Below are 52,026 nucleotides of genomic sequence, written 5' to 3'. Positions count from 1 at the left end.
CATTGTATTACTTCTATTTTAAAATAAAAAAGACTGCAGACAAGCACGATTTTCATCGAGTTTGTCGACAGTCTGAACGCTCAGAGTTATTCTGAGCGTTTTTTTTGAGTGTAATTTTCTATAATCCTTAATCTTTATTTAAGGTGAATCGATGATAGATTCTTAAAGCGGTAAGAACCAATCCAATAATGAAAACAATCGCTAATAAGACCATTGCAGCAGGAAAAAGACCAAATGCATCAATTGTGGTTGAACTATTATTTTGTAATGTTGGGACAATAAAGAACAACCATCCGATTAATGATGCTGGAATTAATTGAGGAATTAATCGAAGGATAAATCTCCAAGTTGGTTGATGTTTCCGTTTTTTCGACCATTTTTTACTTCGCAGTATACCTCTTATTCCTAAAAGTAAGTAAATCATGTGATAATGCCAAGTGATAAATCGATTATTTTAGGTGAAGGAGCTTTTGATTCAGGTTCTTGTCCCTCGGCTAATTGGATAATACCTGAACTAATCTCATAAGCGTGTTCTAAAGTAGGGGTAAAGCTATTTAGTAAAACTGCAACCGCATAGCCACTGCCAGGAACAATATCTTGTTGAGTTTGATAAGTTGATACTTCACCGCTATGTGAGATTCGGACTGGTTTGACGCTTGGTGAGCTTAAAGACCAGCCAAGTCCATATTTATTGCTGCCAGGCTGCTGTGAATAAGATTCTTCCAATAATTCTTTGGATAAAAGCTGTTGCCCAGAACTGTTTTTCCCTTCGTTCGTGTGCATAGCAAGCCATTTCCCCATATCTGATGCAGTTGATATGACACTTCCAGCCCCCATATTCATCGCTACAAGCTCTGTCCAGGGTATTGCAGTTCCATAAGCTGTTACATATCCTTTAGGCAGTCCTTTTACAAAATCAGTAGAGTTCACTGCTGCAAGTGAATCACCCATTCCTAATGGAGAGAATATCTTTTGTTTAAGATATTGAGAGAATTCTACTCCGCTTACTTCTTCCACTAAGCGGGCTAAGAGCCAGTAGTTTGCATTGCTATAATAGTGTTTCTCTCCTGGATTTGATTGCAGATTCCAATCATATAAACGTTCCACTCCTGCTTTTAAGCTGCTCGCTGGCGAAACAATAATCGGATTCGGAATCCCTGATGTGTGACTCATTAGTTGACGTATTGTAACTTCTTTCCATCGTGTGTCGTCAAGTTTTACCTCTGGTAAATATTTTATTACTGGGTCATCCAGTTGGATTTTCCCTTTGTCAACGAGCTGTAAAACAGCAAATGAAGTAAATGATTTGGATGCGGAACCGATTCTCATTAATGAGTTTTCATTTATAGACATACCTTCAGAATCGTGACCATATCCTTTCTCATATACTAATTTACCATCTTCTACCACTACGATGGATGCACCGGGTAGTCCGTTACGTTCCATATAGTTAGTAACAAATTTATCAACATCTTCAGTTCTAAACGATTGAGCAGCATGTGCAGAAAAAGGGAGGTGGAACATAGGCATTACAAGAATTATTAACAGAGGAATAAAAAAATAATTTCTTCGTATTAAAAGGTATCAAATAATTTTCCTCCAGTAGATTTGTGTTTATTATGAAAGGTTCGAAGTACAAACATAATCATACAAGATAGTCTTTATTAGGTTAACCTGCTATAGACTAATTATTTTCTAAGCACTCAGTCGTATTTGAATATTCTGCTGTTAATATGATGGTTATTTTCCATGTCAATTCATTGCAAACATTGTTATGACAATAAAAAAACAGACCAAATTGATATGCTGAATGGTCTGCTTCATATACTAATTCAATTGTTCTCTCCATTATGGGAACCCGTTAACGAATTACACCTGTCTTTTTTATTTCAAAAAGACCTATAAAGTACTTTAAATCGCATAAGATTTAAGAAGATAACGTTCAATAAACTCAGCTAATCCATCATTTTCGTGGTGCCCTGTAACAAAATCAGCTGCGTCTTTAACCAGTTTGCCGGCGTTCCCCATTGCCACACCCGTACCGGCATGACGAAGCATCTCTATATCATTGGGGCCATCTCCAATGGCTGCGACTTCATTTGGGCTGATTCCAAGTTCGTTAAGTAAGCTTTTGATAGCAGCCCATTTGGAAACATCGGGAGCAACCAGCTCAAACCCGTCATTCCAATCGATGACTGCTGCTTCCGTTTTAAACAAAGCAGATATTTCTTGGCTTGGGGAACCAGTTCGAACACTATATTTAAGAACATCCTGATAAGCAGCCTGTCTTAAATCTCCAATATACTGCGGCGGAATTTGCCCAACTTTCGTCCAATAATCGATTTCTTCATTTGTTTCCTTACAATATAGCCCAGTTGATGTATGGATCATAACATTACATGGACTTTCTGCGGTCAGATGGTGAAAGCGTTCCTCGTTCAATCGTACGGTTTTTATTTGCGTAGCCCTTCCTGTCTCTGCATCGTGAATAGAGGCACCATTCAAACAGATCATGGGAGTTTGCAATCCAATTTCTTTATGGTAGGGAGCAGTTACTTCATAGTGCCGGCCAGTGGCTAGAAACACCATGACTCCCTGATCTATGAGCCGATAAATGGCTTCCATGTTTCGGCGGGAAATGCAGTTTGAGGCTTTCAGGAGTGTACCATCCATATCAATAAATACTGCACGCATATTCATTTATATTGCCTCCTCTTTCGTTGATAAACCAATCATATCCTCTTAATATTAAAGCCAGGTAAACTCAGTGTATAGTTTTGTGTTTTTTATTTATCGAGTTGAAACATCCACAAAGAATAGAGGGGCAGACTATGAATATTATTCTTGCTAGTGAAGCAAAAGGAAATATAAGAAATGAGATGAGTGTCATTTTTGTAGACGGCTTTTATCAATGGCTGAATTACTTTTCAAAGGATAAAGCTAAACTTTACAGGACATTTGCCCATATGTTTAATACTGAGGTCTTCTATACGGCTGCAGATGACAATCATATTGCAGCTATAGCCGCCTGTACAAACAATACACCTGCAGTGAGATTAAAATATAGTGAATTTAGAAAGCATCTTGGTTTAATTATGGGAAGTATTGCTTATATCGTTCTCAAAAAAGAATTTGAGAAAAATCAATATCCCTTTCAAATATCTGAAAATATGGGTGCAATAGAGTTTGTGGCAACATCAGTTAATTATAGAGGACAGGGTGTGGCGGCAGAACTGCTAAAATCCATAATGGATTCAAATCCATTTGACGAATATGATCTAGAGGTAGCAGATACCAATACAAATGCCATCAAGCTTTATGAAAAACTGGGCTTTTCAGAGTTTATGCGTATACCTCAAAAGCATAGTGAAAGAAGTGGTGTCAATAATCTTGTCTATATGAAGCATGTGAAGAAGAAAGAAGTTGAGTAGCTGGGGCCTGTCCTGTGATGTGATGGCTAAATGGACGAACTGAGAAACCCTGATGCTGTATAGTTGATTTGAATCCATTTATCTAAAAATACGTTATTTTCACGAAAAAGAAGTTTAATAGAAGTAAAGTTAAGACATCAATTATACTAGGCTTCGATTATAAAATATTTCTAAGAAGGAGATTAATATCAATGGCATCTGTATTCAAAGAAGAGAAACTGTATCGGATTCAGATTATTAAACCATGCCAGGTAATAGGCATTCTCGATAATGTTTTTGGAGGGTTTTATCCCTTTTTAGACGATATTAAAGCAGAAAACTGGGGATGATCCCGGCAGGCTGTGAAGGGTGGTTAATCAAAAAATGGGGACGAACATACTTTTTGCCTGATGAAAACCAGAATGGAATCGAGCAATTCACACCTACAGACCAGCCATTTGTGTTAATTCCCTATCATAAAATAAAAGACTCTTACAAAAAAAAGAGCTAACGGGGACTAAAACTTAATCGGTTATAGAAAAAAATAAGGAGCGGCGGCTGCGGTGATTAATGACTGGATTCTTACAATTATTATCTTGCTGATTATAATCCTTTGTCTTTACTTTATTGCCAGACATAAAAAACAAGCGGTTCAGGTATTTACTTTAGAGAGTTTTTTAAATGCACATCACTGGAATGAAAGTGAAGATACGAATAAAAATATACTGGATTCGATTAAAGGATTTTTTGATGAAGCTGATCATGCCGGGAACGGCGATGAGAGTAATACAGGAGACAGCGATGATGGAGGGGACGACGGTGGAGAATGAGTGCCAGCAGTTACCCTGAAATAAATTAGATCATGAGTTTCAAGGTACCCGTTTGTGAAGGGCTTTTAGTCCCGCTCTTTGAAAAAGCTATGTTTTATTTTCATGAACTTTCTTAAAAGAAGGTTAATGAATGTAAAAAAATGGATTGTGACCTTCTATTTCCGTTCGGATTCTTCTATGATTACTACTGTAACAAATATAGCAGCCAAGGAGGAATTGGAAATGAAAAAATGGTTATTAGCTATGATGGCAGTTTTAATGATTACAGGTGTGGCTACAGGCTGCAACAATGAAGATGATACTGACGAGACTAACACAGAAGAAACTGAAGATACGGGAACAGAAGAAGGCACTGAAGAAGGAACAGAAGAAGGAACTGAAGAGGAAACTGAGTAAGATTCAAATTCAAAGAAAGTGCGCCTTATGAAGAAGGTGCACTTTTCTTTTGGAAAAACAGCTTTATAAACAAGGCTGTTTTCGCAAGGTTTGTTGCTTTTTATATATTATTATTTACTGAGTTGATTGTAGCGGAAGGTGCGAGACTCCTGCGGGAGTAGCAGGACAGGTGAGACCCCGCAGATGCGCAGCGTCGAGGAGGCTCACCGCCCGCCCCGCGGAAAGCGAGCATCCTGGAGCGGAAATCAACGGACAACATTAATAGACGAAAAACAACAATTTATACGAAAAGAGCCTTAAATAATGTACAAATAATTCCAAAAGTTGTTTGACGAGACTGGCAGTTCCGTGCTACAGTAATTTCATAATACAAAAAGGTGTGGTGAAGTATGTCGGTAGTAGGTGTCAACTAATTGTTATTAGTTGAATAAGGTGTTTATTTTTCTGGTTTTAGCCAGTTTATTAAGAATGCCTTTTTTCAAACATAACTTGTTTGAATACCTACTATAAGACTGCTTCCATTTCTATATTTTCGTGTAGCTTAAGACACTATGCCTGCTTTAGGGTTTAGTTTGTTTATGCCTGTTCGAAATAGAACGCCCGCGGAAGCTTTCTGCCCAATTCAATTTGGCGGTGGGGAAGGCTTTTGCGGGCTATTTTATTTGGAGTGAGGCAGAGAATATGAATAAAATGACTTTTGAAAAATTACAATACCACGAATTGAAGAATAAAGTGAAACAGCATTGCGTCAGCAGTTTAGGGAAAGAGTTAATCGACCGGTTACAGCCGAGCTCGAATATGAAAGCCGTCCGCAACCGCTTAAATGAAACAAGCGAGGCCAGAAGGCTGCTGGACGCCGAAAAGCATTTGCCATTAACAGGCATTTCCAATATCACAAGCCATATTGAAAAATTGGAAAAAGGCATCATATTAACTCCATCCGAGTTAAACGCTGTATCCGATTTTTTAAGAGGCTGCCGGAAAATCAAGAAGTTTATGGCTGATAAAGAATTCTTTGCGCCAGTTCTGTACACTTATGCGCTATCTATGACTGAATTTAGAAATATCGAAGAAGAGATCTTATATGCGATTAAAGGAAACATGGTTGATTCCGGTGCCAGCAAAGAGCTGAAACGAATCAGAAATCACATAGCAAAAACAGAAGGGAAAATCGAAGAACGTTTGAATAAGTTTTTGCGCAGCGGAGCAAATAAGGAGTACATTCAAGAATTCTATATCAGCAAAAAGGATGACCGTTTTACAATTCCGATTAAAGCATCCTTTAAAAATCAGGTAGCCGGAACCGTAATCCAAACATCTTCAAAAGGGTCGACTGTTTTCATAGAGCCTGATGCAGTTTCAAAGCTCAATGTTGAATTGGCGATGCTAAAATCGGAGGAGTCGGTAGAGGAATATCAAATATTAGCCACGCTTTCCGGAGCCATTCTTGAATCCATTCATGAGATCCGCATCAATATTGAATGCATCAGCCAGTACGACATGATTTTTGCGAAAGCGAAGTACAGCAAAAGTACGGACGCCATTGAACCGGAAATTAATAATCATGGGTATATCAAATTAGTAAGCAGCAAACACCCCTTATTAGAAGGAACCATTGTCCCGCTGGATTTTGAAATCGGGAAAGATTATAGAAGTTTAGTCATAACAGGCCCAAATGCGGGCGGGAAAACCGTCGTCTTAAAGACAATCGGAATCCTCACTCTGGCTGTCATGTCCGGGTTTCATATTATGGCGAAACCGGGAAGTGAAATCGCCATCTTTGATCATGTGTTTGTTGATATTGGCGATAATCAAAGCATAGAGAACGCTCTAAGCACGTTTTCTTCCCATATGAAGAACATATCAGAGGTCATGAGTGCTTCCACGAATAATACACTGCTTTTATTCGATGAGATCGGCAGCGGAACAGAGCCGAATGAAGGTGCCGCTTTAGCCATTGCCATTCTGGAAGAGTTTTATCATATGGGATGCATCACGGTTGCCACTACTCACTATGGAGAGATTAAACGGTATTCTGAAATGCATGATGATTTTATGAATGCTGCCATGTTATTCGATAGTGCGGAATTGAAGCCGATGTATAAGCTCTTAATAGGTGAATCAGGAGAGAGCAATGCGCTTTGGATTTCCAGAAAGATGAATATCCGCGAACATGTCCTGAAGCGTGCGCAAATGTATATTGAAAACAAGGATTATAATCTGGAAGCAGTAAGAGAGAACAGAATAAAGAAGCCGGTGATTGAAGTGACGCAGAACATAGAGGAATATCATTATGAAATCGGTGACCGGGTAAAATGGATCAGCCAGGATGATTATGCCATTGTTTATGAGCCAATAGATAAATTTAATATCATCAAGCTGTTCTATAAAGATGAAATAGTGGAAGTGAACAGTAAGCGGGTTGAATTGGACATTAAAGCAAGCGAGCTTTATCCGGAAGGATATGATATGAATTCCTTATTTACCAATTACCATCAACGGAAGCTGCAGCATGATCTGGAGAGAGGATCGAAAAAGGCGCTGAGAAAGGTTCAAAAGGAGATCAGAAATAGAAAGCAGGAATAGTGTCTAATGGTATGAAGGCGATCCTCCAGTTTTGGAGAGATCGCTTTTTCTTCTTTGTGTCAATGCGTTTCGGCCCATAATATGAACTAATAGTTAGATAATCCGTTTAAGCAGAAGTAGATTTCTAATCAGCCATTACACCATTATTTAAAAATTACTTACTTAGGCAAATCATTTACCTCATATGCAGCTCGTATGCCGGATTCGATTGCCCCTTGAATCCATGTCCGGGTTTTGGATGCATGCTCTCCGGCAAAATGGACACGCCCCGCAGGTGAAACAATACCGGGAAACAATTCGGTTTCCTGTCCTGGTTCAAAGAATGAAAATCCGCCAGAAGCAAAAGGATCCAGTGCCCAGCTGTATGAAGCACCTGCAGCAAATTCGCTATAAACGATATTGCCGTAAATATCCGCCAGGTTTTTTAGTGCGTATTGAATACGCATCTCCTCCGGCTGGCTATCCCACGTATGAGCCTCATCCGCCCAGGTATAGCTGGCAATAAGAATGGCAGGGCCGCTTGTGCCAATCCCATGGCTTGGAAGATAGGTAAATCGAATCGGCTGATCTGTAATGGTTTTGCCGCCCGGCTGGCCTGCTATCTCCCAAAACCGGGACTTAAACTCAATGGCGATTTTGGTTGCTGCCATATAATTAAGTTCGCGAATAGCTCTCCGCTTGAAATAGGAAAATGAATGAAAGGGTTCGATATTGACAAATCTCATAACTGAAAAGGGGATAGTGATAATGGCAAGGTCTCCGGTTATGGTGGAATGCTCATTGGTCTGCTGATGGGTTAATTGAATGGTCACGCTGTTTGTGTCCTGAATGATTCCAGTCATTTTTTGATGGAGATGAATATCATTTTTCAATTGAGGGAGGAAAGCCTTTGGCAATCGGTCCATTCCTCCTGTTATTTCATAGTAAGCTCCTGGAGAAGTGAAAATGACCAACTCACGTAAAACTTCGGTAAAAGACATTCCCATAAATGCTTCCAAATCCAGCAGCACACCGATCATATCAATCGCACCAGCTGAAAAATAAAGGTTTAATATATAGCCAAAAGAGTATTTTTTATATTGGCTTTCCAAAATGGCCCAATTTCTGGCGGGGTCTGTGCTGACAAAGTCAATAAAAGGCTGTACCGCTGTCAGCAGAAGCGTTTCAGCCGATTTTCCTCTCTCATTAGGATGAATGGGGAAATTTAATATGCCTGGATAGCGTTCAAACACCTCAAGCCGTGTTTTAATGCCATTTGCGTAAAGAAGATCCATAGGAGTGCGGTTTATAAAAACATTTATAGGGAGCTTGAATTTTTTTATATAGGACAAGGTAAGCGAATGGATATGAGGAATTCTCATTGGGCCTGCGTTAAAGAATAATCCTTTGCTGAAAGGGGAGCGCATGGTATATACCCGTCCGCCTATTCTGTCATTTGCTTCAAGAATGGTGATCTTATGCCCCGATTCCTTTAATAAAGAACCTGCCACCAGACCAGCCATACCTGCACCAACAATGATGATATGCTTTGGCGACTGTGTCTTTGGAAGGCCGTGATGAATCACATTCAGCATTTGATCATTCGTTAATTCCGGCTTTTTCTTCCAAGTCATCTCACCGCCCCTTTGCAATAGGATTCATTGCAGTATATTCATTTGCATGAATCACTATGTGCATAAGAGGAAAGGGACTGCTGGACACAGCAGAAGTGAATACAAACTTCCTAGGAAATAAAAACCCCGCTTGCAATGAATAGCCCCGCTGCAATCACACCGCCAATGGCTGAGACCTTCAATTTATATCGTGCATAATCCACAAGGTCCATATCTAAGATCGAAGCAGTGGTAATGGTCGTATCTCCAAGCGGTGAGGTTAACGCTCCGAATGCCCCGCTTGCGAATACGGCTCCAACGGTAAGCGGAATGGAGGCGCCAGTCGAAACCGCCAGGGTAATTCCAAGCGGCATGAATAATCCCCAGGTTCCCCATGAGCTTCCTATAAAGTAGCCGACCACTGAACCGAGCACGAAGATGGCTGCTGGAGTCAGGAAGGCAGGCAGAAAGCTTCCGAGTGAACTCCCGATGAATTCGGAAAATCCAAGATCCTCCGCAGCTAAGGTCAGTGCCCAAATCAGGATGAGCAGGCTGATCGCCTCCATCATCTGATTGCCTCCATCATAAAAATGATAAAGGATTTCGTTCATCTTCTCCCGTCTTATTATGTAGAAAATAAAGGTTAAAACGAGGGTAATAAAAACAGCAAGCAGCATCACAAAGGTTGCATCTGCCATGGAAAAGGCCTCGAATATTGTATTTGCACCCTGTGCCATGCCATCCTGCCATAACAGGAACAGAGAAAAGGCAAGCAATAAAACCACCGGTAAAATCAAATGCCATGGCTGGGCTTTGACAAGGGATAATTCCTTTTTAATTCCCATCCGATGGAACTCATGCTCTTTTTCCTCCAAATCGGTATGGGCCTCCCCATTTTGCTCTCCGGTCTTTTTCCGGCGCCAAAAGGTTTGAATGATTCCGATCAGCAGCATAATGATCGCGTAAAAGTTAAACAAAATACTTAATAAAAAGATCTCATATGCCGACATATCCAGGTTCAGCCCGCTGATGCCGCCTTCAACCAGGGACACCATGAAGCCCACAAATGCCGTTGCAACCGGCAGCAGCACGATGACTGATTCGGTTGAAATATCCAATGTCATGCCCACTTTTTGCTTGGACAAATTCATCTTTTTGATTAAGGATTTTATAATAGGCCCAATCATCATAATCCTGAACATCGGCATCATGAAAGTGAAAGGGAGGGTGATCCAGATGAACACAAGAAGACCCCGCTCAGATCGGATCCGCCTCCCGGCCCATTCGGAAAACCCCTTAATGCCTCCTGAGATATTCATCATCCCGACAAGCCCTCCGAACAAATATAAAAACCCGACAATCTTAATATTTGTTTCATCTGAAAGGGTTGTCACGATATAAGCGACTGATTGCTCCGTACCTGTCAGCAAATCAGCTGAAACAATGATGGAACCAACGAGAATGCCGACTACTAAGCCTGGAAGGATGTTTTTCAGCCAGATGGACATTCCGATTACGATTATAAATGGTATGAGAGATAACCAGGTATGATTCAAATTTCTGCCCTCCATTAAGAATGCCATTACTTATTTAGTATTGCCCAAAATTGTACTATGTAGAGCTATAAATGCCATGAACCTTATTCCTTTCTGCATGGTTATATGGAACCCGATAAATCTGGGTGTTTGATTCAGTAACAATACCCCAGCCCGGCACATATTTTGATGAGGAGAGTATTCGGAGAATGGATGAATTCAAAGAAATGCCGATTGATTTCTGCTGTTCTTCATGGTTGCCCTTTGTTGCAGGCACAGCTTATTAATATTTATGGAGGTATGAACATGAATGATTTTCAGAGAGATCTTCAAATGCTGAATGTTGGTGATTTCCATGCGAACGAGGCGGTTCCATGGGATCAAAGCCAGTATTATAATGATCAATCCCGGCAAATTGGTTTTGGTTTTGGCCGCTGCTTTAGCTGCTTTTTCTTCTTCTGTTTCAACTGCTTTAACTGTTTTAATTGTTTCAACTGTTTCAGATGCTCTAATTGTTTCAGATGCGGCGGTCGCTGCGGAGGCCGTTGTGGCGGCCGCTGCGGTGGTTGATAACCATGAATCTATAAAACAATCCTTGCTGTATTGCAAAAGGAAGGCCCCTGCATTTTGCAGGGGCACTTCTCTTGAAGGTAAGACATATGAGACAAAGCCCGGTACATAGGATTATAGAGAAAGTAATGTTTAATAAATAGGAACAGTTTACGGGTAAGGAGGCGCGAAATGAAAAATTTGACCCCTTCTATGCGGCTGAAGGTAAAAAGGGACACGTTTTTTCTCCCAGATCCAACTAAGGGTGTGTATTTCCGCAATAATGTAAGTTCCTTCCAAATGGAAGGAACTATGATCGATCAGTGGGTTCAAAAGCTGATGCCAATGTTTAATGGCGAGCATTCGCTGGGGGAATTGACAGCCGGCTTGCCGGGCCCGCATAGGGATCGGGTGTTTGAAATTGCAGAAGTGCTATACCGTAACGGCTTTGTAAGGGATGTAAGCGGGGACCATCCTCATCAATTGGAAGATCATGTCCTTAAAAAGTATTCTTCTCAAATCGAATTATTGGAAAGCTTCGGTGACTCGGGTGCATACCGATTCCAGGCCTACCGGCAGGAAAAAGTGCTGGCAGCAGGATCTGGCCCTTTTTTGGTTTCGCTGGTTTCTTCGCTGATTGAGTCCGGATTGCCTAAAGTTCATATGGTCAATACAGACCCTGAATCGACGAATACAAGGCGGCTGAATGAGATTGTCGCACATGCCCGGCAAACAGACCCCGAAGTTTCAATTGAGGACGTAACACACCAGAAGGAAGAAGACTGTCCCTGGGAGGAATTGATACAGCCTTATGATTCCATTTTATATGTTTCGGAAGCAGGGAATGTAGAGGAACTGCAGGTTATACATGCCGCGTGCCGGAAAGAAAAGAAGATATTTCTTCCTGCTATTATCTACAAACAGGCTGGTATGGCAGGGCCTCTCGTGCATCCGGAATCAGATGGCTGCTGGGAGTCTGCCTGGCATAGAGTCCATCAATCCGCGTTTTGCGAAGACAAGCGATTGCACACCACCTCCCCAACGGCAGGAGCGATGCTGGCTAATTTAATCGTGTTTGAACTGTTTAAAGAGGTTACTGGATTAATCAGTGCTGAACAGAGAAATCAGTTTTTCCTGCTGAATCAGGAGACGCTTGAAGGAAATTGGCATTCCTACCTGCCACATCCGAACCTGACCGGAAATGCTTCTGTGGAATGGATTCAAGATGTTGATCAGAGGATCGGGCAGAGTTCCGGAAGAAATAAGACTGACAGTTTGTTTCTGTTTTTTAGCCAATTGACTTCCAAAGAATCCGGGATTTTTCATACATGGGAGGAAGGGGATTTAAAGCAGCTTCCGCTGGCACAGTGCAGCGTACAGGCAGCAGACCCGTTGTCAAAGGGCCCGGCAGAGCTCCTCCAAAATATAATCTGTACAGATTTGAGGCATGACGAGGCGCGCAGGGAAGCGGGGTTGACCGGGATTGAAGCGTATGTATCGCGGATGGCTGGCCGGCTTGAACTGCCTCCAAATAGCGAAATAAAGGGGAATATTTTAAATTTAAATGAATTTGCTGGAATTGGAGCAGGGGAAACATTTGCGGAGGGTGTTTTACGCGGGCTGGATAGGTGTTTGGAAGAGAAACTGGCTAAGCGTCAAGAGGTTCAGAAAACAGTTTCTCCGCTCCATTTGAATGCAGTAGAAGATGAACGATGCAGGTTCTATTTGGATGCATTGACAACGATGCAGGGAGCACCGAAAATCTGCCGGGGTGAGGGAGTATACGGCTTCCCTGTGGTCTGGGTCGGCACGGACGATCGCTGGTATGGCAGTGTTGGCTTTAATAACACATTAGCTCTGAGGAAAGCGCTGCAGCATGCGATTATACAGATGCAAAACCAATTGGGGACTCATAAGGGGACCGCTGTGGAGGCACCATCTGTGCTTCTCGAAGAAAAGGAGCCTCAAAGTCTAGTCATTCCTCCTTGTGATGAGAAGGAACAAACCCAGCTATTGCTGTCTGCAAGAAGGGTGCTGGAAGAAAACAGCAAGCGGCTCTTAGTCTGTGAATTTTCGTTCGAGCCATTTTTGAAAGAGAGTCTGGCAGGGGTGTTTGGGGTGTTCATAAGAGAGGAGGAATCTCAGTGAGTGCTGTCGTGGTAGTTGTCGGAGAGGGACTGCTGGCGGACAGCGTAAGCAAAGAACTGCCCGCCGAATATAAGGTAGTTCGTCATGTGAACTTTGAGCCTGAACTGCCGGTTGGGACTGATTTGATACTGGTGGTGCACGATAGCTGGATGCCTTCAGTTCATAAAAAGGCGGAGGAGGTGTCACGATCATCAGGTATTCCCTGGCTGCGGGGCTTTGTATCATTTGGAGAGGGTGTGATTGGCCCATTTGTTCACCCGTCCGCGCCGGGATGCTCACAGTGTGCGGACACTCGAAAACTCCTGGCAGGGCGTGACCGGGAAGAGATGTGGGAACTGCAGCAGAGACTCGAAGGGAGCAGCGGATTAGAGCGTGATGCCTGGGCATCGCGCACAGGCCTTTTACAGATGTCCTGCCTGCTTGTGTCAGAGGTAAAAAGGGTACTGGAGGGCAGTTTGGCGGATCTGGAAGGGCGAATGTATTTGGTCAGCCTGAAAACATTTAAAACCTCTTGCCACCTCATTTTGCCGGATTCAATGTGCCCAGTGTGCAGCTCCCTGCCTGAAGATTCACAGGAAGCTGCAAGAATTACCATTAAGCCAAGTCCGAAAATAAGCGCAGCCAGTTACCGCTGCCGATCATTGGAAGATTTAGAACAAACGCTCGCCAAAAATTATCTGGATCCGCGGACTGGTTTAATGAATGGGAAAATGTATGATTTCACGCCGCCTTTTGCGGATGTAGTCGTAAACCTTCCGCTGTTTAGAGGGGACGAAGGCGTGGCTGGCCGCACTCATTCCTATAAGGTGAGCGAGCTGACAGCCATCCTGGAGGGGCTTGAGCGTTCATGCGGCATATCGCCCCGTGGAAAGAGGACAGCAGTCTATGACAGTTTCCGCAACCTGGAAGATCGGGCTCTTAATCCTGTAAAAGTAGGTGTGCATGCGGATGATCAATATGCACGGCCCAACTTTCCATTTAAAAAATTTAATCCAGATAACCCGATGAATTGGGTATGGGGTTATTCGTTTTTGCAGGAGCGCCCGATTTTGGTTCCTGAGCTGCTTGCTTATTACAGCCTGGGCTGCGGGAATGGATTTGTCTATGAAACATCCAACGGATGCGCGCTGGGCGGCAGCCTGGAAGAAGCGATCTTCTACGGTATTTTAGAAGTGGTGGAGCGTGATTCATTCCTGATGACCTGGTATGGGCAGCTGTCCCTGCCGCGTCTTGATCCTTATTCCTCCAATGAACAGGAATTGCAGCTGATGATTGATCGGGTGAGGACAGTGGCGGGATATGATCTGCATCTGTATAACGCCACAATGGAGCATGGAATTCCAAGTGTTTGGGCGATGGCGAAAAACAGGAAGAAAAAAGGATTGAATATCATTTGTGCGGCTGGAGCTCATCCCGACCCGGTCCGGGCGGTAAAAAGCGCTGTTCATGAGTTAGCCGGAATGATGGGGACACTGGATGATAAACTCGAAGAAAACAAGGGGGAATTTTTGCGAATGCTGCAGGATTCTTCCCTCGTCGGCAAAATGGATGACCATGGGATGCTTTACGGCTTGCCGCAAGCGGAGGAGCGCCTGAAGTTTTTGCTGGATGAAAACCGTCCGCTCCGAACGTTTTCCGAGGAGTTCAAGCGGGAGAGAAGACATGCAGACCTGACAGATGATCTGCAGGACCTTCTTCAGGCATTGCACCGGCAAAATCTTGATGTAATAGTGGTGGATCAGACGACACCGGAAATACAGCGGAGCGGATTGCATTGTGTCAAAGTGCTGATTCCGGGTATGCTGTCAATGACATTTGGACACCACCTGACACGTGTAACAGGGCTTGAGAGGGTGCTTGAGGTCCCAATGAAACTGGGATATGCAAAAGAACCCCTTACAGTTGAACAGCTTAATCCACATCCTCACCCATTTCCATGAGCATGACCGGGAGGTAAAAAGGATGAATCTAGATACCTTTCTGCACAATTTGCATTTTGATATTGACCAAATAAGCCCGCCGGATTGGGAAGTGGATTGGGAAGATGCGCCGCTTGCCTATAAGCTTTACCGGGGCTTGCCAGTTGTTCCCCTGTCACTGGAGGTTCCCCTTTCCTGTAAAGAAATGGAGGAACCTGCAAAGCCTGAACTTAGGAGAATGGGTCATTTTCTTTGGTACACATTCGGCCTTAATCAGGTTAGCCAATCCCTCTTTCCAATTGGGTCCAATGAAGAGGCGGATGGGTTTATGCAGTCGTTTCGGCGGTCTGTGCCTTCTGGCGGAGCGCTGTATCCTAACGAACTATACATGTTCCTGAAATTGGATGACTTGCCGGAGGGAATCTACCACTACGATGTGCTGCACCACCGCCTGGTGCTGCTGCGCAAGGGTAATTTCGATTCCTATATAGCCCGTGCTCTTGGCAATCGCTGTGATGTGTCATCTTGTTTTGGGACTGTATTTATGACGACCATGTTCTGGAAAAATTACTTTAAATACAATAACTTTGCTTATCGACTGCAGGGCTTGGATGGAGGTGCAGTGATGGGACAGTTATTAGAGGTTACAAAGAGGTTTGGTTTTGCAGCGGGAGTGTACTTCAACTTTCTTGATCGTGCCCTAAACCATCTCCTTGGACTGTCTGATCAGGAGGAGAGCGTATATGCCGTTATCCCGCTGTCAGTTGAACCGACCAGCTGGGCTGTGAACAGAAGCGGCAGGGATGGAATGGCTTCTGCCTCCGAATTGTGCGAGGAAGTAACATCGGTTCAGAATAATGACTGGGTCAGGTCAATCAGAGTGAAAGAATTTCCGATGTTAACCGGCATCAATAAAGCGTCCATGCAGGAATCAGCTAAATCGTTTCGTCAAATCAGCCCTAGTGAAACCAATTGTGAGGGCCGGCCTTTGACTCTTCCTCATGTAAAAAGGATATCGTATGATTTGGCGTCAGTCTGCCGGGAGCGATTTTCACCGGACATGGATTTTGTTTCAGGAAAGGTTAGCCAGGAGCAGCTTGCTGCACTCCTTCAGGAGGCGACCGCATCCTGCTTGTATCGAAACGACTTAGATATGGCACTTGACAGGCGAGCGTCACGTGTAACTCTATATGTGTGTTTGAATAATGTCGAAGGGATTCCGGATGGGGCTTATTATTACGACAGCGATGCTCATTCACTAAGGGAGCTTAATCCCGGAGACCATCGAACTGCGCTTCAAAACGGAATGCCTGCAGGCAATGTGAATCTGTTTCAAGTCCCGCTCTGCTTTCATATAGCAGGGGATAAAGATTTTCATAAAGCGGAAATGGGCTACAGAGGCTATCGCATCCAGCAAATAGAAGCGGGAATGCTTATGCAGCGGCTGCTTATAGCTGCGACAGCCCTTGGGATGGGCGGGCATCCGCTTCTCGGATTTGATGCGAAAATGTGTGATGAAATTTACAGAATGGAATCACAGGGAAAAACAAGCCTTATCCAAATCCCGATTGGCTTCTACCGGGCACGTCCATGGCTGAGAGGGAATTTAATCAGCTAGGTGAAGAGATGATTTTATGAGAGGCATGCTTGGTAGATTTCCCTGCTAATAATTCAATATAAGACTATTGTAATTCTCATAGGAAACACTTATTAGTATAGTTGTACATTTTTTTAATTTCATAACTTAAATATGTAAGGCCCCTGTTCTTGAATGAAGGATTCATTAACAGGGGCCTTATCTATTTTAGATGCCGCTTTAAACATACAAAATCTAGCTATTTGAGAGAGCCATGTGTGAAAAATATTGGATGGACTGGTGAGCTGAGTATTTATAGCTTTTTACAAATGCCTGCGCAAAATTTATTAAAGGGTAACCTTTGAATATAGAGAATATTAAATATCATCAGAAAATAACCCGTTTTATAAGGAGGCCCTCATGGACAAAAATCTTTACAGAAGATTCGATTTTCCGGAAACAGGAATTAATTTGTATGAAAGCAAGCATCTCAGAGGCAAGTTTGTGGCTGAACATTATCATGATCATTTTCAAATTCTCTATGCGCTTGAAGGTGAAGGGGAGATTACCCTTGATGGCAAGGCTTATAATTTTTCTAAAGACAAGGTAGTGCTGATAACTCCAAACTGTGTTCACTCGATAATAGCGACTACTAAAATGACTGTTCTGGTTCTGGCATTTTCAGTACCTTTGCTGAACATTACCCTGCAAAATGAATTGCTTTCTTTAATTCAGAAAAGCGCCCGCCATTTTGAGCTTGATTTATATACGGCAAGTGAAATTCGGCCGTTAATTAGAAAAATGCTGTACGAACAAAAAAATGGGGACTTATTTGGAAAGCTGTCCATGCCTGTGTATCTGATTGAAATCATCATTCACCTTCTGCGTCAGCAGAATTTTTCATTTGTCCAGGATGCGAATGATATTCGTTCCATACAAATGAAGGAATACATAGAAAGGCATTACTTCAATAATATCACGGCAGAAAGTCTGTCTGCTGTGTTCGGAATTTCAACAAGATACATGAATGATATTTTTAAAAGGAAGTTTAATGATACCCCCCTGCAATATCTCCAGAAAGTAAGGATTAACCATGCAAAGGAATTGCTGCTCCAATCTGATCAGGATATCGTATCCATTTGCTTTGAGGTTGGATATGAAACATTATCAACCTTTTATCGTACTTTCAGAAATCTGGTGGGGATTTCACCGAATAAATTCCGGTTGTCCTCTCAGTCAGCTTCAGATGTTTCAGATACCGTTTCCTGATGGCCTATCTCCAAAATTAAGAATTTTTCTCTCAATCTCATAAGACAATAGTTGAAAGAAAATTCAAAATAGTAAATAAGAGAGAAAATCATTTTACTTAGGAGGGCCAAAGGGACATGAAAAGAAAATGGGGATTATTTTCAATTTGTATTTTGATGCTCGCTATGTTTACAGCTGGCTGTGGAAAATCAGCATCATCAGGGGGAAGCGGCAAGGCTGAAGAAAAAGGGGAATATGTTATAAAATTCGCACATGTTGTAAGCGCTTCAACAGCAAAGGGCAAAGCTGCCGAGAAGTTTAAAGAGCTATTGGAAGAGCGGACAGACGGCCAAATTAAAGTGGAAGTCTTCCCGGATTCCCAATTGGGAGCTGACCGGGAAATCACAGAACAAATGCAGTCTGGAACCATTCAAATGAACGCTCCTTTTACTGGCGTTTTGCCTGCCTTTGTTAAACAATTTGAAGTGTTTGACCTTCCCTATTTATTTAAAGACCGTGACCATGTGAAAAGCGCGGTAAATGGAAAAGTGGGTGAAATTTTCAACCAGCACTTAGAGAAACAGGGTCTTCGTGCCTTGGGATATTGGGACGGTGGATTCAAGCATCTGACGAATTCCAAGCAAACGATTCAAAAGCCGGAGGACCTGGATGGCCTGAAGATGCGTGTCTCCCAAAGCCCGCTCTTAATTTCCCAGTTCCAGGCGATGGGCGCCGGCGGGGTTTCCATTGACTTTGCGGAATTATATACGGCTCTTCAAACCAAAACGGTTGATGGGCAGGAAAATCCTTTAAGCAATATCGTCAGCAAGAAATTTTATGAAGTCCAGGATTATTTAACCTTAAGCAGCCATGGATATATGGCTTATCCATTATTAATCAGCGAGCAATTCTATCAGAAGCTTCCTGCAGATCTTCAGAAAGCTGTTGATGAAGTGTCTGCTGAGGTAACGGATTGGCAATGGGAACAATCTGCTGCTGATGAAGAAGCCTATATGAAAACGTTAGAAGAGTCAGGGATTGAAATTACCGAACTGACAGAATCGGATAAAGAGGCATTTATTAAGGCTACAAGTGAAGTATATGAAGACTTTAAGAAAGTGGAGGGCGGGCAGGAAGTACTGGATGCCATAAAAGAAGCGCAATAGCATTTTTAAAATACAATCAAGGACGGCTGATAGCCGTCTCTTTTTCAAGAAGGAGGGATCTTCATTGCAGAAAATCAATCATATTTTGAACTACCTTGAGGAATATGTCGGAGTTGTTTCCTTAATCCTTACTTCCTTGCTTGTGTTCGTACAGGTGGTGTTAAGATATGTTTTCAATTATTCGCTGTCCTGGTCAGAGGAGGTGGCAAGATACTTAATAGTGTGGTTTGTATTTATAGGAAGCAGTATTGCCGTCAGGGAAAAAGCGCATGCCACGATGGACGCCCTTGTTACGTATTTGCCTGAAAAGGGAAAAAAAATCTTCTCAACGATTGCCAATCTGATTTCCATTGTTTTCTGTGTCTTTTTAATTTGGTCAGGCAGCGGGATCGTTTCCAGTGTTATTGAATTCGGCAGTGTGACTCCGTCCACCGGAATGCCGATGTATATCCCATATCTGGCTCTCCCTGTTGGGGCAAGCCTGATGCTGATTCGCTTTCTGCAGCTATTAGTTCAGGATGTAAAAAGCTTGCGTGCAGTAAACCAAACAATTATTCCTCCAAAAGAGGAGGCACCCAAACTATGATGCTATTAATCATCTTTCTGGTTCTTCTTTTATTGGGGGTTCCAATTGCTATTTCCATTGCGTTAAGTACGATTATCGTCATCTTTCAAAGTAACGTTCCAATGGATACATTGGCGAGAACCATGTTTTCTGGAGTAGATTCCTTTTCACTGATGGCCATCCCTTTCTTTGTATTTGCAGGAGATTTAATGCTGGCAGGGGGGACATCCAAGAGATTAATAGATTTCACGAAGAAATGGGTCGGTTGGACAACCGGAGGCCTGCCAATTGCAGGGGTGCTATCGTCCATGTTTTTTGCTGCCCTTTCAGGATCAAGCCCTGCAACGGTTGCTGCGATTGGGGGCATCATGATTCCATCCTTAAAGGAAGCGCGGTTTTCTGAAAAATTCTCGGTTGGATTAATGTGTGCATCCGGCTCGCTCGGGATCATCATCCCTCCCAGTATAACGTTTCTAGTCTATGGCTCAGTTGCGGAAGTTTCAATCGGCAAATTGTTTATTGCCGGAATCATTCCGGGAATCTTTATCGGACTGATTCTTATGACTGTCGGGTATGTTATTGCAAAGAAACAGGGGCATAAGCCAGATCCAAGACCGACCGGAAAGGAATTATGGAAATCAACGGTTTCTGCCATCTGGGGAATTTTGATGCCAGTCATCGTCCTTGGCGGTATTTACTTTGGCGTTTTCACCCCGACCGAAGCTGCAGCGGTTGCGATTGTATACAGCATGATTGTCGGCTTTTTTATCTATAAGGAACTGACCTTTAAAGAATTATTTGCCGTTACAAAAAGATCGATTGTGACATCTGCCATGATTATGCTTGTCATTTCTGCTTCGAAGGTGTTCAGCTGGTATTTGACCTATGAACAGATCCCGTCTACCGTCGCAGGAACACTGATAGAGTATGCATCAAATCCTATTGTTTTCTTAATTCTGGTCAATATCATCCTGCTGATCGTGGGCATGTTTATGGATTCGAGCGCAGCAGTGCTGATCCTCGTCCCGCTGTTTTTGCCGGTGGTGCTTGAAATGGGAATAGATCCGATTCATTTCGGCGTTATCATGATTATCAATCTGGCAATCGGAATGCTGACTCCTCCTTTTGGATTGAATCTATTTGTGGCATCAGGCATCAGCAAAATGTCGCTGGCTGGTGTAACAAGAGGTACCATGCCGTTTATATTTGTGCTGATTGCAGCGCTAATGGTCATTACGTATGTTCCTCAGCTTTCTCTATATCTAGCAGATTTTGTTTACCAATGATCTCATTAATTACCGTCCTTCTTCTGAGAAGTGACGGTATTTTTTTTGAAGGTTTGTAAAAAAGCTTTTAGCACCCTGCTGATTGGAGTGGAAGGTGCGGGACTCCTGCGGGAGAAGCGTGTCATCGGGAGAGCCCGCAGGTGCGAAAGCGCCGAGGAGGCTCCCGGACCGCCCGCGGAAAGCGGGTACCTGCAACGGAAATAAACAGGCAAATTTAACAGAGCCAATTGTAATAGATTTCCCCTCTTATCTCCGATATTGCAAATAGCCTTCCGATATGGATGAGATAATCCTTTCAAAAATTTTTAGAATAAAAGTAAGCTAAACAACAAATTACTTGGCTTTAAAGTCAAAAGGAGGAAGTAGTTATGGCAGTTAAAAATATTGGAATTATCATGAACGGTGTGACCGGTAGGATGGGAACGAATCAGCATCTAGTGAGATCTATCGTGGCAATCCGCGAGCAAGGAGGGGTGGAGCTGGCGAATGGTGATGTTATTATGCCGGACCCCATTCTTGTTGGAAGAAACAAAGATAAACTGCAATTGCTAGCTGAAAAGCACAATATCAGCCGATGGAGCACAGACCTTGATGAGTGCCTGGCAGATCCGCATAATGTAATCTATTTTGATTCTCAAACCACCGTCCGAAGGGCAGATGCGATTCGGAAAGCCATAAAAGCCGGAAAGCACATTTACTGTGAAAAACCAACTGCCACAAGCTTGGAGGAATCTATTGAACTGGCAAAGCTGGCGTATGGGGCTGGGGTGAAAAATGGGGTTGTGCAGGATAAATTATTCCTGCCTGGACTATTAAAATTAAAGAGACTGATAGATTCAGGGTTCTTCGGCAAAATCCTATCCGTTCAGATGGAATTTGGCTATTGGGTATTTGAAGGGGATTGGCAGGCTGGACAGAGGCCATCCTGGAATTACCGCAAGGAAGATGGCGGCGGGATTATTGTTGATATGTTCGCACATTGGCGATATGTTCTCGACAACCTGTTTGGCAATGTAGAGTCTGTTTCCTGCCTGGGTAAAACCCATATTCCAAAACGGGTCGATGAGAATGGAAATACGTACGTGTGCACAGCCGATGATGCAGCATATGCAACCTTTGAACTCGAAGGCGGCATTATTGCACAGGTGAATTCCTCCTGGACTGTCCGGGTTAATCGGGAAGACTTATTAACGATTCAAGTAGATGGCACACACGGAAGCGCTGTAGCTGGTTTAAGAGATTGCAAGATTCAGCATCGCATCAATACACCGAAGCCTGTATGGAATCCTGACATTGAGAATCCTTTTGCATTTACAGAACAATGGCAAACAGTCCCGGATAACCAGGTTTTTGATAATGGCTTCAAGGTCCAGTGGGAGCTGTTTTTAAAGCATATTGCAGTCGACGAGCCATTCCCATGGGATTTGCTCGAGGGTGCCAAAGGAACTCAGCTGGCTGAATTAGGGCTTAAATCGTGGGAGGAGCGGCGCTGGGTTGATGTACCGGAATTAAGCCTGGAGGTGAGAAAGAATGGTGAAGCAGTTAACTCTGCCAGATAAAAACGGCAAGTCATATGAATATCACGCTGGGAATCAGAAAGCTTTCATCCTGCCGGAAGGCCCTTTCAAAAGCAGGATCGCCTTTTCAGCTGCCCATGTGGTTTGTAATCCTCTCGCAGATTCCGATCCCGTTTTAAAGGCAAAGATCGACTGGGAAAACACCTTAGCTTATCGAAGGCATCTATGGTCTATGGGTCTCTCGGTAGCAGAGGCGATGGATACGGCCCAGCGCGGAATGGCTCTTAATTGGGAGCATGCAAAGGAGCTGATTCGCCGGTCGGCGGCGGAGGCAAAAGCAGAAGGCGGCAGGATAGCATGCGGAGCCGGGACAGATCAGCTGCTCCCTGGCCCATCCGTCACCTTAGCGGATGTTCAGGCTGCCTATGAGGAGCAATGCGAATTTGTGGAACAGCATAACTCGCAAATCATCCTGATGGCAAGCAGGGCCCTGGCAGATTGTGCCCAAGGCCCTGAGGATTATGAGAGGATTTATGCCAATACTTTAAGACAGGTCTCTAAGCCGGTTATCCTTCACTGGCTTGGCGACATGTTTGATCCATCCTTAAAAGGATACTGGGGCTATAAGAATCTGGATGATGCGATGGAAGTCTGTCTGAATGTCATTTGGGATAACAAAGACAAAGTCGACGGAATTAAAATCTCTCTTCTTGATGCTTCCCGTGAAATAGAAATGCGCCGGCTTCTTCCACCAGGTGTGAAAATGTATACCGGTGATGATTTCAATTATCCTGAACTGATTAAAGGGGATGAACATGGATACAGCCATGCCCTGCTGGGGATTTTTGACGCCATCGCACCAGCTGCAGCTGCAGCCCTGCATGCTCTGGATGATCGTGACTATGAGTCCTATCATGCATTATTGGATAAAACAGTTCCGCTGTCACGTCATATTTTCCAGGCGCCAACTTATTCCTATAAAACCGGTATCGTCTTCATGGCTTATCTGAACGGGCACCAATCCCATTTCCGCATGATTGGCGGGGCTGAGAGTGCAAGGTCCATCGTGCATCTGTCGGAACTGTTTGTATTGGCAGACCAGGCCGGACTGCTGTCGGACCCTGAGCTTGCTGCAGAAAGAATGAAGCTGGTATTGAATTTAGCCGGGATTCGTCAGGAGGAGTATTCCAGTGGAAAATTATGAGCGTTTAAGTCTAAATCAAATTACGACAGAGCAATGGAATTTAAAAGAAGCCATCGAGGGATGTGCCCGGGCGGAAGTTCCCTGGATCGCCCCCTGGCGGCATAAGGTAGAGGAGTTGGGCTTAAGCACAAGCAAACGGCTGATCAGGGATGCGGGATTAAAGGTTTCCAGTTTGTGCAGAGGCGGCATGTTTCCCGCTGGAACTCCATCTGAGCTGCAAAAAAGAATAGAAGATAATAAAAGAGCGGTGGAAGAAGCGGCCGAGCTGGGTACGGATGTTCTCGTTCTGGTCTGCGGGCCGTCTCCTGACCGGGACATTGTATCTGCCCGGCAAATGGTCGAGGAAGGAATCTCCCAGCTGGTTCCATTCGCGGAATCGCATGGAGTGAAATTAGGCATCGAACCGCTGCACCCTATGTATGCGGCGGAACGGTCGGTGGTCGTTTCTATGGACCTGGCTAACACTCTTGCGGAAGCATACCGGCCTGAACAGGTAGGTGTCGTTGTCGATGTCTTTCATGTATGGTGGGATCCCGACTTATATAACCAGATAAACCGGTCCAAAGGCCGAATCTTAGGCTTCCATGTTTCCGATTGGCTCGTTCCTACACCTGATATGCTGAAGGGACGGGGCATGATGGGCGACGGAGTAATAGAAATCAGCCGCATTCGCAAGGCTGTAGAGGAAACAGGCTACTCGGGGCCCATTGAAGTGGAAATTTTCAATGATCAAATCTGGAGCCAGCCTGCCGATGATACATTAATTCAAATGAAAGAAAGCTACTTGAAGCATGTGTAGTAAAAAAGAAGCGACAAGAGTTGTCGCTTCTTTTTTGTATGAGGGAATCTGGCGCATTAAGTGCAAGGAGGTAATTAACATCTCTTTCCAGATTGGCTAATGGATCAACGCTTCATCCAAACTTACGATGATAATGAGCCAAAGCCATCAGGGGGAAAATATACCGATAGCTATGATAATGGATGTAAAAGCTTCCTGCCATAGCCTGCCCTTTTGGATAGGCTGTTGTCCAATCCTCTTTATCGATTGAATGGACCAGGCAATGAATTCCTTTCTGGATCTCTTCGGTTGGCTGATCTTCCGCTGTAATTAAGGCATCCAGTGCCCATGCCGTGTCTGTTATGGTACTTGCATGCAAAGGAACATATGATTTCTTGCTGTCACTCAGGCAGGATTCCCCCCAGCCGCCATCCTCGTTTTGAATACCCTTCAGCCAGTCAGCGGCTTTTTGGATGGAAGGATGGTCTTTTGACATGCCTGAAGCAATAAGCCCTGTTACGGCTGCCCACGTGCCATAAATATAGCAAACACCCCATCTGCCATACCAGGAGCCATTCTGTTCCTGGTTGTTCAACAGCCAGTTAATGGCGTTTTGAACTGCAGGGTCATGATCAGGCAGGTTTGTATAATTCCCTAAAAACTCCAGCGTCCTTCCGGTCAGGTCTGCAGATGTGGGGTCTCCAAATATATATTCACCCTTTTCAATTGGCAGGAAGTCAAGCCATGGATTCTCGGTGTTTCTTTCAAAGGAAGGCCAGCCTCCATCATCATTTTGCATGGATAGCAGCCATTGGGTGCCCCGATTCCAGGCCTCCTGATTTTTTGAATTGTCCTCCACACTCCTGGCTATCGCTCTTAACGAAACAGTTGTATCGTCTATATCGGGATTGCGGGTGTTTACGTCGGAAAATCCCCATCCACCCGGCAGAGCATTCGGATTATGAATAACCCAATCTCCAAACTGATCATGCTGACGCTGCAGCAAATAGGTATTTGCTTTCTTTACAGCAGAATCTTCCGGTGAAAGGCCGGCTAACTGGAGAGCTGCATTAATCAGAGAAGTATTCCAGACACCGGCGTTAGCATACTGCATATGGGGGAGACCATCGATGTCAGTCCTGAGCGATTTCAGCCCTGCGACCGCATTTTTTACAATCGGATCATCCTTGGAGTAGCCAAGAGACAGGAGTGCAAAGATCATTAAAAAGGTAGAACTGAAATAACTATAGAATGTTCCATCCGGTTCAATCCGCTCGAGCATATATTTATTGGCCCGGTCCATAGCCAATGAGTGAAACTGTTCAGGCAGTCCTAAAAGATCTTCTACTCCTTCTTTGATGAATGATAATAATGACCGGTATTCCGGCTGGATATCCCATGGGACTTCTCCTGACCTTGTTAAAAGTAAATCTGAAAGGTCGGGGCTGTTTTTCGTTTTGATGCTGAACTTTTTCTCTGCCAGAATCAAAATCGGAGCCAGATTTACACGCCCATACACGGAAAACTGATAAAAGTTAAACGGGAAGGAGAGAGGCAGAAGCATAATCTCTACGGGAACCGGAAAGGATTCAGGCCATTTATACTGTCCTGTAGAGGAAAGCATAATTTTTGTGAAAACATTCACGCTTTCCATACCGCCATGCTCCAGTATGAATTCCCTGGCGGCTTTCATTCGGGGATCTTCCTTCTGAATATAACCCGAATATAATAGCCCGTAATAAGCCTCCAAAGTGGCAGTTGCATTTCCATCCTTTTCATCCTCAAAAATCTTCCAGGCGCCATTTTCCTCCTGTTTGCTTATGATCCTTGCTGCCAGCCCCTGTATTAATTTTTCATCATGTATCTCCAGTGTCTTTAATAAAATGATCATATAAGCATCTGTTGAAATGCCAGTTTCAAATGGATAATTCCAGGAACCATCAGGAGACTGGTCTTTTCTTAACAGGGTGATGAGATTGTTCATGCTAGAAACCGTATCAGTCATTTCATGCACATTCCTCTCAAGTAAAATGGATCCTTTAGATACATATTCATCTGACTGAAAGAGAATTCATGGAGGAGGGGATGCTCATCTTTTTTCAAAAGAAACAAGGGAAGTCCCCAATGGGCTGGTTAAAGGAAGAATTAAAGAAAAGGACACGAACTCAAAAATCGATCCATCTTTCAGAAGAGGAGAAGGGAATCCTCAGCCATATTAAACGGGAGACAATGGGCTGGAATCTGAATAATGTCACCAGGACAAAAGCCTATCTTGATTTCTACCGGCAGCAACCGGAAATCCATTGGGCCTTTTTGGGACATATGGTTTCCCGCAATGGCGGATGGAATATGACCGATTTAAAGGGGGAGATTCTGTCCCGATTATTACCGAATCGCGAAAAACATTCCTTCTTTTCCTTTCTGGAAAGAGGGAATTGGCTCATTTTTCAAGATGCCTATCCGCAATTTTTGATTTACCGGGAAAGCCTGAAAAGAAATAAGCCATTATTTTACCTTTTTCCGCTCCTTAATATTTCCGTCTTCATGGAAACGGTCTGGAGCTGTTTTTGGAGAAAGCCCGATCCTTACCTTCTCACCATTGCCCTTGTCATAAATGAACAAAGCTATTTAGAAAATAGGGTGATTCAAAATCCGCTATATAAACAAGAGGTTTTTCATAAGTTTGAATTTAAGCTGCAGGAGCTTCTGGCCTTGAATCACATCCTTTTTCCTTATGAAAGGAATGGCGTTACCCATATGAAGGGCCAGACATTGAATCATTTTGAATCGCTTCATGAACGGATCCTATTAGGGAAAAAGCTGTATGATATCCTGTTTAAGGACAAAGAGTTGCTTGCCTTAACGGAACAATGGGCATATGCTCACCCCCATACCGGTTCAAGGAAGGATTATTGGCCGCATATTTTCAATGATGTCCATGAAGGACTGCCAGGCGAGCAATATCAGTTTCAATTAAAATCGTGCCAGCTGCGGCCGGGGGGAAGACGGATTTATAGCCCAAGCCTTGAAACGGCCTGGAAAAATAGGAGCCAGCATGATGCCGAATCAGGGGATTGGTTTAGGGATTTTCACGTATTGGAGTATTTTCTGGAGTTAGACGATATGATCAATGGGGAGATCCAGCATGCATACTGTAAAACACTTGAAAGGCTCGAGCTCGCAGCCCTTGCGAAAAAAGCCGTCTGGAATTAGAAGCTATATGCCGGCCATGCTATTGGCATCGCTGTTAGGCACATACTTAGATTTGTATTTTATCGGGAAGGGGATGTACTACTTCCCGAACCGGCCATTCTCAGCCATTTTTTCAATCAATATACTGTTCACCCTGGCAGTCCTTCCTATCTTCATGATTCCATTATTAAAAATCATGAAAAGCCTGAAGGGCTGGTTAAAAGGGATGTTTGTTTTATCCATCAGCTTAGCAATGGCAGCCTTGGAAAAAATGGGAGAGGACATGGGAATGTTTGTCCATGCAGAAAACTGGCATCATCATTATACCTTTGTGGGATACAGCCTATTTATCGGATTGATCACTGCGTTTCATGGATGGATCAATAAAAAGAATAAGGAATGAATTATGTTTAAAAGACCTATTTCGATGGAAAATAGGCTTTTTTCTTTTTTCTGTATCAATTAATACGCATCAACGAAAATAGAAGACTATCTTTCAGTAATAATACAAAGATTAGAATTATTAAAGACAGTTAACACTCTATTTACAAATCGGTAAAGGTGCGATTGTTCGACATATTTTTAAAAAACGCTTGATATAATGACAGTATTTTAAAGGGAGGGAGATGAAACCGCCTAAGTACTTGCATGTTTAATACAATTTGACAATCCTTCGCAGCGAGAATTAACCCATCTATAAAGAAAAATTCACGTCAAAATCATTGGGGGAGGAATCATGACGGAGGTTTTACTTTATGTCGGTACATATATTTCTCTTACTTTTGCCCTCGGCTGGCTGATTACGGTTGCTTTTAATCTGTTTTTAAAATGAACACAACCTCCCACTTCCATACACGATAGAGGGTTCTGCGGATTGTGCTCATTCTTCAAGCATCTTTAAAACCAGGGAGGTTATAAGATTTGTGGATTCTAACACTTTTTTTACATGACAAAGTCAAAATGTTTGAGTATGACAACAAGGATGAAGCCAGAACGGAGTTCGAGAAAGCAAATGGATGTAAGATTCTTTCTGAGATCATCCATTACAGGGACTTTGAAAAAGAGGAAGTTAAATCCCTGGGCAAATGAAGCAGAGTCGTAAATGGAGTAATAATGCCAGGCCTTCTTAACCGGAGGTCTTTTTTTTATGAAAAATTTAAACCTTTTTGTTAGGTGTTTGGAAGTATGCAAACATTTAATAGGTGTGTTTGTTATTTCATTGACTAAATTCAAACTTTGTATTATTATGTTTATCATAAAGCAAACAAAGTGATAATTTGTTTATTCATATGGATTAGGATGTGTATTGGCTAATGGAATTATCAAATCTATTCTGGGACGCTTCTTTGGAGGAGCTTAAACAGGGCTATATCGAAGAAAAGGATTCATTTACATGCCTCTTATGCGGGGAAAAGATTGAAAAAGGGATTGTATATCCGTATAAAGATAGATTGTACGAAGCGGAACGGTATATGCGCATTCATATCGAAACGGCGCATAACTCGGTGTTTGATTATTTGCTGTCCATGGATAAGAAGCTTACAGGGCTTACCGATCATCAAAAAAGTCTTCTGCAGCTTTTTCATCAGGGTAAAAGCGATAAGGACATTCAGAAAGAACTGGACATGGGGAGCACCTCGACCATCCGCCATCACCGTTTTGCTTTAAAGGAAAAGGAACGGCAGGCGAAGACCTTCCTGGCAATCATGGAATTGCTGAAGGCAAAGGATGAGTACGCACCAGCGTTCCTGCCTGTCCATAAAACAGCCACGATGGTGGATGACCGCTATAACATTACAGAAGAAGAACAGGAGAAAATCCTTAAGAAATACTTCCCTGAAGGCACTGATAAGCCCCTCGTAAAGTTTCCGCCAAAGGAGAAGCAAAGGCTGATTGTGCTGCGGGAGATTGCCGGGCAGCTTCAGCCTGAGCACACATATGGCGAGAAAGAGATAAATCGGGCATTGCAGGGCTTTTATGAGGATTATGCTTTGATCAGACGATATTTGATCGATTATGGATTTTTGGACCGGAAGCTGGATGGCAGCGAGTATTGGCTTAAAAAATAGACAAACGGGGGATTATCATGGAACGCAAAAGAGAATTAAAACAGCAGTTTAAAGAAACGCCCATTGAAGCAGGGGTTTATCAAATAAAGAATACAGTGAACAATAAAATCTTCATTGGCAGCACAAATAATTTAAAAAGCTTGAATGGAGTAAGATTTTCACTCGAAACAAACGGCTACATGCCTAATCGGGAGCTGCAGGACGAGTGGAATCAATACGGGAAAGAGGCATTTGAAATCGGCATTCTGGAGAAGCTGAAAAAGAAAAATGATCCGTATTTCAACGAAAAGGAAGCCCTGGAAAAGCTGGAAGAAAAGTGGCTGGAGGAGCTGCAGCCATATGGGGACAATGGATATAACAAGAAGAAATGACGTGTGCACACGTCATTTTTTGTTGCCGAAAAACTTACTCCACAGTCACGAATAGCTTTCTTATTATTGAATTTTTGGATGCAGTAACCATGATAATCGGGCAGCCTTAAAGAGTAATGAAAATTCTTTACGTAACTAATTTAACATGTTAGTCATATTTTGAAAATTCTGAACTAAAATATAACTGTATACAATTATATTTTAGGAGGTGGTTAAACTGAATAAAAAAGCAGCGGCAGTAAGAATTTCCGCAAAAGACTTCGCCTATCAGGAGATCAAAAATCGGATTCTTAAGTGTGAATATATGCCAAATCAGCCTATTGCAGAGGAGGAATTGGCTAAAGAGCTGGAAATTAGCCGAACTCCGCTCCGTGAAGCCATGCAGAGGCTTGAACTTGAGGAATTGGTAGTCAGACAGACGAATGGGCGGTTAAAGGTTGCACCTGTATCCGCACAAGAAGTGAGAGAGCTCTTTCTTATCCGCAGTATGCTGGAAGGCATTGTTGCAGCCGAAGCAGCAGAAAAATGCACAGAACAGGATATAAGGCATTTATCTTATTTTGCCCGCATGATCAAACAAACGGCTTATGAAGGTAACATGGAAGATATCAGCCATTTCGGGAGTCAATTTCATACGTATCTCTATGAACTAAGCCTAAACAAAACAGCTGTAAAAATACTTAGGCAGCTTAACGATCATATTATGCGTTATAGGAGGCTCGCTCATTTTATAGATACAAAAGAGACATCCTTTGAACATGAAGTGATTCTGAATTTTATAGTAAAGAAAGATAAACACAATGCCGAAGCTATGATGAAAAAGCATGTATTAAATTCTATGGAGAAGGCTGTAACAGCTATAAAACAGTATGAAAACAAGGTGAATGAGATTAAATAGAAAAAGCATATTGGGAAAAGGGGGATTCTATGTCGTATGCCATCATTGGTGCTGGCAACACAGGGCAGGCTATTGCAGGTTATCTTTCTTTACAAGGCGAGGAGGTGAAATTATATAGCAGAGACTCCCGAAAAGCAGAGCTGATTTCCCGAAAGGGACTTACCCTTAAAGGTGTGTATTCAGGCAAAGTTCATTTAAAAGCATCGGTTGATTTAAAAGAAGTAATAGATGAAGCTGAGTTTATAATTATTTCAACTACAGCGTTTGGACACAGACCGATCTTTAATCAGCTAAAGCCATTAATAAAAGCCAATCAGACGATTGTGATTTTTCCAGGGTATTGGGGAGCGGTCGAATGCAAAGAAATCCTTGGTGAAGAATTCGAGAAAAAGAATATCACGATAGCAGAGACAAGTGCCATGCCTTTTGTCAGTAAAGCAGATTATAACGGAAACGTCTCTATCAATAAAGTTAAGAAAAACGTTCAAATAGGCTCCATTTCACATTCCGCAAATACTCCAATCTCTAAAAAGTTCCTAAAAACTTTTCCGCAATTAACACCGACTAAGAATGTCTTTGAAACTTCCATAAATAATACAAATGTTATTATCCACACGCCAATTGCCATATTTAATGCCAGCAGGATTGACGCTTCAGAGGAGTTTCAATTCTACCCGCAAGGTGCTTCACAAAAAACCGTTTCATATATTGAAAAAATTGATGAAGAAAGACTTCGCATAGCAAAAATTCTAGAGATAGAGACTCAGGATACCTTAACTTTATTAAATGAATTCTACGAATCGGATTATTCAAGCTTATATAAAGCTTTATCGGGATTATTCCCTAAAGGCAGCGGACCTGTATCATTGGACCATAGGTATTTAATAGAAGATATTCCTTATGGTCTTGTTCCGATATCTGAATTAGGGAAATTGGCAGGAGTAAAGACTCCTTACACTGACGCCATTATTCAAACAGCTTCCTTGTTAATGGAAAGGGATTTTCGAAAGGAAGGAGTCGATTTTAAGGGGTTAACAAGGGAGGATGTGCAAGCCCTTAGAGGAGTTATTCAGTGAATGTAAAGTGTTCCTTAATCTAATAGAGGGGGTACTAAGATGGGTCAATTAGAAATGAACAATCCAGTTCAGCAGGTAAAGAATAAAATTACGGCTGTTGATTTGATTACCATCGTCATCTTCGCTGTATTGTATAGAGTCCTCTGGTATTTCTTTAAATTTGCAGGAATTGTTTTCCCATTCAATCATACATTTGTCTACTTATTTTGTGCATTTTGCCTGGTTCTTTGCTGGGTTATTGTCAGGCGGCCTTATGCATCGTTTTACTTTACCGTAGCCTGGTGTGCGATTAACTTTTTCATTCAGGGAGAAATTCCTGTTTACTGGGTTCTTGTCGTCATCGCTCCGCTGCTGCCTGAGCTCTATTTGAACATCAGCAGAAAAGCATTTAGTAATCCGGATGACATCTATTCAAGCACTAAACATTTGATCATCGCGGCAATCCTCTATAACGCCGTTTATGAAGCTTTTGTATGGTGGAGCATTGTTAGCGTGATGAAAATTCCTGTACCATTCCATTTGATGGGCATTGTCTTTGCCATTTCCATTGTTGGTATGGTCATCGGAACCGTGTTTGGGAGAAAATTTGGTACTCGGATTAAAGCTCTCATGGGCTAAGGTCAGCCCAATCAATCTTCGGGAGGTGTGACAAATGGCGGCAATTGATTTTGTTTCCAACTTGGATGAAGAAACTTGGGTGCATAAACTTGATCCAAGGGCAAAATTATGTTTAATTCTGGGCTTTGTGATCATTCCGCTTTTATTTATGGATCCTCTATATTTAACAGGAATACTTCTATTGGGAATGGTGCTGTGGTTTTCGGCAAAGATCAAGATCAAACCGATTCTTCCTTTGCTGGTGACCATCTTAATTCTAGCCATGTCAGCAATCGTGTTTGCGACGTTTTACAATTACAATCAGCCGGATGAAACCATCTTATTTTCAATCGGTTCTCTTCAGGCAACGGATGTTGGCCTTTATTCAGGCTTAATCCTGGGATATCGGATTGGCATCCCCTGTTTTATGACGATCATAATCATTTCTACCACAGACCCTGCCCTATTGGCTAAGGGGTTAATGAAAATGAAAGTGCCGATTAATGTGGCGTTTATGTTCCTTGGCACTTTGCGATTTTTTCCGCTGGTTTTTGAAGAACTGACGAATATATCAAATGCCCAGACCATTCGAGGAGTCAATAAAAAAGGGCTGAGAGGAAGCTGGAATAGTTTTAAACTGGCTGTATTTCCGCTCTTAATCAATTCCTTGAGAAAAAGCCGGACAATGGGTCTGGCTGTGGAAAGCAAAGGCTTTAGTAAAATGGCATGGAAAGAATACTATCAAGATATGAAGTTAAAAAAAATGGATTGGTTTGCAATCGCCTTCACCATTATCTTCTTTGCTGGTGCCATCTATATTCGATTCATCCTGGGGCTGGGAGGATCAAATTCAATCGTCTACAGCTAAATTCAGGATCCCCTTAAGAAAGGAGTGAATGTATGAATGACAATCCTATTGTTGAAGTAAGCGGGGTCAGTTTTTCTTATTCAGGCACGGAAAAGAAAGCACTACATGATATAAATATGAAGATAGGTAAGGGAGAATTTGTCCTTATCTCCGGTACCAGCGGAAGTGGAAAAACGACTTTAGCGAAATGTCTAAACGGAATCATACCCCATCTGGCAGAGGGGAATCTAGCAGGAGAAATCGTTATCAATGGAATGAATACTCAGCGTGTTCCTATGCATGACCTTGCCAGTGAGATTGGTATGGTCTTTCAAAATCCAGAGGATCAAATTTTCTCCATCCGGGTGGAGGATGAAATTGCCTTTGGAGTGGAATGTCAGGGCTGCCAGCAGGAAGTCATTCGGGAAAGAGTTCATTACGCGCTGAAAAAGCTAAAGCTTGAAGACATTAAGAAGCAAATTACCTTCTCATTATCAGGGGGGCAAAAGCAAAAGGTCTCCATTGCCAGCAACCTGGCTATGCTCCCATCTATCCTTATATTGGATGATCCTACAACCGATCTGGATCCGGTAAGCAAGCAGGAAGTAATGGACATTCTAATGGAATTGAAAGAAGAAATTGATACAACCTTTATCATTATTGAACATGATTTAAATGATTTGATTGAAGCCGTTGACAGAGTAATCATAATGCACGAAGGATCTATTCTTTATAATGGGAGCCCAAGTGAAATCTTTTATACTTATTTTGATGAACTGAACAAGCTCGGAATCAGAATTCCAGATCATATCAGGCTGGCTAAGTACCTCATAGAAAATGGACACCAATGTGATTTTTATCCCATCTCAAAGAAAGAAGCATATGAATGGGCTAAAAAACTGCTTGTATCGGGAAAATTAAACCTGCCAAAACACAAGGTAGAAATAAATGATATGAATGAAGAGACTGTTGCTAAACTGGAAGCTGTAAATTTTAGTTACCAGAAAGGCAAGCAAATTCTATATGATATCAATCTTGAAGTTCAGAAAGGCGAATTCCTTGCAATTGTCGGGCACAATGGTTGTGGGAAGTCCACCTTAATGAAAAACTTAATTGGTTTGCTAAAGCCCCATCAAGGATCGGTTATCATCAATCATAAGAATACGAAAGAGCATAGAGTCCAGGATATCATATTGGATATCGGATATGTTTTCCAGAACCCCGACAACCAGCTTTTTTGCAACTCTGTGGAAGAGGAAGTGGCATTTGGACTGATAAACAGGGGCTACAGCAAAGAATTGGTCGAGGAGCAAGTCGAATTGGCCATCAGTACGGTAGGATTACAGAAAAAAAGAAAAGATCATCCGTTTTCGCTTAGCAGGGGTGAAAGACAGCGGTTGGCTGTTGCCACGATGCTTGTATCGAACCCCAAAATAATTCTGCTTGATGAACCAACGACAGGTCAGGATGAGCAAAGCCTTAAAGCCCTGTTAACGCTAATGAAAAAACTTATTGAAGAGAAGGATGCAACGATTATCATGATTACACATGATATGGAGGTTGTTGCGCAATATGCAAGTAGAGTAGTTGTCATTGATGACGGTAAAATCGTTCTGGATGGGCATCCGAGTGACGTATTTTTCAACAGCTGCCAAAAGCTGTATTCACTTAAATTAAAGCCGCCGATCATCTCGCAGTTTGCTGCAGATTTATCAGAAGAGGGGTTTCCAAAGGTTACAAATTGGAATATGTTCAGCAGCAATTTTATTAACAGTAAATCTGATAAATTCGGGAAGAAATCAATAATTTAAAAGTTGTAATGTTATGAAGGACACTGCGGAGTTAACGGTGTCCTTTTTAGTGTAAAAAAACAATTAGAAGAAAAGTGGCTTAGTGAACTGCAGCCGTTTGGAGATAAAGGATATATCAAAAGTCAAAAGAGCTGGCAAAAAGCGGGATGATTTAGTGAAAAGGATATACACAAATATTTGAAAATAAGTAATAATTCACCGTGAATAAATTGATCGCAGAAGCTATAATCACTGATAGAAATACCCCTTTTTTTCGGCAGCAAAATATCAAACAAAGGAGTGGCAGTGTTGGAAAGGAAAAGAATTGCCTATTGGGTTATCCCTCTCATCCTGTTCATTTGCTTTTTGGGAAGTGCTGTCTATACTGCAGGGCAGCCGGAAGCAGCGAGCGGTAAGAACCAATCCGCCCTAAAAGGGCAATATTATCTTGAAGACGTGGTAAAAATTTATGTGCCATCCACCTATGATGTTGATCAGCCAATTGATAATACTCCCTATGTGAACAAAACTTTAGAAAAATTTTCGGGAATGTTTGGAGGGGCAACAGCTGTTGATGGAACAGGTGCATGGCTGTCTGATGACGAGCAGCTTGTAAAGGAGAAAGTGACAATCGTGTACAGCTTTGCAGAGGATCTTGACAAGAAAAAGATTAAGGAAGTAGTTGCCTATGCCAAATCTTTAAAGGAAGAAATGAAACAATCATCCGTATCACTTGAAGTCAACGGAAAGATGTATTTTATTGAATAATATATAAAAAAGAGAGGCTGAAGGTGTGTATCCTTCCAGCCTCTCTGATTGCTATTTCAAGGCTAATGATTCCTTCAGCCAATTCTTTCCCTCGACAAATCGGCTGACCATCATGGCCGAAACCGTATTGCCGGCTGAATTCAGAAGGGTTGCCGGTGCATCAATGATTGTAGAGATGACCGCGATGATCGGAAGTACTTCAGGCGGGAACCCGAACACGCTTAAGATCAGCATCTCGCCAATCATACCGCCGCCAGGGATAGCCCCCATTACAGCTCCAACCAGGAATGATACAGCAAGAATGGTCAGAATGCTTGTCATGCTCGACATGTCTTTTCCAAACAAGCTGAACAGGAAAACAATCTTAAACACTCCGCCAAGAACAGAACCATCTTTATGCGTATTAGCCCCAAGCGGAATCATGGTCTCAGCAATATCCTGCGGAACCCCCATCTTTCTGACGGCTGCAAGGTTAATCGGAATACATGCTGCACTCGAGCATGTGGCAATCGCACTGACTGAAGGAGTGATGGCATTCTTCCAGAACACCTTGACCCCATCCTTCCCGCCAGCCGCAAAGGCATACAGCGTAAAGAATCCAAAGAAGTAGATTAGCGTTAATACAAGATAAAGGACAAACACACGTACATATCCGCCAAGAATCTGCGGGCCAAGCTCACCTATGATGGTTGCGAAGTAACAGCCAAGACCAATCGGTGCATAGTACATCACAAATCCAACAATCTTCATCATGACAGCTGAACCAGAAGAAAGAAGATTTGCAATCGGCTTGCCTTTTTCACCAGACATCGCAGTTGCCAGTCCGAATAAAATCGAGAACACAATCAGCTGCAGCATATTATTTTTCGAAAACAGCATCTGGAAATCAGGCACCGTGAACGCCTGAACCAGCTGACCTAGGAACGTGACATCTTCTGCTTCAGGATCAACAGCTGCCTCCGTCATAATGCTCTTAATGGCAGAGATATCTGTGTTTTTCAGCGGATCCACAATGGAAATTCCGATGAAGCCCAGGATAGCGGAAATAACAGCCGTAATGAAAAACACAGTGAAAATTCCGGCCATGATTTTCCCGAGCCTTTTCATACCGCCCATATTCGCCAGGCTTGAAGCGATGCTGAAGAAGACGAGCGGGACAATGATCATAAACAATAAATTTAAGAATAAATCCCCAAACGGCTTCACAACCGCTGTCTTCGGGCCAAAAACCACTCCGGCAATTCCGCCGATCAGGATGGAAAGGAGCAGGAAGATGGTTAGTTTGTAATTTGAAAGAACCTTTTTCATGAATGTCTCAACCTTTCTATATATTCCAACACTCTATTATATTATCAAATACTGCTGTAAAAAAGGCTGTAGAAATATTTTTTAAAATTCTGTCTGATTTGCTTTTTTCTGGATAAGGATTTCCATCTTTGACCAAGCACCATTTGACTTGAATCATTAAATATCTTACAGTTAAAACAACCAATAGTCGAAAGGGTGAAGAAAAGCACATGATCCTATAATCCTAGCTTTAGAGAAAATCGATATTTCAGCCTCTGGTTCAGTTCCGAAAATGTGTTGGAATGGGCTTTATTTATCGATTGTTTTTCTGAGATAGGATTAATGTGTGTGCTTTTTGACTTGAAAAGGGGCTGAACTAATCGAAAAGCCTATTTAAGTCTATTTATGTGCTGCATTGCCTCCTGTCTTGGAAAAACGAGATAGGGGGCTTTTTGTTTTTGAAAAAAAATATTGGTGTTCGGAGGGAACAGTATGGAATTTAAATTACAGGAAATAGATCTTGCCAGTAAAGATACAGGTCCATACGGAATCGCTGTTTCAGATAAGGGAGAGGTCTGGTTTACACAGCATAAAGCCAATAAGATAAGCTGCATTGGGTTGGACGGGGAATTGACAGAATACCCGCTGCCGACACCCGATGCAAAGGTCATGTGTGTAATAGTGTCGTCAAAAGGAGAGGTCTGGTTTACCGAAAATGCAGGCAACAAAATAGGGAGAATTACAAAAGAAGGCACTATTCTTGAATATCCCTTGCCCCATCCAGATTCAGCACCCTATGGAATTACAGAAGGGCCAAACGGAGAGATATGGTTTACTGAAATGAATGGAAACCGTATTGGACGGATTAAGGATGACGGTTCTATCCATGAATACGAGCTTCCTACTCAAGGTTCTTACCCATCATTTATTACGCTGGGATCTGATGATGCCTTATGGTTCACGGAAAACCAAAATAATGTGATTGGAAGAATTACGGAATATGGAGAAGTGACAGAGTTTACAATTCCTACACCGGCTTCTGGGCCGGTTGGAATTACAAAAGGAAACGATGGTGCACTCTGGTTTGTCGAGATTATCGGTAATAAAATAGGACGTATTAACACTTCAGGTGACATAACGGAATACGAAATTCCAACCTGGAACGCCAGGCCGCATGCCATAACGGCAGGAGCAGGAAATGATTTATGGTTCACGGAGTGGGGAGCAAATAAGATTGGAAGACTTACAGATAATGGGATTATTGAGGAGTATCCGATTGAAACTTCAAGTGCTGAACCGCATGGGATTTCAAGCAGTGATGGGAAGACCATATGGTTTGCATTGGAGTGTGATAAGATTGGGAAACTCACTATTATGAATGATTGATCTCATTTTTTAGAGGAAATTTAATAGAGTATTCAACCCCGTTATAACTATTATACGGGGATCTTTTAATTGTGTTTTAAAAACCAAAACTAATATCCTCAGAAAAAATATTATAAGTTATTGTTGTAATTTTAAGAATATTAATTATAATAAAGTTGAGAGGTGATTCAGGTGTCAGTTAAAAATACGACTGAGGAAAAAGTACTTACTCCAAGAGGAATTGAAACGCGTGAAAAACTGTTAAGAGCAGCTGAAGAGGTTTTTGGGCAGAAGGGATATTTTGAGACTTCCATCGTCAATATTTCACAGGAAGCCAAAGTCGCCCAGGGAACCTTCTATAACTATTTTCCTTCAAAGAAAGATATCTATGATGAGTTAATCCGCAGCTACAGCCGGGATCTGCGCATTGCGATTAAGGAAGGAATGGCAGGAAGTTCTACATTTGAAGAAGCACAGCGAAATGGCTTTTTTGCTTTCTTCAGCTGGGTCAAAAATCATCCTAATTTATACAGCATTGTCCAGCAGGCTGTCGTGGTGGATCAGGAGCTGTTCCGCTGGTATTACGGGAAGCTCGCCAATGGATTTTTAAAGAGTTTGTCTCAAGGCGTAGAGGCTGGCGAATTTAAAGACCTTGACCAGGAGACAGTTGCTTATTGTTTAATGTCGATTGGACAGTTCCTCGGTATGAGATGGGTGTATTGGGAAAAGAAAGAAGTCCCTGAAGAGGCATTTGATGCTGCAATGACACTCATCTTTCAAGGACTAAAAAAGTAAAGAGGGGGAGTTCGATGAAAGGGATTGCCTATTGGATTCAGAAATGGGCATACACACATCCAGATCGAACAGCAGTCATAACAGATAACGAAAAGGTGTCCTACAGGCAGCTGGATAGAATGGTCGATTCAGCTGCCGCGAAGATTCAGGAAAAGCTGCAAGGAGGAAAAGGGGAGCGCATCGCCATTCTGTCGCACAACCGGATTGAATACATAGTCCTCCTTTTTGCCATTGCAAAGGCAGAATGTGTGGCGGTCCCGCTCAATATTCGGCTAAGTGCAACGGAACTGGTTTTCCAGCTCAACGATAGCGGTTCAAAGGTGATCTTTGCTGAAAAAGAAAATGCTGAGTTTGCAGCCTCCCTTATTGAACAAAGCGAACTCCAGAGTATGGAGTTTATGGAGGACTTATACCAGGGTACTCAAACAAGCTTTGTGAATGAAAATACGATTAATGAAGAAGCTCCATACATTATCTGCTACACCTCGGGGACCACCGGCAAACCGAAAGGGGCCGTACTGACACAGAGCAATATGTTCTGGAATGCGGTCAATAACAAACTCGCGATTGATTTAACATCAGAGGACCGCAGCATTGTGCTCCTTCCGCTGTTTCATATTGGCGGAATTGGACTATTTGCATTTCCGGCCCTGTTTTCAGGGGGAACGATCGTCATTCCCGGAAAGTTTGAGCCTGAAAAGGCGATGTCGATGATCCAGGAGCATAAGGTGACCATCGTGATGGGTGTTCCGACCATTCATCAGGCACTGCTGACAAGTCCATCATTCCAAACGGCTGATTTAAGCGCAGTCCGCTGGTTCTATAATGGAGGAGCACCATGTCCGCGTGAATTAATAGATGCCTATTTTGATAGAGGATTCCTGTTCGGCCAGGGCTTTGGAATGACCGAAACCTCTCCTACTCTATTTATGCTTACAAAAGAAGACGCACCGCGAAAGAAGGGATCGATCGGCAAGCCGGTATTATTTTCCGAATATAAGCTGATCGATTCTGACGGTAAGGAGGTTGAAAAAGGAGAAGTTGGCGAGCTTGCGGTGAGAGGGCCAAATATTATGAAGGAATATTGGAACCGGCCTGATGCCACGAAGGATTCATTGAAAGATGGCTGGCTTCTGACAGGCGATTTAGCGAAAACGGATGATGAAGGTTTTCTTTACATTGTAGGCAGGAAGAAAGAAATGATCATTTCAGGCGGAGAAAATATATACCCCCTTGAAGTAGAGCAAGTGATCAGCCAATTAAGAGATGTTGTTGAAGTTGCCGTGGTTGGGAATGCTGATCCACTTTGGGGTGAAGTACCTGAAGCGTTTATTGTCAAACGAAATGGAAGCGCTTTAACAGAGGGGGATGTTATTCAATACTGTCAGGGGAAACTCGCAAAATATAAGATTCCGAAGAAGGTTACTTTTTTAAACGGGCTTCCGAAAAATGCCACGGGAAAAATACAGAAAACACAACTTTTAGTAAGAGGGTGAAATGGTGATCAGTTATAGTGTCGGCCAGCAGGCCTCCTGCAGCAAAACCATTACGGAAACAGACTTTGTGATGTTTGCGGGATTAAGCGGCGACTTCAACCCGGTCCACATAGACGGGGAATACGCCAAAAAAACGAGGTTCAAACAGCGGATCGCTCATGGTCTCTTAACATCCAGTTTATTATCCCAGCTATTGGGTGTGCATCTGCCGGGAAAAGGATCCATTTATGTAGAACAGACGATCCGATTTAAGGCGCCTGTTTTTATAGGGGATACCATTACCGCAAAAGGAACGGTTCAGGAAATTGACAGCGAAAGGCGAATACTGACTTTGCTGACAGAATGCTTTAATCAGGATGGGACACTAGTTTTGACGGGCACAGCCAAAATGATGGTGCCTGAGGATGGAGGGGTAATCTGATGGGAATTGGCATTAAAGCAACAGGAGTTTTTTTTCCTCCTGAAATCGAAACGGCAGCCGATCTGGCTGTAAAGACGGGAATACCCGAACAGGTGATTATCGAAAAGTTCGGTTTAGTTCAAAAGCACGTTGCAGATGACAGCCTGCATGCCTCCGACCTGGCAATTGCTGCGGGAACGCAGGCGATCGAAGGGATCGACCCGCTGTCCATCGATGTCGTGATTTACTTTGGAAGTCCTCATAAGGATTATTATGTCTGGTCAAGTGCTCCGAAAATACAGCATGAATTAGGGACAAAAAATGCCTATGCGTTTGAAATCATGAATGTCAGCTCCTGTTTTCCGATTGCATTGAAGGTAGCGAAAGATATGATTGCTTCAGACCATTCCATTCAAAATATTTTGCTGGTTGGGGGATGCAAGGAATCACAAATTATCGATTATGCTAACCCGCGCTCACGCTTCATGTTCAACTTTGCGGATGGAGGCACTGCTGCTCTGGTCACAAGGGATGCCTCCCAGAATGAAATACTCGAAAGTGCCATCCTGACAGACGGATCCTTTCATGATGATGTCCGAACACCGGCTGGAGGGTCCAAGCACTTTGCAAGCCACGAAACAGTCGAGAAAAACCTCCATTATATTGATGTAAAAGATCCGCAATCCATGAAAGAAAGACTTGATCCTGTATCGATTGCAAATTTTGATCATGTAGTTCGCGAAGCACTCCATAGAAGCGGTTATACTCCTCAAGATATGAAACTCCTATTGCCACTGCACACCAAACGTTCCATGTTCAAAGAACTCTTACAATCACTCGAACTTACAGAAGAAAAAGCCATTTACTTAAATCAGCATGGCCACATGTCTTCACTCGACCCATGCATTGGTCTGCACTTTGCACAGGAACGGGGACTTTTAAAACCAGGGGATATTGCCGTAGCTGTCAGTGCGGGAACTGGGTATACGTGGGCTGCGACTGTTGTGAAGTGGAAAGGAGAGAAAAGATGAAAAGGATAAAGGGGATAGTCCTGTTCCTCCTTCTATTTTCACTTTGGGGCGGAAGCAGCGGTTTTGCAGAATCTTCCTATAGCTTTCAGCAGGCCTGGGGAAATGAGACTGATCCCGCCAACAAGTTCAGGACGCCGGTAGCACTGGCCAAAGATAGCTCCGGTAATCTTTACATGGCAGATATGGGGAATCATCGTATAGTAAAAATGGATTCCTCCGGCAAAATCCTGGGTGCATTTGGATCCCTCGGCCATTCACCGGGAGAATTTAATATGCCTTTTGGCATTGCCATTGATCGAGAAGGGAACATTCTGGTTGCTGATACAGGCAACTACCGAATTCAGAAGTTTGATTCCCAATTCAAATTCATTAAGAGCTGGGGAACTAAAGGGGAAGGGAATAATCAATTTGGGTTTCCTAGAGAAATAGCGATAGATCAGCAGAACAATTATTACATTACAGATGAATTTAACCATCGCATTCAAAAATATAATTCCGAGGGACAGTATCTCCTTACGATTGGATCCTATGGAAAAGGCGATGGGCAGATGGCGCTTCCGCAAGGCATTGCCATAAACAATAGTGGCGAAGTTTATGTAGCGGATACGTACAACAATCGAATTCAAGTGTTCGATCAGAACGGCAGCTTCAAGCGAAAAATAGGCGGTCTTGAACCTGGATTAGGCTCTTATCAGTTTTACCATCCAAGGGGAATCAACTTTGAGCCTAATTCCGGAGCTTTATATGTAGCGGACACCTATAATAACCGAATCATGAAATTTGATGCCTCTGACCGTTTTCTCTATACAACTGGTATTTTTCCTAACTTAGTGTATCCGAATCAGGTCCTGCCGGATGGAGATGGAGATTTATTTATTACCGATACAGGCAATAACCGGATTGAAGTCTACAAGGAAATAGGATTGAGCATCTCGTATAAGATGACAATCGGATTAGGCAGGTATGGTGACAAACAATATGCAGGACCTTACGATGTTCAAAGCGATTCAAAGGGAAATGTGTTTGTTTCTGATTCCTTTAATCATAGAATCCTGAAGTATAATACAAACGGAAGTCTGGTAAGTAAATGGGGAAGTATGTACGGGACAGGCGGACCTTTTGGCTACGGCAGTTATGCAGGTCAATTTTTTGTGCCGAGACAAATAGCAGTTGACCGTTATGACAATGTATATGTGGCTGACTCAGTGAATCACCGCATTCAAAAGTTCTCCAATTCAGGAACCTTTCTGGCAGCCTACGGATCTTTAGGAACATTAAGCGGCTTTTTTCAATTCCCAAGCGGTGTGGCAGTTGACAGCAAAGGCAATATCTTTGTGTCAGACTCTGAAAATAACCGAATCCAAAAGTTTAATTCCTTTTTCGTGTATATGAAGGAATGGGGCAGAAAAGGGACTGGCAATGGCGAATTCTCTCAGCCGATGCAGCTGGCGATTGATTCTAAAGACAATGTGTACGCAGTGGACCGAATCAACAATCGTGTTCAGAAATTCGATAACAATGGCCAGTTTATTACGAAATGGGGAACAAACGGAGGAACCGGCCACCTGGATCCATTAGAGAATTGGGGCGAAGAACCGGGTGATTTGTTCCTGCCTACAGGCATTGTCATTGATGAACAGAACCGTGTGTATGTGACAGATACTTCCAACAACCGTATGAATGTCTATGATGAAAATGGCAGATTCATAGAGCAGTTTGGATCTTTCAGCGGTGAGGACGGACATTTCTTTTCACCTCAGGGTCTTGATATAGACAGCAGCGGGAATATCATTGTCGCTGACGGACTGCTCCATAAAATTCAGTTCTTTAGAAAAGAAAATTAAAAAAGGGAAGTGAAGTGTAAGGTGAAAGGCATTAAGTCTGTTTTAACTCTCTTAATCGTACTCACTCTTTTATTCATTACCGGATGTTCCGGAGACACAGCAAGTTCAGAAGAAGATACGGTTAAAATTGGTGTTCTAGCCTCCTTAACCGGTCCTCTCGAGACGTACGGAAAGCAAACAGTTGCCGGATTTGAGCTGGGGCTCGATTATGCAACCGAGGGATCCAATGAAATAGCCGGCAAAAAGGTTGAGTTCATTGTGGAAGATACAGAAACAAAGCCGGATGTAGCAGTAAGAAAAGCAACGAAGCTGCTGGAAGAGGATGAGGTAGATTTCTTAGTGGGTTCATCAAGCTCTGGAGACACTCTTGCCGTCTTGCCGCTCGCTGAAGAATACGAAAAAATTATGGTGGTTGAGCCTGCTGTAGCAGATAGCATCACTGGACAGAACTGGAACAAGTATATCTTCAGGACAGGAAGAAATTCGTCTCAGGATGCTGTTGCCGGTGCGGCAGCAATCGCTGAAAAAAATGTGAAAATCGCGACCTTCGCACAGGATAATGCCTACGGCCGGGAAGGAATCGCCGCTTTTAAAGAAGGAGCAGAGAAGCTCGGTGCCACTATTGTGAATGAACAGTATGCAGACCCGAATTCCACTGACTTCACAGCGAATATTCAAAGCATCATAAATGAAAAGCCTGATTATCTTTATATCGTCTGGGCAGGATCCAATGCACCATGGAAACAGTTAAAGGATATGCAGCTGGAAGAGCAGGGTATAAAAATTTCCACAGCCGCACAGGACATTGCTTCCCTAAAAACGATGGATTCCTTAATTGGCATGAGCGGTTTTTCCATTTATTATCATACCCTTCCGGATAATGAAGTGAACGACTGGCTGGTGGAGGAGCATAAGAAAAAATTTGACGGTGAAATTCCGGATCTGTTTACAGCAGGCGGAATGACAGCTGCCATTTCCATTGTGGAGGCACTAAAGAAAACGGAAGGCGATAAAGATGTGGATGGGTTGATCAGCACAATGGAAAACATGGAATTTGAGACACCGAAAGGAACGATGAAATTCCGTGCTGAGGATCATCAGGCAATGCAGTCTTTGTATGCAGTAACTCTCGAGGAACAGGAAGGCGTAGATCATCCGGTACCGGTCCTGATCAGGGAATTAAATATGGAAGAAACCGAGCCGCCAGTCCGGAATGGCAAGTAAAAAGTCAAAATAGTTAGGTAAAAGGAGGGGCCGACAAGTTGGAAAAAATACTGGAAACAAAAAGCCTATCGGTTTCCTTTGGCGAGCATGATGTCATCAAAGATGTGAGCCTGGAAATAGAGCGAGGGAAGCTGACTTCGATTATCGGTCCCAATGGGGCAGGCAAGACCACACTCTTTAACCTGCTGAGCGGCCAGATCACCCCGACAAATGGAGAGATTTATTTTAAGAAAGATAATATAACCAAGCTTTCGGTACCTTTACGGGCGAGAAGGGGCATCGGCCGCTCCTTCCAGCTCACCAATATTTTTCCGGAGCTGACGGTCCTGGAAAATATCAGGCTGGCTATCCAGTCATCGAGCAAAGATTATTATTCGATCTTACCAAGGCTTTCTTTCATGAGCCGCCAGCAGGAGGAAGCAAAATTTGCCATGGAGCGGTGCATGCTAAGCGGCAAGGAAGATGTGCTGGCACAGGATCTGGCACATGGGGAAAAAAGAAAACTGGAACTGGCCATGCTGCTGGCTCTTAAAACAGAACTGCTTCTGCTCGATGAGCCGACGGCAGGCATATCGATTGAAGAGATCCCTGCGATTCTGCAAGTGATTGAGAACATTAAGAAGGAAGGCATGTACACGATTGTCTTAATCGAACACAAAATGGAAATGGTCATGCATCTGTCCGATACCCTTGTGGTGCTATTCAATGGAGAGCTCTTGGCCAGTGGCAATCCGAAGGAAATTATTAAGGATCAAAGAGTTCAGACGGCATATTTAGGAGGCTTGCACCGTGAGTCTATTAAAACTGGATAATCTGGAGACCTATTTGGGTCAATATCACATTCTTCAGGGTGTGTCCATGTCTGTGGAAGAGGGAAGCATCACCGTTCTCTTCGGGAGAAATGGCGCAGGCAAAACGACAACACTGCGGACCATCATGGGCTTTAACCCATCCACCACGGGTTCCGTGCATTATCACGATCAGAAGATCAGCGGAATCCCTACCCACCTTATCTCCAGAAAAGGAATCGGCTATGTGCCGGAAAATCAGGGAATGTTCAGTGCGCTGACAGTAGAAGAAACCCTGAATCTGGCCAAGGCAAAGAGCACAGGTGAGACAGAGGAAAAAATGGAGTGGATGTTGGAGCTCTTCCCGGATTTGAAGAAGTTCTGGAGCAAGAAAAGCGGATTGCTTTCCGGCGGACAAAAACAGATGCTTGCCATTGCCAGAGCCTATATCAATGGAGATGGACTGCTGCTGATAGATGAACCTAGCAAAGGACTGTCACCCATTATGGTGGAAAAACTCATGGAATCTATTCTGAAAATGAAGGAAAAAACAACGATACTGCTTGTGGAACAGAATTTCCTAATGGCGAGTGAAATCGGCGATTACTTTTACATTATGGACGACGGAAAAATAGTCCATGATGGCTGCATGCAGGATCTTAAGGAAGACAAGGAAACCTGTCAGAAATACTTGGGCATCGCGTAAGCAGTGAAGGGGGGCTGGAAATGGAAGTCTTTATTAATTTATTGGTCAATGGGGTTTCAACAGGGCTTTTGATATTCCTTCTGGCTGCTGGACTTACCTTAATCTTTGGACTGATGAGTGTATTGAACTTCGCCCATGGCGGATTATTCGTCTGGGGCGCTTTCTCAGGAGCGTGGATCTTTAAAGAAACAAACAGTTTTCTATTAGCGATAGCGGGTGCCGCTGCAGTTGGAGTGGTCTTGGGCTGGGTACTGGAGAGATTCCTGATCCGTCCTGTCTATGGGAATCATGTGAGGCAGCTGCTGATTACATTAGGCGGGATGCTGGTATTATCGGAAAGCATCAAAATCTTCTGGGGGCCAAACCCGATAAGGGTAAACCTGCCAGCGTGGCTTGAAGGGAGTTATCAGTTTGATGGAATCATCATCATAAAATACCGTGTGTTTGTGATTGTGGTTGGTTTGCTGCTGTATCTGGCATTATGGCTATTGCTCAGCCGTACGCAGATTGGACTTATGATCAGGGCTGGAGTGCTTGATAAGGAAATGGTTCAGGCGCTCGGAATCAATGTCAAGGGTCTTTTTACATTCGTATTCCTGCTTGGTGCCGGATTGGCTGCTTTAGGAGGAGCGCTATTGGCGCCGTATTCCGGAGTCGTTTTTGCGGAAATGGGTATGCAGTATGCCATACTGGCTTTTATTGTGGTCATCATTGGCGGAATGGGCAGTCTGCAGGGATCGGCACTGGCTTCCCTGATCGTAGGAGTAGCGGGAGCGTTTATGGCTTATTATATGCCTGATTTGTCACTGGCATTGAATATGCTCCTATTGGCCATTGTATTATTAGTAAAACCAACAGGGCTGCTGGGAGAAAAGGGGAGTACCGTATGAGAGGGGTATTTCATAAAGTGCCGCTGTACTGGGGGCTTGCGATTCTGCTATTCCTGCTTCTGTTTCCCTTTGTTAATGACTCCCGAAGCACACTGATTTTACTTGCACAAATCTTCATTTTTGCCATATTTGCGATGAGCTTTGATATTCTTTTAGGTTATACCGGCATTGTTTCCTTTGGTCATTGCATGTTCTTTGGGATCGGCGCGTACAGCACGGCTCTCATTTTTAATAAGCTGGACGCAACTCTGCCCAACTTTTTAATAGGATTGGTGATAGGCATCCTTCTGTCCGCTTTGGTTAGCTATATCATCGGGTTGTTATCCCTAAGGCTCAAAAGCCACTTTTATGCGATGCTGACACTGGCTGTATCACAGCTGTTTCTTGTACTGGCAGAGAAGTGGAGGGGACTGACACAAGGCGGTGACGGATTTACATTCAGTGTGCCAGATGTATTCAAAGACCGTACTTCCTTCTATTATATTACGCTCTTCAGTGTGGCTGCCGTTTTTATCCTGCTGAAGCTCTTTACGGAATCATCCACAGGCAAGGTATTAAAAGCCATATCCCAGAATGAATATCGCGCAGAGGCATTAGGGTATAAAACCTTACATTATAAATTGATTGCCAGTGTAACGGCCGGAGTGGCAGCTTCCTTCAGCGGGGCTCTGTATGCTGTATCGTTAAGGTTCATCAATACCAATGTCTTTTCCATTGAAGTCACGCTGGATGCCCTCCTGATGACAATGATCGGAGGACTGGGAACCCTGGCAGGTGCCATAGCAGGAGCGGGGATCATCGAATTTTTAAGACATTATCTTTCAGAGCTTGCGATGACTTACCCCATCTTTGAACGATGGACGATTATCCTTGGGTTCTTATATATAGTGGTGCTCCTTGGGTTCCCTTCCGGCTTGGCAGGAGTTATGAAAAAATTCACATTGAAAAAGGGGAGGAAAGAGAAGAAGAAAAGGGAAATGGAGAGGGCTGCTTAGGGTACTAAAAGCCATTTTGAGCCCTTAAATAATTTAGTAGAGAAAAACGCTCGGTCATCCCAGCGTTTTTCTTTCATATTTGTATTAGATTATAGTGGTGGATTCGCGACACATAAATTAACCCGGTCTTCTTTAGGTGGCCAATTCTAAATGACGGATCTAACGCTTCATCATCATATCGATAGGACTGTTCTTAAAGCAGCTTGTAAAACTTATTTCGATCACATATCGGTTTTAAGATTATGGGTTCTTCTAAGTGCGTGTTTCAGTTTTGGGACCAGGAAAAATGAAAAAGCCGTAACCGCCAAGTCAAGCGGCAAATAGGCCAGCATCCAGCCCCAGGCCATGCTATAGCTAAACCCCTTTGGTGCTTCTGCCCAAAGAATAAGAGCTAAGTACATCCAGTTGGTTCCAATTATGTAATTGCATAATATGCTTAAAAATCCTGCAGTAAAATAGTGCTTTTGTTTAATAATTTGAGAATCCCCCACTAATTTTCCAGAAACATAAGCAACAGCCACAAAAGACAGCACGAAACCGAAAGTAGGGCTTAATAACTGGACAGGTCCCCCTTTAAACTGCGCAAAAACAGGTGCTCCTATTAAACCAACAAACATATAGACAAGCATTGCCAGTGTCCCTTTTCTGCTCCCTAATACCGCCCCGCCCAAAATAGCAAAGAGAAGCTGGATAGTAATCGGAACACTCCCTATCATTAAAAAAGGGGATAGATTTGCGCCAATTGCCATTAGAGCTGCAAAAAGGCCACAAAGAACTAAATCTTGAGTGCTTAAAGCTTTCATATTAACCTCCTTAAGTTGTGTTAATTTAATTAGTTACTTAGTTAACAATAAGTTGAATATAATAGTCTCATATGTTAACTTTATTGTAAATATGGTTAACATATAAAAAGGGGGAATTTATATTAAAAGTCTCTTTATAACAGGTACAGATACAGATGCAGGAAAAACCACCGCTGCCGCTCTCCTAATAGCATTTTTAACAAAGAGAGGTACCCAGGTCGCGGCATATAAGCCTGTGCAAAGTGGAGCTGAAATCATTAATGGCAAGCTTTCAGCACCTGATGTGGAATTTTATAAACTGGCCAATCCGGAATTAACAGCTTCCTATACATATTTATTTAAAAAACCATGTTCCCCGCATCTGGCAGCAAGGGAAGAAGGAAAAGAAATAGATGTCAATAAGATAATTGAACATTATGAGCAGCTGTCAGAGGACAATGATTTTGTATTAATGGAAGGTGCTGGAGGAGTTATCGTTCCTTTAAGGGATGATGGATATAACATGCTTAATTTAATGAAAGATCTGGATGTTCCTGTTGTTATTGTAGCAAGGACAGGGGTAGGCACAATCAACCACACAACTCTTACAGCAGAGAGATTAATACAGGAGGGTGTGGATGTAAAGGGGATTATTATGAATCAGATGTCCATCGGAGATACAAAGATTGAGCAGGACAACATACAGATGATTGAACTTATGACAAAGCTGCCAGTAATTGGCATGATACCACATTTAGAAAATCCATCATCCGCAGTTGGTGATTCGGAATTTCTTGAGAACATATTTTCAAAGCTGGGCAATATAATGGAGGAGGACAGAAATGAGTGAGCAGGCAAATCTATTAGAAAGCAGCACAAAGCATCTATGGTTACCGTTTACACAAATGAAAGATTATGAGAGTGATCCGCTGATCATTGAATGCGGAGAAGGCATCATTCTGAAGGATATTTGCGGGAAGGAATACTTGGATGGCTACTCCTCACTATGGCTAAATGTACACGGCCACCGGAAAAAGGAATTGAATGAGGCCATAATGGAGCAGCTTGATTTAATCGCTCATTCAACCTTATTAGGAGCAGCTAATGTCCCTGCCATTCGGCTTGCTGACAAACTTATGGAAATTACACCGGAGAATTTGCAGCGAGTATTCTATTCTGATTCAGGAGCAACATCAGTAGAAATTGCCATCAAGATGGCCTATCAATATTGGCAAAACAAAGGAAATCAAAAGAAAAAGAAATTCGTAACCCTCACTAACAATTATCATGGAGATACAATTGGTGCAATCAGTATTGGGAGTGTCGATCTATTTCACCGTGTCTATGGATCCTTAATGTTTCCAACGATAAAGGCCCCTTTTCCGCTCCAATACCGCAGTCCTTATTCAGGAGAAGCGGAAGTTAAAGAACGGGCATTAACAGAGCTAAGAGCCATTTTTCAGGAACATCATGAGGAAATTGCAGCCATAACACTGGAACCGCTTATCCAGGGGGCAGGAGGCATGAATATCATGCCTGAGGGCTATCTTAAAGGAGTAGAAGAGCTGTGCCGGGAATTCAATATCCTTTTAATTGTTGATGAGGTAGCTACTGGTTTTGGCCGGACAGGAAAGATGTTTGCAATCGAGCATGAAGGCGTTCAGCCGGATATTATGACCGTTGCGAAAGGGATAACTGGCGGCTATCTTCCCCTTGCTGCAACACTTACGACAGAGGAAATTTATAAAGAATTTTATGGCGAATATCAAGAAATGAAGACATTCTTTCATGGACATTCATACACGGGCAATCAGCTCGGATGTGCGGTTGCTTTGGCCAATCTGAAAATCTATGAAAAAGAAAAACTCGTGGAACAGGCAGTAAAAAAAGCAGAAGTAATAAAATCCGAACTGGCAGCATTAAAAAGCCTAAAACATGCAGGAGACATCCGCCAATTAGGATTAATGTGCGGTATTGAACTAGTTCAGGATAAAGAAACAGGGAAACCTTTTCCATGGGAAAAGCGAATGGGCTATCATGCCACACTGGAAATGAGAAAAAGGGGGATGCTCACAAGGCCGCTTGGGGATGTAATCGTCTTTATGCCGCCTCTGGCGAGTTCTGATGATCAAATCAGAAAAATGGTTCAAATTATGAGTAATTCAATTGAAGCGGTGACTGAAAAAAAGAAGTCAGTGGTTTGAGAGGAGCAATCGTGTTAATTGTAATTGAATTCAGGAGATTTGTTCTCTAAAACTTCATCTCAAATAACAATACAATTAGAACGAAAAAACGCTTGGTAATCCAAGCGTTCAGTTTGTAGACAAAAAGAGTTCGGAATAGTCTCATTCCGAACTCTTTTTTTCATTTTTTGTAGGACTTCAAGTAATTACAGAGAATTGCAGACCTCTCCGAGGTTATCATTTAGGCCATTTCTGGACCTTGCCAAGTCCAGTTGGCCATTTTCTTCAAATTCATGGCAGCGAAAGTAAGCATCGCCTGCATCGACA

General features: G+C 42.9%; 48 protein-coding genes. 41 read left to right on the top strand and 7 right to left on the bottom strand.

What is annotated here, in order from left to right; genetic code table 11:
• The first annotated feature begins 188 nt into the window (after positions 1–188).
• Entirely contained in the window at positions 189–320 is a 132-nt protein-coding gene (locus NR125_RS24085) for a hypothetical protein (RefSeq protein ID WP_256816267.1), read from the top strand.
• A gap of 100 nt (positions 321–420) precedes the next feature.
• On the opposite strand, the gene NR125_RS24080 is transcribed toward NR125_RS24085, so the two are convergent.
• Both NR125_RS24080 and NR125_RS24075 read right to left on the bottom strand, forming a co-directional pair.
• Complete coding sequence (locus NR125_RS24080) at positions 421–1,446, bottom strand: serine hydrolase domain-containing protein (protein ID WP_256816266.1); 1,026 nt, start codon at positions 1,444–1,446, stop codon at positions 421–423.
• Positions 1,447–1,911: 465 nt separating this feature from the next.
• Entirely contained in the window at positions 1,912–2,700 is a 789-nt protein-coding gene (locus NR125_RS24075; RefSeq protein WP_019382306.1) for a Cof-type HAD-IIB family hydrolase, read from the bottom strand.
• Positions 2,701–2,831: 131 nt separating this feature from the next.
• Here NR125_RS24075 and NR125_RS24070 point away from each other — a divergent pair, with 131 nt between their 5' ends.
• The 5 genes from NR125_RS24070 to NR125_RS24050 all read left to right on the top strand — a co-directional run bounded on the left by NR125_RS24070 (position 2,832) and on the right by NR125_RS24050 (position 7,222).
• Complete coding sequence (locus NR125_RS24070; protein WP_256816265.1) at positions 2,832–3,431, top strand: GNAT family N-acetyltransferase; 600 nt, start codon at positions 2,832–2,834, stop codon at positions 3,429–3,431.
• A gap of 191 nt (positions 3,432–3,622) precedes the next feature.
• Positions 3,623–3,760, top strand: a complete 138-nt coding sequence (locus NR125_RS24065; RefSeq protein WP_019382305.1) for a hypothetical protein — start codon at positions 3,623–3,625, stop codon at positions 3,758–3,760.
• Between the two features lie 213 nt (positions 3,761–3,973).
• Positions 3,974–4,240 (top strand): hypothetical protein, encoded by a 267-nt coding sequence (locus NR125_RS24060; protein WP_009333810.1) that lies wholly within the window; start codon positions 3,974–3,976, stop codon positions 4,238–4,240.
• 126 nt (positions 4,241–4,366) lie between these two features.
• Positions 4,367–4,636, top strand: coding sequence for a hypothetical protein (locus tag NR125_RS24055; RefSeq protein WP_009333811.1), 270 nt, complete (start codon positions 4,367–4,369; stop codon positions 4,634–4,636).
• 681 nt (positions 4,637–5,317) lie between these two features.
• Positions 5,318–7,222, top strand: a complete 1,905-nt coding sequence (locus NR125_RS24050; RefSeq protein WP_034296801.1) for an endonuclease MutS2 — start codon at positions 5,318–5,320, stop codon at positions 7,220–7,222.
• A gap of 158 nt (positions 7,223–7,380) precedes the next feature.
• Here NR125_RS24050 and NR125_RS24045 read toward each other — a convergent pair whose 3' ends face one another.
• Both NR125_RS24045 and NR125_RS24040 read right to left on the bottom strand, forming a co-directional pair.
• On the bottom strand, positions 7,381–8,835 hold the full coding sequence (locus NR125_RS24045) for a flavin monoamine oxidase family protein (RefSeq protein ID WP_009333813.1): 1,455 nt from the start codon (positions 8,833–8,835) through the stop codon (positions 7,381–7,383).
• 110 nt (positions 8,836–8,945) lie between these two features.
• Complete coding sequence (locus NR125_RS24040) at positions 8,946–10,370, bottom strand: Na+/H+ antiporter NhaC family protein (protein ID WP_009333814.1); 1,425 nt, start codon at positions 10,368–10,370, stop codon at positions 8,946–8,948.
• Positions 10,371–10,538: 168 nt separating this feature from the next.
• On the opposite strand from NR125_RS24040, the gene NR125_RS29660 reads away from it, so the two are divergent.
• The 11 genes from NR125_RS29660 (at position 10,539) to NR125_RS23985 (ending at position 24,326) form a co-directional block, all read left to right on the top strand.
• The gene (locus NR125_RS29660) at positions 10,539–10,919 is read left to right on the top strand and encodes a heterocycloanthracin/sonorensin family bacteriocin (protein ID WP_306219910.1); all 381 of its coding nucleotides are present in this window, start codon (positions 10,539–10,541) and stop codon (positions 10,917–10,919) included.
• Positions 10,920–11,090: 171 nt separating this feature from the next.
• The gene (locus NR125_RS24030) at positions 11,091–13,046 is read left to right on the top strand and encodes a putative thiazole-containing bacteriocin maturation protein (protein WP_192908830.1); all 1,956 of its coding nucleotides are present in this window, start codon (positions 11,091–11,093) and stop codon (positions 13,044–13,046) included.
• A complete protein-coding gene (locus tag NR125_RS24025) occupies positions 13,043–14,986 on the top strand; it encodes a TOMM precursor leader peptide-binding protein (protein WP_009333816.1) in 1,944 nt (647 codons plus the stop codon). The genes NR125_RS24030 and NR125_RS24025 overlap by 4 nt, the downstream gene beginning before the upstream one ends.
• Positions 14,987–15,008: 22 nt before the next feature.
• Positions 15,009–16,583 carry a SagB family peptide dehydrogenase gene (locus NR125_RS24020; RefSeq protein WP_009333817.1) on the top strand — a complete coding sequence of 525 codons (1,575 nt, stop codon included), beginning with the start codon at positions 15,009–15,011 and terminating at the stop codon, positions 16,581–16,583.
• A 378-nt stretch (positions 16,584–16,961) separates the two neighbouring features.
• Entirely contained in the window at positions 16,962–17,810 is an 849-nt protein-coding gene (locus NR125_RS24015; RefSeq protein ID WP_009333818.1) for a helix-turn-helix domain-containing protein, read from the top strand.
• 116 nt (positions 17,811–17,926) lie between these two features.
• Complete coding sequence (locus tag NR125_RS24010) at positions 17,927–18,955, top strand: TRAP transporter substrate-binding protein (RefSeq protein ID WP_019382298.1); 1,029 nt, start codon at positions 17,927–17,929, stop codon at positions 18,953–18,955.
• A 64-nt stretch (positions 18,956–19,019) separates the two neighbouring features.
• On the top strand, positions 19,020–19,541 hold the full coding sequence (locus NR125_RS24005) for a TRAP transporter small permease (protein ID WP_009333820.1): 522 nt from the start codon (positions 19,020–19,022) through the stop codon (positions 19,539–19,541).
• Positions 19,538–20,806, top strand: a complete 1,269-nt coding sequence (locus tag NR125_RS24000) for a TRAP transporter large permease (protein WP_009333821.1) — start codon at positions 19,538–19,540, stop codon at positions 20,804–20,806. Before NR125_RS24005 ends, NR125_RS24000 begins: the two co-directional genes overlap by 4 nt.
• A 368-nt stretch (positions 20,807–21,174) precedes the next feature.
• Entirely contained in the window at positions 21,175–22,365 is a 1,191-nt protein-coding gene (locus tag NR125_RS23995) for a Gfo/Idh/MocA family protein (RefSeq protein ID WP_019382297.1), read from the top strand.
• Positions 22,337–23,527 carry a dihydrodipicolinate synthase family protein gene (locus NR125_RS23990; protein WP_009333823.1) on the top strand — a complete coding sequence of 397 codons (1,191 nt, stop codon included), beginning with the start codon at positions 22,337–22,339 and terminating at the stop codon, positions 23,525–23,527. Before NR125_RS23995 ends, NR125_RS23990 begins: the two co-directional genes overlap by 29 nt.
• On the top strand, positions 23,514–24,326 hold the full coding sequence (locus NR125_RS23985; RefSeq protein WP_256816264.1) for a sugar phosphate isomerase/epimerase family protein: 813 nt from the start codon (positions 23,514–23,516) through the stop codon (positions 24,324–24,326). Before NR125_RS23990 ends, NR125_RS23985 begins: the two co-directional genes overlap by 14 nt.
• Positions 24,327–24,438: 112 nt before the next feature.
• Here the strand turns inward: NR125_RS23985 and shc are convergent, their stop codons facing one another.
• On the bottom strand, positions 24,439–26,310 hold the full coding sequence (shc, locus tag NR125_RS23980) for a squalene--hopene cyclase (RefSeq protein ID WP_019382296.1): 1,872 nt from the start codon (positions 26,308–26,310) through the stop codon (positions 24,439–24,441).
• An 80-nt stretch (positions 26,311–26,390) separates the two neighbouring features.
• Here shc and NR125_RS23975 point away from each other — a divergent pair, with 80 nt between their 5' ends.
• From NR125_RS23975 to NR125_RS23925, 11 genes are all read left to right on the top strand, one after another.
• A complete protein-coding gene (locus tag NR125_RS23975) occupies positions 26,391–27,518 on the top strand; it encodes a DUF2515 family protein (protein ID WP_019382295.1) in 1,128 nt (375 codons plus the stop codon).
• Positions 27,519–27,525: 7 nt separating this feature from the next.
• Positions 27,526–27,900: a CBO0543 family protein gene (locus NR125_RS23970; RefSeq protein WP_019382294.1), complete on the top strand. Its 375-nt coding sequence runs from the start codon at positions 27,526–27,528 to the stop codon at positions 27,898–27,900.
• A gap of 518 nt (positions 27,901–28,418) precedes the next feature.
• Positions 28,419–28,586: a hypothetical protein gene (locus tag NR125_RS23965; protein ID WP_009333828.1), complete on the top strand. Its 168-nt coding sequence runs from the start codon at positions 28,419–28,421 to the stop codon at positions 28,584–28,586.
• A 224-nt stretch (positions 28,587–28,810) separates the two neighbouring features.
• On the top strand, positions 28,811–29,566 hold the full coding sequence (locus NR125_RS23960; protein WP_009333829.1) for a DUF2087 domain-containing protein: 756 nt from the start codon (positions 28,811–28,813) through the stop codon (positions 29,564–29,566).
• Positions 29,567–29,583: 17 nt separating this feature from the next.
• Complete coding sequence (locus NR125_RS23955) at positions 29,584–29,937, top strand: GIY-YIG nuclease family protein (RefSeq protein WP_009333830.1); 354 nt, start codon at positions 29,584–29,586, stop codon at positions 29,935–29,937.
• 208 nt (positions 29,938–30,145) lie between these two features.
• Positions 30,146–30,835: a GntR family transcriptional regulator gene (locus NR125_RS23950; protein ID WP_256816262.1), complete on the top strand. Its 690-nt coding sequence runs from the start codon at positions 30,146–30,148 to the stop codon at positions 30,833–30,835.
• Between the two features lie 29 nt (positions 30,836–30,864).
• A complete protein-coding gene (locus NR125_RS23945; RefSeq protein ID WP_256816261.1) occupies positions 30,865–31,911 on the top strand; it encodes an NAD/NADP-dependent octopine/nopaline dehydrogenase family protein in 1,047 nt (348 codons plus the stop codon).
• A 39-nt stretch (positions 31,912–31,950) separates the two neighbouring features.
• Positions 31,951–32,529, top strand: coding sequence for a hypothetical protein (locus NR125_RS23940; protein WP_256816260.1), 579 nt, complete (start codon positions 31,951–31,953; stop codon positions 32,527–32,529).
• Between the two features lie 34 nt (positions 32,530–32,563).
• Positions 32,564–33,376 (top strand): energy-coupling factor transporter transmembrane component T family protein, encoded by an 813-nt coding sequence (locus NR125_RS23935; protein WP_256816259.1) that lies wholly within the window; start codon positions 32,564–32,566, stop codon positions 33,374–33,376.
• 32 nt (positions 33,377–33,408) lie between these two features.
• Entirely contained in the window at positions 33,409–35,166 is a 1,758-nt protein-coding gene (locus tag NR125_RS23930) for an ABC transporter ATP-binding protein (RefSeq protein WP_256816258.1), read from the top strand.
• Positions 35,167–35,454: 288 nt separating this feature from the next.
• Entirely contained in the window at positions 35,455–35,913 is a 459-nt protein-coding gene (locus NR125_RS23925) for a DUF3574 domain-containing protein (protein WP_256816257.1), read from the top strand.
• A gap of 51 nt (positions 35,914–35,964) precedes the next feature.
• Here the strand turns inward: NR125_RS23925 and NR125_RS23920 are convergent, their stop codons facing one another.
• Positions 35,965–37,221: a dicarboxylate/amino acid:cation symporter gene (locus NR125_RS23920; protein WP_009333832.1), complete on the bottom strand. Its 1,257-nt coding sequence runs from the start codon at positions 37,219–37,221 to the stop codon at positions 35,965–35,967.
• Positions 37,222–37,692: 471 nt separating this feature from the next.
• Between NR125_RS23920 and NR125_RS23915 the strand changes: the two genes are divergently transcribed.
• The 11 genes from NR125_RS23915 (at position 37,693) to NR125_RS23865 (ending at position 48,734) form a co-directional block, all read left to right on the top strand.
• Complete coding sequence (locus tag NR125_RS23915; protein WP_256816256.1) at positions 37,693–38,586, top strand: Vgb family protein; 894 nt, start codon at positions 37,693–37,695, stop codon at positions 38,584–38,586.
• A 171-nt stretch (positions 38,587–38,757) separates the two neighbouring features.
• Positions 38,758–39,360 (top strand): TetR/AcrR family transcriptional regulator, encoded by a 603-nt coding sequence (locus tag NR125_RS23910; protein WP_034296811.1) that lies wholly within the window; start codon positions 38,758–38,760, stop codon positions 39,358–39,360.
• Positions 39,361–39,374: 14 nt separating this feature from the next.
• On the top strand, positions 39,375–40,856 hold the full coding sequence (locus tag NR125_RS23905; protein ID WP_009333835.1) for an o-succinylbenzoate--CoA ligase: 1,482 nt from the start codon (positions 39,375–39,377) through the stop codon (positions 40,854–40,856).
• A gap of 4 nt (positions 40,857–40,860) precedes the next feature.
• A complete protein-coding gene (locus tag NR125_RS23900) occupies positions 40,861–41,277 on the top strand; it encodes a MaoC/PaaZ C-terminal domain-containing protein (RefSeq protein ID WP_087944881.1) in 417 nt (138 codons plus the stop codon).
• On the top strand, positions 41,277–42,287 hold the full coding sequence (locus tag NR125_RS23895) for a 3-oxoacyl-ACP synthase (RefSeq protein WP_009333837.1): 1,011 nt from the start codon (positions 41,277–41,279) through the stop codon (positions 42,285–42,287). The genes NR125_RS23900 and NR125_RS23895 overlap by 1 nt, the downstream gene beginning before the upstream one ends.
• Complete coding sequence (locus tag NR125_RS23890) at positions 42,284–44,131, top strand: 6-bladed beta-propeller (RefSeq protein WP_256816255.1); 1,848 nt, start codon at positions 42,284–42,286, stop codon at positions 44,129–44,131. Before NR125_RS23895 ends, NR125_RS23890 begins: the two co-directional genes overlap by 4 nt.
• Before the next feature lie 21 nt (positions 44,132–44,152).
• Complete coding sequence (locus NR125_RS23885) at positions 44,153–45,355, top strand: substrate-binding domain-containing protein (RefSeq protein ID WP_009333839.1); 1,203 nt, start codon at positions 44,153–44,155, stop codon at positions 45,353–45,355.
• A gap of 38 nt (positions 45,356–45,393) precedes the next feature.
• Positions 45,394–46,167 carry an ABC transporter ATP-binding protein gene (locus tag NR125_RS23880; RefSeq protein WP_009333840.1) on the top strand — a complete coding sequence of 258 codons (774 nt, stop codon included), beginning with the start codon at positions 45,394–45,396 and terminating at the stop codon, positions 46,165–46,167.
• Positions 46,145–46,849 (top strand): ABC transporter ATP-binding protein, encoded by a 705-nt coding sequence (locus NR125_RS23875; RefSeq protein ID WP_009333841.1) that lies wholly within the window; start codon positions 46,145–46,147, stop codon positions 46,847–46,849. The genes NR125_RS23880 and NR125_RS23875 overlap by 23 nt, the downstream gene beginning before the upstream one ends.
• Before the next feature lie 20 nt (positions 46,850–46,869).
• Positions 46,870–47,739 (top strand): branched-chain amino acid ABC transporter permease, encoded by an 870-nt coding sequence (locus NR125_RS23870; protein WP_009333842.1) that lies wholly within the window; start codon positions 46,870–46,872, stop codon positions 47,737–47,739.
• 41 nt (positions 47,740–47,780) lie between these two features.
• Positions 47,781–48,734, top strand: a complete 954-nt coding sequence (locus NR125_RS23865) for a branched-chain amino acid ABC transporter permease (RefSeq protein WP_034296916.1) — start codon at positions 47,781–47,783, stop codon at positions 48,732–48,734.
• Between the two features lie 221 nt (positions 48,735–48,955).
• On the opposite strand, the gene NR125_RS23860 is transcribed toward NR125_RS23865, so the two are convergent.
• Positions 48,956–49,537: a biotin transporter BioY gene (locus NR125_RS23860; RefSeq protein WP_009333844.1), complete on the bottom strand. Its 582-nt coding sequence runs from the start codon at positions 49,535–49,537 to the stop codon at positions 48,956–48,958.
• 115 nt (positions 49,538–49,652) lie between these two features.
• Here NR125_RS23860 and bioD point away from each other — a divergent pair, with 115 nt between their 5' ends.
• Both bioD and bioA read left to right on the top strand, forming a co-directional pair.
• Positions 49,653–50,366 (top strand): dethiobiotin synthase, encoded by a 714-nt coding sequence (gene bioD, locus NR125_RS23855; RefSeq protein WP_318871765.1) that lies wholly within the window; start codon positions 49,653–49,655, stop codon positions 50,364–50,366.
• On the top strand, positions 50,359–51,720 hold the full coding sequence (bioA, locus tag NR125_RS23850; protein WP_256816254.1) for an adenosylmethionine--8-amino-7-oxononanoate transaminase: 1,362 nt from the start codon (positions 50,359–50,361) through the stop codon (positions 51,718–51,720). Before bioD ends, bioA begins: the two co-directional genes overlap by 8 nt.
• Positions 51,721–52,026 lie beyond the last annotated feature (306 nt).

Origin of the sequence: Cytobacillus sp. Bac17 (assembly GCF_024519925.1) — a bacterium.
GTDB lineage: Bacteria > Bacillota > Bacilli > Bacillales > Cytobacillaceae > Cytobacillus > Cytobacillus pseudoceanisediminis.
This window is presented reverse-complemented; position numbering and strand designations above follow the sequence as displayed.

What these genes read in the sequence shown, in the direction of transcription:
- NR125_RS23970 (WP_019382294.1), top strand. Translation starts at nt 27,526, where the DNA reads ATGCCGGCCATGCTATTGGCATCGCTGTTAGGCACATACTTAGATTTG.
- NR125_RS23915 (WP_256816256.1), top strand. Translation starts at nt 37,693, where the DNA reads ATGGAATTTAAATTACAGGAAATAGATCTTGCCAGTAAAGATACAGGT.
- NR125_RS24080 (WP_256816266.1), bottom strand. Translation starts at nt 1,446, where the DNA reads ATGGAACGTAACGGACTACCCGGTGCATCCATCGTAGTGGTAGAAGAT.
- NR125_RS24065 (WP_019382305.1), top strand. Translation starts at nt 3,623, where the DNA reads ATGGCATCTGTATTCAAAGAAGAGAAACTGTATCGGATTCAGATTATT.
- NR125_RS24055 (WP_009333811.1), top strand. Translation starts at nt 4,367, where the DNA reads ATGAATGTAAAAAAATGGATTGTGACCTTCTATTTCCGTTCGGATTCT.
- NR125_RS24070 (WP_256816265.1), top strand. Translation starts at nt 2,832, where the DNA reads ATGAATATTATTCTTGCTAGTGAAGCAAAAGGAAATATAAGAAATGAG.
- NR125_RS23940 (WP_256816260.1), top strand. Translation starts at nt 31,951, where the DNA reads ATGGGTCAATTAGAAATGAACAATCCAGTTCAGCAGGTAAAGAATAAA.
- NR125_RS23960 (WP_009333829.1), top strand. Translation starts at nt 28,811, where the DNA reads ATGGAATTATCAAATCTATTCTGGGACGCTTCTTTGGAGGAGCTTAAA.
- NR125_RS23975 (WP_019382295.1), top strand. Translation starts at nt 26,391, where the DNA reads ATGCTCATCTTTTTTCAAAAGAAACAAGGGAAGTCCCCAATGGGCTGG.
- NR125_RS23895 (WP_009333837.1), top strand. Translation starts at nt 41,277, where the DNA reads ATGGGAATTGGCATTAAAGCAACAGGAGTTTTTTTTCCTCCTGAAATC.
- NR125_RS24030 (WP_192908830.1), top strand. Translation starts at nt 11,091, where the DNA reads ATGAAAAATTTGACCCCTTCTATGCGGCTGAAGGTAAAAAGGGACACG.
- shc (WP_019382296.1), bottom strand. Translation starts at nt 26,310, where the DNA reads ATGACTGATACGGTTTCTAGCATGAACAATCTCATCACCCTGTTAAGA.
- NR125_RS24045 (WP_009333813.1), bottom strand. Translation starts at nt 8,835, where the DNA reads ATGACTTGGAAGAAAAAGCCGGAATTAACGAATGATCAAATGCTGAAT.
- NR125_RS24020 (WP_009333817.1), top strand. Translation starts at nt 15,009, where the DNA reads ATGAATCTAGATACCTTTCTGCACAATTTGCATTTTGATATTGACCAA.
- bioA (WP_256816254.1), top strand. Translation starts at nt 50,359, where the DNA reads ATGAGTGAGCAGGCAAATCTATTAGAAAGCAGCACAAAGCATCTATGG.
- NR125_RS24000 (WP_009333821.1), top strand. Translation starts at nt 19,538, where the DNA reads ATGATGCTATTAATCATCTTTCTGGTTCTTCTTTTATTGGGGGTTCCA.
- NR125_RS23995 (WP_019382297.1), top strand. Translation starts at nt 21,175, where the DNA reads ATGGCAGTTAAAAATATTGGAATTATCATGAACGGTGTGACCGGTAGG.
- NR125_RS24010 (WP_019382298.1), top strand. Translation starts at nt 17,927, where the DNA reads ATGAAAAGAAAATGGGGATTATTTTCAATTTGTATTTTGATGCTCGCT.
- NR125_RS24050 (WP_034296801.1), top strand. Translation starts at nt 5,318, where the DNA reads ATGAATAAAATGACTTTTGAAAAATTACAATACCACGAATTGAAGAAT.
- NR125_RS23990 (WP_009333823.1), top strand. Translation starts at nt 22,337, where the DNA reads ATGGTGAAGCAGTTAACTCTGCCAGATAAAAACGGCAAGTCATATGAA.
- NR125_RS23870 (WP_009333842.1), top strand. Translation starts at nt 46,870, where the DNA reads ATGGAAGTCTTTATTAATTTATTGGTCAATGGGGTTTCAACAGGGCTT.
- NR125_RS23890 (WP_256816255.1), top strand. Translation starts at nt 42,284, where the DNA reads ATGAAAAGGATAAAGGGGATAGTCCTGTTCCTCCTTCTATTTTCACTT.
- NR125_RS23955 (WP_009333830.1), top strand. Translation starts at nt 29,584, where the DNA reads ATGGAACGCAAAAGAGAATTAAAACAGCAGTTTAAAGAAACGCCCATT.
- NR125_RS24075 (WP_019382306.1), bottom strand. Translation starts at nt 2,700, where the DNA reads ATGAATATGCGTGCAGTATTTATTGATATGGATGGTACACTCCTGAAA.
- NR125_RS23860 (WP_009333844.1), bottom strand. Translation starts at nt 49,537, where the DNA reads ATGAAAGCTTTAAGCACTCAAGATTTAGTTCTTTGTGGCCTTTTTGCA.
- NR125_RS23930 (WP_256816258.1), top strand. Translation starts at nt 33,409, where the DNA reads ATGAATGACAATCCTATTGTTGAAGTAAGCGGGGTCAGTTTTTCTTAT.
- NR125_RS23935 (WP_256816259.1), top strand. Translation starts at nt 32,564, where the DNA reads ATGGCGGCAATTGATTTTGTTTCCAACTTGGATGAAGAAACTTGGGTG.
- NR125_RS23920 (WP_009333832.1), bottom strand. Translation starts at nt 37,221, where the DNA reads ATGAAAAAGGTTCTTTCAAATTACAAACTAACCATCTTCCTGCTCCTT.
- NR125_RS24085 (WP_256816267.1), top strand. Translation starts at nt 189, where the DNA reads ATGAAAACAATCGCTAATAAGACCATTGCAGCAGGAAAAAGACCAAAT.
- NR125_RS23905 (WP_009333835.1), top strand. Translation starts at nt 39,375, where the DNA reads ATGAAAGGGATTGCCTATTGGATTCAGAAATGGGCATACACACATCCA.
- NR125_RS23945 (WP_256816261.1), top strand. Translation starts at nt 30,865, where the DNA reads ATGTCGTATGCCATCATTGGTGCTGGCAACACAGGGCAGGCTATTGCA.
- NR125_RS24015 (WP_009333818.1), top strand. Translation starts at nt 16,962, where the DNA reads ATGGACAAAAATCTTTACAGAAGATTCGATTTTCCGGAAACAGGAATT.
- NR125_RS29660 (WP_306219910.1), top strand. Translation starts at nt 10,539, where the DNA reads ATGAGGAGAGTATTCGGAGAATGGATGAATTCAAAGAAATGCCGATTG.